The sequence below is a fragment of the Archangium sp. genome, assembly GCF_045802675.1.
GTDB lineage: Bacteria > Myxococcota > Myxococcia > Myxococcales > Myxococcaceae > Archangium.
The window spans coordinates 1-56,475 of sequence record NZ_JBJMQO010000077.1 but is presented as its reverse complement, the minus strand read 5'-3'; the positions used below and the strand labels follow the sequence as shown (position 1 = coordinate 56,475).

48 protein-coding genes (1 of these 48 only partly in view) are annotated in these 56,475 nt (G+C 70.3%); 14 read left to right on the top strand and 34 right to left on the bottom strand.

The features are described 5' to 3' along the window. Both ACJ8AN_RS21480 and ACJ8AN_RS21475 read right to left on the bottom strand, forming a co-directional pair. On the bottom strand, nt 1–367 hold the 5' portion of the coding sequence (locus tag ACJ8AN_RS21480) for an NUDIX domain-containing protein (RefSeq protein WP_407757283.1). It extends 56 nt beyond the left edge of the window; only the first 367 of its 423 coding nucleotides appear in the window; it begins with the start codon at nt 365–367; the stop codon falls past the left edge of the window. Nucleotides 368–508: 141 nt separating this feature from the next. Next, nucleotides 509–895: a VOC family protein gene (locus ACJ8AN_RS21475; protein ID WP_407757282.1), complete on the bottom strand. Its 387-nt coding sequence runs from the start codon at nt 893–895 to the stop codon at nt 509–511. 93 nt (nt 896–988) lie between these two features. On the opposite strand from ACJ8AN_RS21475, the gene ACJ8AN_RS21470 reads away from it, so the two are divergent. Then, nucleotides 989–1,498, top strand: coding sequence for a hypothetical protein (locus ACJ8AN_RS21470; protein ID WP_407757281.1), 510 nt, complete (start codon nt 989–991; stop codon nt 1,496–1,498). Between the two features lie 58 nt (nt 1,499–1,556). Then, on the top strand, nt 1,557–3,524 hold the full coding sequence (gene acs / locus ACJ8AN_RS21465; protein WP_407757280.1) for an acetate--CoA ligase: 1,968 nt from the start codon (nt 1,557–1,559) through the stop codon (nt 3,522–3,524). A 98-nt stretch (nt 3,525–3,622) separates the two neighbouring features. Here the strand turns inward: acs and ACJ8AN_RS21460 are convergent, their stop codons facing one another. The 4 genes from ACJ8AN_RS21460 to ACJ8AN_RS21445 all read right to left on the bottom strand — a co-directional run bounded on the left by ACJ8AN_RS21460 (nt 3,623) and on the right by ACJ8AN_RS21445 (nt 7,078). Further along, nucleotides 3,623–4,252, bottom strand: coding sequence for a hypothetical protein (locus ACJ8AN_RS21460; protein ID WP_407757279.1), 630 nt, complete (start codon nt 4,250–4,252; stop codon nt 3,623–3,625). Further along, nucleotides 4,249–5,109, bottom strand: coding sequence for a ribonuclease HII (locus ACJ8AN_RS21455; RefSeq protein ID WP_407757278.1), 861 nt, complete (start codon nt 5,107–5,109; stop codon nt 4,249–4,251). Before ACJ8AN_RS21455 ends, ACJ8AN_RS21460 begins: the two co-directional genes overlap by 4 nt. 71 nt (nt 5,110–5,180) lie before the next feature. Beyond that, complete coding sequence (locus ACJ8AN_RS21450; RefSeq protein WP_407757277.1) at nt 5,181–5,564, bottom strand: carboxypeptidase-like regulatory domain-containing protein; 384 nt, start codon at nt 5,562–5,564, stop codon at nt 5,181–5,183. 44 nt (nt 5,565–5,608) lie between these two features. Next, complete coding sequence (locus ACJ8AN_RS21445; protein ID WP_407757276.1) at nt 5,609–7,078, bottom strand: DUF4013 domain-containing protein; 1,470 nt, start codon at nt 7,076–7,078, stop codon at nt 5,609–5,611. Between the two features lie 82 nt (nt 7,079–7,160). Between ACJ8AN_RS21445 and ACJ8AN_RS21440 the strand changes: the two genes are divergently transcribed. Beyond that, nucleotides 7,161–7,535 (top strand): hypothetical protein, encoded by a 375-nt coding sequence (locus ACJ8AN_RS21440; protein ID WP_407757275.1) that lies wholly within the window; start codon nt 7,161–7,163, stop codon nt 7,533–7,535. Here ACJ8AN_RS21440 and ACJ8AN_RS21435 read toward each other — a convergent pair. The 8 genes from ACJ8AN_RS21435 to ACJ8AN_RS21400 form a co-directional block, all read right to left on the bottom strand. Further along, nucleotides 7,532–9,298: a M61 family metallopeptidase gene (locus ACJ8AN_RS21435; protein WP_407757274.1), complete on the bottom strand. Its 1,767-nt coding sequence runs from the start codon at nt 9,296–9,298 to the stop codon at nt 7,532–7,534. The genes ACJ8AN_RS21440 and ACJ8AN_RS21435 overlap by 4 nt on opposite strands. 33 nt (nt 9,299–9,331) lie before the next feature. Beyond that, on the bottom strand, nt 9,332–10,735 hold the full coding sequence (locus ACJ8AN_RS21430; RefSeq protein WP_407757273.1) for an RsmB/NOP family class I SAM-dependent RNA methyltransferase: 1,404 nt from the start codon (nt 10,733–10,735) through the stop codon (nt 9,332–9,334). A gap of 136 nt (nt 10,736–10,871) precedes the next feature. Beyond that, a complete protein-coding gene (locus tag ACJ8AN_RS21425) occupies nt 10,872–12,272 on the bottom strand; it encodes a metallophosphoesterase (RefSeq protein WP_407757272.1) in 1,401 nt (466 codons plus the stop codon). Nucleotides 12,273–12,521: 249 nt separating this feature from the next. Then, nucleotides 12,522–13,277, bottom strand: a complete 756-nt coding sequence (locus ACJ8AN_RS21420; RefSeq protein ID WP_407757271.1) for a hypothetical protein — start codon at nt 13,275–13,277, stop codon at nt 12,522–12,524. Further along, nucleotides 13,274–13,984: a DUF4956 domain-containing protein gene (locus ACJ8AN_RS21415; protein WP_407757270.1), complete on the bottom strand. Its 711-nt coding sequence runs from the start codon at nt 13,982–13,984 to the stop codon at nt 13,274–13,276. Before ACJ8AN_RS21415 ends, ACJ8AN_RS21420 begins: the two co-directional genes overlap by 4 nt. A 15-nt stretch (nt 13,985–13,999) precedes the next feature. Beyond that, complete coding sequence (gene tmk / locus ACJ8AN_RS21410) at nt 14,000–15,703, bottom strand: dTMP kinase (protein WP_407757269.1); 1,704 nt, start codon at nt 15,701–15,703, stop codon at nt 14,000–14,002. 6 nt (nt 15,704–15,709) lie between these two features. Beyond that, the gene (locus tag ACJ8AN_RS21405; RefSeq protein ID WP_407757268.1) at nt 15,710–16,423 is read right to left on the bottom strand and encodes a VTC domain-containing protein; all 714 of its coding nucleotides are present in this window, start codon (nt 16,421–16,423) and stop codon (nt 15,710–15,712) included. 15 nt (nt 16,424–16,438) lie between these two features. Continuing rightward, nucleotides 16,439–17,653 carry a porin gene (locus ACJ8AN_RS21400; RefSeq protein ID WP_407757267.1) on the bottom strand — a complete coding sequence of 405 codons (1,215 nt, stop codon included), beginning with the start codon at nt 17,651–17,653 and terminating at the stop codon, nt 16,439–16,441. 198 nt (nt 17,654–17,851) lie between these two features. On the opposite strand from ACJ8AN_RS21400, the gene ACJ8AN_RS21395 reads away from it, so the two are divergent. Then, nucleotides 17,852–18,022, top strand: a complete 171-nt coding sequence (locus tag ACJ8AN_RS21395; RefSeq protein ID WP_407757266.1) for a hypothetical protein — start codon at nt 17,852–17,854, stop codon at nt 18,020–18,022. Between the two features lie 126 nt (nt 18,023–18,148). On the opposite strand, the gene ACJ8AN_RS21390 is transcribed toward ACJ8AN_RS21395, so the two are convergent. The 3 genes from ACJ8AN_RS21390 to ACJ8AN_RS21380 form a co-directional block, all read right to left on the bottom strand. Beyond that, a complete protein-coding gene (locus ACJ8AN_RS21390) occupies nt 18,149–18,628 on the bottom strand; it encodes an NUDIX hydrolase (RefSeq protein ID WP_407757265.1) in 480 nt (159 codons plus the stop codon). Further along, nucleotides 18,625–20,115: a DUF2380 domain-containing protein gene (locus tag ACJ8AN_RS21385; RefSeq protein ID WP_407757264.1), complete on the bottom strand. Its 1,491-nt coding sequence runs from the start codon at nt 20,113–20,115 to the stop codon at nt 18,625–18,627. Before ACJ8AN_RS21385 ends, ACJ8AN_RS21390 begins: the two co-directional genes overlap by 4 nt. Before the next feature lie 151 nt (nt 20,116–20,266). Beyond that, nucleotides 20,267–21,091: a hypothetical protein gene (locus ACJ8AN_RS21380; RefSeq protein ID WP_407757263.1), complete on the bottom strand. Its 825-nt coding sequence runs from the start codon at nt 21,089–21,091 to the stop codon at nt 20,267–20,269. Between the two features lie 129 nt (nt 21,092–21,220). Here ACJ8AN_RS21380 and ACJ8AN_RS21375 point away from each other — a divergent pair, with 129 nt between their 5' ends. Next, on the top strand, nt 21,221–23,572 hold the full coding sequence (locus tag ACJ8AN_RS21375; RefSeq protein WP_407757262.1) for a serine/threonine protein kinase: 2,352 nt from the start codon (nt 21,221–21,223) through the stop codon (nt 23,570–23,572). Nucleotides 23,573–23,578: 6 nt separating this feature from the next. On the opposite strand, the gene ACJ8AN_RS21370 is transcribed toward ACJ8AN_RS21375, so the two are convergent. After that, complete coding sequence (locus ACJ8AN_RS21370; protein ID WP_407757261.1) at nt 23,579–23,911, bottom strand: rhodanese-like domain-containing protein; 333 nt, start codon at nt 23,909–23,911, stop codon at nt 23,579–23,581. A gap of 12 nt (nt 23,912–23,923) precedes the next feature. Beyond that, nucleotides 23,924–25,084, bottom strand: coding sequence for a molybdopterin-synthase adenylyltransferase MoeB (moeB, locus tag ACJ8AN_RS21365; protein ID WP_407757260.1), 1,161 nt, complete (start codon nt 25,082–25,084; stop codon nt 23,924–23,926). A 301-nt stretch (nt 25,085–25,385) separates the two neighbouring features. Between moeB and ACJ8AN_RS21360 the strand changes: the two genes are divergently transcribed. Beyond that, on the top strand, nt 25,386–25,769 hold the full coding sequence (locus ACJ8AN_RS21360) for a HesB/IscA family protein (protein WP_407757259.1): 384 nt from the start codon (nt 25,386–25,388) through the stop codon (nt 25,767–25,769). 83 nt (nt 25,770–25,852) lie between these two features. Here the strand turns inward: ACJ8AN_RS21360 and ACJ8AN_RS21355 are convergent, their stop codons facing one another. The 7 genes from ACJ8AN_RS21355 to ACJ8AN_RS21325 form a co-directional block, all read right to left on the bottom strand. Continuing rightward, a complete protein-coding gene (locus ACJ8AN_RS21355; protein WP_407757258.1) occupies nt 25,853–27,802 on the bottom strand; it encodes an ATP-binding protein in 1,950 nt (649 codons plus the stop codon). A 57-nt stretch (nt 27,803–27,859) separates the two neighbouring features. After that, nucleotides 27,860–28,732 (bottom strand): tetratricopeptide repeat protein, encoded by an 873-nt coding sequence (locus tag ACJ8AN_RS21350; protein ID WP_407757257.1) that lies wholly within the window; start codon nt 28,730–28,732, stop codon nt 27,860–27,862. Further along, the gene (locus ACJ8AN_RS21345; RefSeq protein ID WP_407757256.1) at nt 28,729–30,522 is read right to left on the bottom strand and encodes a serine/threonine-protein kinase; all 1,794 of its coding nucleotides are present in this window, start codon (nt 30,520–30,522) and stop codon (nt 28,729–28,731) included. Before ACJ8AN_RS21345 ends, ACJ8AN_RS21350 begins: the two co-directional genes overlap by 4 nt. Before the next feature lie 164 nt (nt 30,523–30,686). Continuing rightward, nucleotides 30,687–34,547 (bottom strand): kelch repeat-containing protein, encoded by a 3,861-nt coding sequence (locus ACJ8AN_RS21340; protein ID WP_407757255.1) that lies wholly within the window; start codon nt 34,545–34,547, stop codon nt 30,687–30,689. 288 nt (nt 34,548–34,835) lie between these two features. Continuing rightward, nucleotides 34,836–35,309 (bottom strand): acyl-CoA thioesterase, encoded by a 474-nt coding sequence (locus ACJ8AN_RS21335; RefSeq protein WP_407757418.1) that lies wholly within the window; start codon nt 35,307–35,309, stop codon nt 34,836–34,838. 63 nt (nt 35,310–35,372) lie between these two features. Beyond that, entirely contained in the window at nt 35,373–36,161 is a 789-nt protein-coding gene (locus tag ACJ8AN_RS21330; RefSeq protein ID WP_407757254.1) for a deoxynucleoside kinase, read from the bottom strand. A gap of 13 nt (nt 36,162–36,174) precedes the next feature. Next, nucleotides 36,175–36,996 carry a glycerophosphodiester phosphodiesterase gene (locus ACJ8AN_RS21325; RefSeq protein ID WP_407757253.1) on the bottom strand — a complete coding sequence of 274 codons (822 nt, stop codon included), beginning with the start codon at nt 36,994–36,996 and terminating at the stop codon, nt 36,175–36,177. Nucleotides 36,997–37,139: 143 nt separating this feature from the next. On the opposite strand from ACJ8AN_RS21325, the gene ACJ8AN_RS21320 reads away from it, so the two are divergent. The 3 genes from ACJ8AN_RS21320 to ACJ8AN_RS21310 all read left to right on the top strand — a co-directional run bounded on the left by ACJ8AN_RS21320 (nt 37,140) and on the right by ACJ8AN_RS21310 (nt 41,687). Beyond that, a complete protein-coding gene (locus ACJ8AN_RS21320; protein ID WP_407757252.1) occupies nt 37,140–38,261 on the top strand; it encodes a hypothetical protein in 1,122 nt (373 codons plus the stop codon). 170 nt (nt 38,262–38,431) lie between these two features. After that, nucleotides 38,432–40,726 carry a protein kinase domain-containing protein gene (locus ACJ8AN_RS21315; RefSeq protein ID WP_407757251.1) on the top strand — a complete coding sequence of 765 codons (2,295 nt, stop codon included), beginning with the start codon at nt 38,432–38,434 and terminating at the stop codon, nt 40,724–40,726. 157 nt (nt 40,727–40,883) lie between these two features. Continuing rightward, the gene (locus ACJ8AN_RS21310) at nt 40,884–41,687 is read left to right on the top strand and encodes a hypothetical protein (RefSeq protein ID WP_407757250.1); all 804 of its coding nucleotides are present in this window, start codon (nt 40,884–40,886) and stop codon (nt 41,685–41,687) included. A gap of 18 nt (nt 41,688–41,705) precedes the next feature. Here the strand turns inward: ACJ8AN_RS21310 and ACJ8AN_RS21305 are convergent, their stop codons facing one another. Both ACJ8AN_RS21305 and ACJ8AN_RS21300 read right to left on the bottom strand, forming a co-directional pair. After that, the gene (locus ACJ8AN_RS21305; protein WP_407757249.1) at nt 41,706–42,953 is read right to left on the bottom strand and encodes a hypothetical protein; all 1,248 of its coding nucleotides are present in this window, start codon (nt 42,951–42,953) and stop codon (nt 41,706–41,708) included. A 98-nt stretch (nt 42,954–43,051) separates the two neighbouring features. Further along, complete coding sequence (locus tag ACJ8AN_RS21300; RefSeq protein ID WP_407757248.1) at nt 43,052–44,653, bottom strand: hypothetical protein; 1,602 nt, start codon at nt 44,651–44,653, stop codon at nt 43,052–43,054. A gap of 188 nt (nt 44,654–44,841) precedes the next feature. Here ACJ8AN_RS21300 and ACJ8AN_RS21295 point away from each other — a divergent pair, with 188 nt between their 5' ends. After that, nucleotides 44,842–45,219 (top strand): metallothionein, encoded by a 378-nt coding sequence (locus ACJ8AN_RS21295; RefSeq protein WP_407757247.1) that lies wholly within the window; start codon nt 44,842–44,844, stop codon nt 45,217–45,219. On the opposite strand, the gene ACJ8AN_RS21290 is transcribed toward ACJ8AN_RS21295, so the two are convergent. Then, nucleotides 45,212–46,012, bottom strand: a complete 801-nt coding sequence (locus tag ACJ8AN_RS21290; RefSeq protein ID WP_407757246.1) for a methyltransferase domain-containing protein — start codon at nt 46,010–46,012, stop codon at nt 45,212–45,214. The genes ACJ8AN_RS21295 and ACJ8AN_RS21290 overlap by 8 nt on opposite strands. A 1,065-nt stretch (nt 46,013–47,077) precedes the next feature. Here ACJ8AN_RS21290 and ACJ8AN_RS21285 point away from each other — a divergent pair. Further along, on the top strand, nt 47,078–47,770 hold the full coding sequence (locus tag ACJ8AN_RS21285) for a hypothetical protein (protein ID WP_407757245.1): 693 nt from the start codon (nt 47,078–47,080) through the stop codon (nt 47,768–47,770). Between the two features lie 109 nt (nt 47,771–47,879). Further along, nucleotides 47,880–48,251, top strand: a complete 372-nt coding sequence (locus tag ACJ8AN_RS21280) for a helix-turn-helix domain-containing protein (protein ID WP_407757244.1) — start codon at nt 47,880–47,882, stop codon at nt 48,249–48,251. On the opposite strand, the gene ACJ8AN_RS21275 is transcribed toward ACJ8AN_RS21280, so the two are convergent. The 4 genes from ACJ8AN_RS21275 to ACJ8AN_RS21260 form a co-directional block, all read right to left on the bottom strand. Continuing rightward, entirely contained in the window at nt 48,241–48,687 is a 447-nt protein-coding gene (locus tag ACJ8AN_RS21275) for a helix-turn-helix domain-containing protein (RefSeq protein ID WP_407757243.1), read from the bottom strand. The genes ACJ8AN_RS21280 and ACJ8AN_RS21275 overlap by 11 nt on opposite strands. Nucleotides 48,688–48,696: 9 nt before the next feature. Then, complete coding sequence (locus tag ACJ8AN_RS21270; RefSeq protein WP_407757242.1) at nt 48,697–49,842, bottom strand: serine/threonine-protein kinase; 1,146 nt, start codon at nt 49,840–49,842, stop codon at nt 48,697–48,699. 439 nt (nt 49,843–50,281) lie between these two features. Next, entirely contained in the window at nt 50,282–50,908 is a 627-nt protein-coding gene (locus ACJ8AN_RS21265) for a hypothetical protein (RefSeq protein WP_407757241.1), read from the bottom strand. A gap of 11 nt (nt 50,909–50,919) precedes the next feature. Continuing rightward, nucleotides 50,920–52,431, bottom strand: coding sequence for a hypothetical protein (locus ACJ8AN_RS21260; protein ID WP_407757240.1), 1,512 nt, complete (start codon nt 52,429–52,431; stop codon nt 50,920–50,922). A gap of 145 nt (nt 52,432–52,576) precedes the next feature. Here ACJ8AN_RS21260 and istA point away from each other — a divergent pair, with 145 nt between their 5' ends. Further along, nucleotides 52,577–54,064 (top strand): IS21 family transposase, encoded by a 1,488-nt coding sequence (gene istA, locus ACJ8AN_RS21255; RefSeq protein WP_407757239.1) that lies wholly within the window; start codon nt 52,577–52,579, stop codon nt 54,062–54,064. Next, complete coding sequence (istB, locus tag ACJ8AN_RS21250; RefSeq protein ID WP_407757238.1) at nt 54,061–54,888, top strand: IS21-like element helper ATPase IstB; 828 nt, start codon at nt 54,061–54,063, stop codon at nt 54,886–54,888. Before istA ends, istB begins: the two co-directional genes overlap by 4 nt. A gap of 484 nt (nt 54,889–55,372) precedes the next feature. Here the strand turns inward: istB and ACJ8AN_RS21245 are convergent, their stop codons facing one another. Continuing rightward, nucleotides 55,373–56,293 (bottom strand): DUF2381 family protein, encoded by a 921-nt coding sequence (locus ACJ8AN_RS21245; protein WP_407757237.1) that lies wholly within the window; start codon nt 56,291–56,293, stop codon nt 55,373–55,375. Nucleotides 56,294–56,475: the final 182 nt, after the last annotated feature.

Sequence of the window (56,475 nt, the reverse complement as noted above, 5' to 3'; positions counted from 1 at the left end):
TGCCGTGGTCGAAACACAGCTCCTGGGGGAGGGCATCCACCGGGAAGGCGCGGGCCTCGGCGGCGTCGTCGGCGCCCTGGGGCTCGCCCTTGGCCCGGCAGAGGTAGACGGTGGAGAGGGTGTGCTTGCGTGGATCCCTCTTCGGGTCCGAGTAGGTGAAGAACTGCTCCTCCACCTCCACGTCCAGGCCGGTCTCCTCCTTCGCCTCGCGCACCGCCGCCTGGTCGAGGCGCTCGCCCTCGTCCACGAAGCCGCCGGGCAGGGCCCAGCCCAGGGGCGGGTTCTTGCGGCGGATCAGGACGAGGCGCTCCCCGGGCGGCTCGATGATGCAGTCCACCGTGGGCGTCGGGTTCTTGTACGGGGCCATGCGGGAGAGTCTACGTAGGGCCCCCCCGCTTTCCGGAGCGAAAAGCGCGGGGCGCGTCGGGCCCGTACCCCACGCGCTGTCGCTCGAGGGCTCCCTCGGCTGGATGCCCTGCGCCGCCGATGGGCCTCGAGGCCGGGGACTTCAGCCCTCGCCACTCCACTCGTTGGCGCCGGACTCCAGGGGCCCGCGCTGCGGGCGGACGACACAGAAGCGCTGGCCCGTCGGCGCTTCCATCACCCACCAGCGCTTCACGAACTCCACCCGCTTCGCGCCGAGCCCCTCGAGCCGCTTCACCTCCGCCTCGATGTCATCGGTCTCGATGTCCAGGTGGATCCGGCTCGCATGCTCCACCTTCTGGAGGAGGAGCATGGGCTCGCTGGTCCCCGCCGAGAGCTCGCGGTAGTTCTCGTCCTCCGGCGTGTGCGGCACGACGGACCTGCCGAGCGCCTTGCTCCAGAAGGTCGTGGCCGTTTCGATGTCGTCCGTCTTGCAGTCAATGACAAAGGCTGCCAACCGGCTGCGATGCATGGATCCTCCTGGGGTGGAGCGGGGGGGCGCGCATCATGCCCGGGATGCATCCTCCCACTGCAGGGATTCGCGGCCTCCGGTAGCATGAGGGCCGTGGCCGCTATCCGACTGTTCCGTTCGCTCCTGCTGTCCGCCCTGTTCCTGCCGCTCGGTGGGGGCTGCACCCGTGCCTACCTCCAGAACGAGGGCCCCTACGACTTCAAGGCCGTGGAGGTGCTGCGCGACGACTGCGGTCTGCTCGCCTCGCCCGAGGCGCTCTGGGACGGAGAGCTCTTCATCTCCGGCGACGTGGTGCGCATGCGCTACGGGCTGATGGACGCGCTGCTCGTGGGGCGCTTCCTGGATGGGGGCTCGGAGAGCGACGATGCCTTCTCGATCGATGGCACCGTGACGAACGCCTCCGTCACCGCCCACGGGGCCGAGTGCATCGTGGACCAGGTGACGCTGCACGTGGAGGGCACGACACAGTGCGCCACGGAGTTCAAGGGCGTGCTGAGCGTGCGCTACGAGCCGAGGGCCTCGCAGGCCGCGTGCGCCTGCCAGCTGTGGGTTCAATATCAAGCCGTCCAACAGAACGCGCGTCCCTGCGCAACGTCTCCTTGAGGAAGGGGGACGAGACTTCATAGAACGGGACTCCTGAGGCGTCGTCCTGGAGGAGTCCATGGCTGAAGCACCTCGTCCGCCGTCGCAAGAGCTGAGCTCCGTTCTCGTCGAGAACCGAGTCTTCCCACCGCCACAGGAGTTCACGAGCCGCGCGCACCTGCGCGGCATGGAGGATTACCGCCGGCTGTGGGCCGAGGCCGAGAAGGATCCCGAGGCGTACTGGGGTGCTCGCGCGCGCGAGGAGCTGTACTGGAAGGAGCCCTTCAAGACGGTGCTCGACTGGAAGCCGCCCAACGCGCGCTGGTTCATCGAGGGCCGCACCAACCTGGCCTACAACTGCCTGGACCGGCACCTGGACAAGCGCCGGGACAAGACGGCCATCCTCTTCGAGGGCGAGCCCGGAGACAGGCGCCGGGTGACGTACGGCGAGCTGTCGCGGGACGTGAACCGGCTGGCCAACGGCCTGCGCTCGCTGGGCGTGCGCAAGGGGGACCGGGTGGGCATCTACCTGCCCATGGTGCCCGAGGCCGCGGTGGCGATGCTGGCGTGCGCGCGGATTGGCGCGGTGCACTCGGTGGTGTTCGGCGGCTTCTCGGCCGAGGCGCTGCTCGAGCGCATGAACGACGCGGGCGCGAAGGTGCTGCTCACGGCGGACGGCGGCTGGCGCAAGGGCGCGGTGGTGCCGCTGCTGGAGAACGTGCGCAAGGCGATGCCGCAGATGAACACCGTGGAGCGCGTGGTGGTGTTCCAGCGCACCACGCAGGGCGCGATGCAGCTGTCCGGCAAGGAGCTGGCGTGGAACGAGCTGGTGGCGAAGCAGGCCGACACCTGCGAGCCCGAGTGGGTGGAGAGCGAGCACCCGCTGTTCATCCTCTACACCTCGGGTAGCACGGGGAAGCCCAAGGGCGTGCTGCACACCACGGGCGGCTACGCGATGAATGCGTCGCTGACGACGCGCTGGGTGTTCGACCTGAAGGAGGAGGACATCTACTGGTGCACCGCGGACGTGGGCTGGGTGACGGGGCACAGCTACGTCGTCTACGGCCCGCTGATGAACGGCGCCACCACCGTCATCTACGAGGGCGCGCCCACGCACCCGGGGCCGGATCGCTTCTGGGAGCTCATTGCTCGCGAGAAGATCTCCATCCTCTACACCGCGCCCACGGCGATTCGCGCCTTCATGCGCCTGGGCGATGAGCACCCGAAGCGGCACGACATGTCCTCGCTCCGGGTGCTCGGCTCGGTGGGCGAGCCCATCAACCCCGAGGCGTGGATGTGGTACCGCGACGTCATCGGCGGTGGGCGCTGCCCGGTGGTGGACACGTGGTGGCAGACGGAGACGGGCTGCATCATGATTTCGCCGCTGCCGGGGGCCACGCCCACCAAGCCCGGAAGCGCCACGCTGCCGCTGCCCGGCATCCACGCCGAGGTGCTCGACCGGGAAGGCAAGCCGGTGCCGGCGAACCAGGGCGGCCTGCTCTTCGTGACGAGGCCGTGGCCTTCCATGTTGCGCACGGTGTACGGGGACCCGGACCGGTACGTGAAGACGTACTTCAGCGAGCTGCCCGGCAGGTACTTCACGGGAGACGGCGCGCGGCGGGACACCGACGGCTACTTCTGGCTGATGGGCCGCGTGGACGACGTGGTGAACGTGGCCGGCCACCGCCTGGGCACCGCCGAGGTGGAGAGCGCGCTGGTGGCGCACAAGTCCGTCGCGGAGGCCGCCGTGGTGGGCCGCCCGGACGAGCTCAAGGGCACGGCGCTCGTGGCCTTCGTCACCCTGAAGAAGGGGATTGCTCCCACGCCCGAGCTCAAGAAGGAGCTGAACGCGCACGTGACGAAGGAGATCGGCGCCATCGCGCGGCCGGACGAAATCCGCTTCGCGGAAGGGCTGCCGAAGACGCGCTCGGGGAAGATCATGCGCCGGCTGCTGCGCGACGTGGCCGGTGGCAAGCAGACCACCGGTGACGTGACGACGCTCGAGGACCTCAACGTCCTCGCGGCGCTGCGCAGCAACGACGAGTAGGCCCCCTCCGGTCGCACTTCGCGCGGACTGGTCCGACTGTCGGACCAGTTCGCACGGAACTCGACGGCGGGCCGTCCGGATTCAGTTCAGGGGCGCGCTCAGCGCTCGAGGTGGGTGATGCCCGCGTCGAGCAGCGAGGCCACGCCCCGCCGCGCCACGTGCACCACCTTGTGGCGGTAGGGCGTGCCCGGCTGCGTGTAGTGGCTGCTCACCTTGTGGTGCAGCTCCGTGGCGCCCCAGACGAGCACCAGGTCTCCCCACTCCAAATCACCCTGCGCCTTGCCCGCCGTGCGCCGCTCGGTGCCGTCCACCATGCGCAGCTCGATGAGGCCTCCGAGCTTCTCCTCCAGCTCCTCGCGCACCGCGGGCGAGCCGCCCACCACCACCACCCGCCGCACCCCGTGGCGCTGGCACGCCTCCAGGAAGGCCACCTCCGCCCGCCGGTTGTTCGAGCCCCCACAGTGCTCGCAGTGGCTGCGCGGCTCCACCGGCAGCGGCTCTTTCCCGCTCGACCGCGCCACCTGCTGGCACTCGGACGCGGTGCACACCCGGTAGAAGCGCTCGGCCAACAGTTGCTCGGCCTTCGGCAGCTTGGTCTCGCTGATGCGCACCTTGCGCGCGCTCGTGAGCCCCACTTCTTCCAACACGGCACGGGCCCGGACCCGGGAGTCCTGCAGGGTGATTCCCCGCTCGGCGAACCAGCCGTCGATGTCCTTGTCCGCGCTCACTGCTGCTCGTTCCCCGTGAAGAGCTCACCTTGAACGGGCCCGGGCGCCGCGGGCTCGACGATGCCGAGCGCCTCCCGCACCGGCGCGAAGCTGCGGCGGTGGATGGGCAGCACGCCCTTCTCCCGGATGGCCTTCACGTGCTCCTCCGTGGGGTAGCCCTTGTGCTCGGCGAGCCCGTAGCCCGGGTATTGCGCGTCCAGCTCGCGCATCCGGTTGTCCCGCGTCGTCTTCGCCAGCACCGACGCCGCGGCGATGCTCAACGACAGCGCGTCTCCCTTGATGATGCCGCGCTGGGGCAGGGTGCACTCGGGAATCGTGAAGGCATCCAGCAGCACATAGGTGGGCTGCACGCCCAACGCCTGGAGCGCGCGGTGCATCGCCAGCAGGCTCGCGCGGCGGATGTTGATCGCGTCGATCTCCTCCGCCTCCGCCACGCCCACCGCCCACGCCACCGCTCCGCGCTTGATGGCCTCGGCCAGCTCGTCCCGGCGCGCCTCGTCGGCGATCTTCTTCGAGTCGTCCAGCCCCTCGAGCCGCCAGCCCTTCGGAAGGATGGCCGCCGCGGCCACCACTGGCCCGGCGAGCGGTCCCCTGCCTGCCTCGTCTACCCCCGCGATGTGCGTGTGGCCCTGCTCCCACAGCTCGTTCTCGAAGCGCAGCAGGTGCCGCAGGCGCTGGCCCTCGGCGCGATTCTTCCCCTGACGGCTCCGGATGCGCTTGGCGAGCGCCTTGGCTCCCTGGCGAGGATCCGCCTCCAGCGCTTCCAGCAGCCCCGCGGGCACGGAACGGGTTTCGGCGACGAAGCGCTCGGTGAGCTCCGTCAGGGAGCACCGGAGGAGGTCTTCCAAACTCGGCATGGCGACCTCAACCTAGCGAGTCAGGGCGCTCCCGACAAACGCCGAGTGAGGGACCAGCCGCCCGGAGGGGCTCAGGGGTGCAATTGCAGCTGCACCGTGGCGGGCTCGGGGTGGCAGTGGCAGTCGTCGCACGTCCAGTGCACCTCGGCCGGCGCGCTCACCTTGGAGCCCGCGGTGGCCGTCAGCCGCACGGTGCCCTCGCCGATGTCCTCGTTCACCGCCGTGGTGACACCCCGGTCACTCGTGGTGCTGGTGATGGTGTGCCCCGTGTCCACGTTGGTCGCGGTGACGGTGGCGTCCTTCACCGTGGCGCCCTGCGCGTCCAACACCTCCACCCGCAGCGTCACGAGGCTGTCGGTGCAGGGATCGCCCTGGCGTTGCACCCGCACGCCCCCGTCACACGAAGCGAGGAGCGCGAGGCCCAGGAAGAGGAGTGGCTGGCGTGCCCGAAGCATGCGGAGGGTTTGCGCACGACCCGCCCACTCGGCAACGCCAGATGTCAGCTGGTGGGCGGAAGCCGGGCCTGGGCGAAGCGCGAGGCGTCCGTATCCGGGTACCGGTCGACGATGTAACGGTAGACGTCCCGCGCCCGCGCCGCCTCTTGCATGCGCTCGCCGAGCACCCGGGCCAGGAGCACCAGGGCCCTGGGGGCCAGCGGATCATCCGGGGCCGAGTCCGCCGCGGACTCCAGCGCGCGCACCGCCAGGTCGTTGTCTCCCTCGGCCGCCGCCGCCTGGCCGACGAACAGGTGCACCGCCGGGGTGATGGAGGCCTTCGGCAGGAAGCTCAGCTCGGAGTAGAGCGCGAGCGCCTGGGGGACGTTCCGGGCCTGCACCAGCGCGGAGAGCTCCTCCAGCCGGGCCTCGGGAGAGGGGGCACCCGGGGTGGACGTGGCCGGCTCCCGCGAGGGGAGCGGGGCGGGGTCCACGCGCAGCGAGGTGCGCGGCGTCGCGTCCGCGGGCAGCACGGAGGTGATGTAGTCGCCCGGGTCGCCGTAGCCCATGGCGTCTCCCCGCGTGTAGAGCAGCAGCCCGAGCACCCGCGCCATCGCGAAGAACACGAGGCACTCGAGCACCTGGGCGAGCCAGCGCGACACGATGACCTCGAAGGCCACCTCGCGCAGGCTGGAGCTGACGAGGTGCACCGCCGCGTAGACGAGGCCCAGCGTGAAGAGGGCGCCCAGCGCCACCGCGTAGTCCCGCCCGAGGCGCAGCATGGAGTGGAGGGCCTTCAGCGGGTTGAAGATGTCGAGCAGGCTGTTGCTCGTCATCGCCATCATCAGGGCCATGGGCAGGTAGACGAGGCTGGCGAGCCCCAGCACCCATGCGATGGGGTCATGCAGGAGCGTCTCGCCCGGAATCGATTGGAACCTGCCGGTCATGTAGAACATGGGATCGCTCAGCAGGCGATCCACGTACTGGAACACGTCCCAGCCGCCGACGAACACGAGGTAGAGCAGCAGGGAGCCCCACACCACACTGGTGGCGAGCAGGCCCTTGAGGGCTGGGACCAACCCGTCGTCGAAGACGTCGCCGAAGTCCGGCGTGGGCACTTCGCTCTCGCCGCGTGTGCTCGAGCGCATGACGGCGAAGAAGCTGCCCCAGAAGATGCCGGCGCCGATCGCCGCGGGGGCCAGGCGGAACACGATGAGCGTGACGTTCGTCATGAAGCCGACGAAGGCCATCATCGCCCCGAGCCCCGCGGCCACCATCAGGCCCTGACGGGTGAAGGGATAGCGCCACACCTGCCCGAGCCGGTCCGCGTACGAGGCCTGCTCTGAGCGGTGGACGAGGAGCGTCTCGGCCCGGCCTCCGCACAGGCGGCAGACGAGGAGATCCACCGTCTGCATGCGCTTCGCCTCGACGCACTCGGGGCAGAGCGAAGCCCCACAGCCGTCACAGCGCCAGCCAGCGGGGGCGGAGGGGTGGCGTTTGCAGTGGGCCAGGGGCTTGGGCGGCGTGCGGCTCATCTGGCACGGCAGCCTAGCCGGTCGGCTGTCGGGGGTGTACGGGGTGGAGCGGACGGGCCCCTCGTCTACAATCCCCGCCGCGATGCACGAGCACACTCCGAGCGAAGAGGCGCCAGAACCCACCGAGGACTCCGAGGCCGCCGATCCGACAGGCGCCATCCTGCTTCATGTGTTCCTGGTGGGACTGGTCCTCGTGCCGACGGGAATGTACGCGCACACCGTGTCCCAACCCTCGTATGGCGCGGGCTCGATGATCCCCATGGGTCCCCTCATGTTCGTCCTGGCGTGGCTCAGCTTCGCCGTCTACGTGGTGATCTCCACCGTCGGGGCTGTCCAGAACTGGAGGGAGGTGGGAGTCATGCTCGCATACCACCTGGGGGCCTTGGTGCTCGCGGTGCCCGGAGCCATCGCGCTGCTCGTGCTCTGGAACTGGCTCCAGGGCCTGTTCCACGGCTAGCCCGGCTCCTCCCACGGTGAGCCCAGCCACGCCTGGTACGCGGCCTTCTGTGCGTCGGTGGGCTTGTCCACCCGCGCGAGCCACACCGCGTCCGCCGGCTTCTGCCCGAGCGCCACCAGCACCTCCACCAGCCTGTCCCGGCGGAACACCGTGAGCCGTACCGTCTCCCCGGGGGACTTGTCCTCGGTGCGCGCCAGCAGCCCCGCCGCGTCCACCTTCCATCCGTCGAGGGCCACCAACTCGTCGTCCACGTACAGCCCCGCCTCCTGCGCCGGCGAGCCGTCCAGCACCGTGGCGATGGTGGCGCTCCCCTTCGTGGTGACGCCCAGCCAGGCCTTCGGCTTGCTGTCGCCCTTCACCCGCGGTGGGGGCGTGCCGCCCTTGTCGCTCGAGGACTCGCGCGGACGGAAGCGCGCCTCCAGGCCCACGTGCGAGAGGACGGAGTAGTCCAGCTCCTCCGTGCTGCGCACCGCCCGATCGAAGAAGGCGCTCAAGTCCTTCCCCGCCACCTCCGAGGCCGCCGCTTCCACGCCCTCCTCGGGCACGCCGGACTCGTCCCCGTAGCGCTGCCACAACAGGCGCATCAGGTCGTCCAGGCCCCGCGCGTCGCTCGTGGCGCGGCGGATTTCCAAATCCAGCAGCGCGGCCACCACCTCGCCCTTGAGGTAGTAGGAGATGGCGCTGTTCGGCGAGTGCTCGTCCGGCCGGTAGTGCTTCACCCAGCTCACCAGTGACGCCTCGGCCAGCGTCTGCGCCTTGCGGCCCGGCGTGGCGTGCAGCGTGGAGAGCGTCTCGCCCAGGCGCGTGAGGTAGCGGCTCGCGCCCATCAGCCCCGAGCGCAGCACGAAGACGTTGTCGTAGTACGACGTGCCTCCCTCGAAGGCCCACAACAGCGAGGTGTAGTTCTCCTGCGCGTAGTCGAAGGGGACGAGCGCCCTCGGCTTCACCCGCTTGATGTTCCACAGGTGGAAGTACTCGTGCGCCGCCAGGGTGAGGAAGTCCTCCCAGCCTCGCGGGCTCTGCAGCCCCGAGCGCGGGAAGAGCAGCGACGTGGACGCCTTGTGCTCCAGCCCTCCGCGGCCCTTGTCCGTGAGGTACACGAGGAAGACGTAGCGCTTCATCGGCAGGCCGCCGTACATCCTCGCCTGCGCCTCGCAGATGCGCTGCAGGTCCGAGCACAGTCGGCCCGCGTCCGGTACCGCGTCCCCCCACACCACCACCTCGTGCGGCACGCCCGCGGCCGTGAAGGTGTGCGGCGTGTGCGGGCCCACCTCGAAGGGACTGTCCACCAGCTCGTCGTAGTCCTTCGCGACGAAGGCCTCGCCCTGGCGCTCCAGCGCGGTGAAGGACTTCCAGCCCTCGGGCGCCTCCACGGTGACGTGGTGCTCCAGGCCGCGCGTGGCCTCGGTGTAGAGGAAGAGCGTGGCGCCGTTGAAGTAGCCGTGGCTCCCGTCCAGGTGGCTGGTGCGCACGGTGAGCTCGTTGGCGTAGACGCGGTAGCGCAGCGTCACCGCGCGCCCCTGGGCCCGCACGCGCCAGCCGCGCTTGTCCATGCGCTGGACCGGGAGCGGCTCGCCCCCCGGGCCCGAGGCGCTCAGGTCCTGCACCTGGCGCGCGAATTCACGCACCAGGTAGCTGCCCGGCGTCCACACCGGCAGCACGGCTTCGAGCACGTCCGGGCCCGCGGGGAAGGTGGCCTCCACCTCGAAGAGGTGCGAGTGCGGACGGAGCATCGAGACGCGATAGTGGACCGCTTCCGGCATTCCGAGCCCTCCAGTCGGGCGAGGGAGAAGAGACTACTTCTTCGCGCGCACGAGAATGGCGCCGAAGAAGCCATCCGTGTTGTGCAGGTGCGGGGCGAGCCGCAGGTAGGGGCCCACGCTCACCTTCGCGCCCAGCTCCGGCCCGAGCTCCTCCGTCACCGGCCGCACCGAATAGTCCGGGTGCTTCGCCAGGAAGTCCTCCACCACCGCCTCGTTCTCCTCGCGCAGCACGCTGCACGTGCCGTAGATGAGCCGGCCCCCGGGCTTCACCATCCGCGAGAAGCGCTCCAGCAGCCGCTTCTGCCGCGCCACGTGGTCGGCGATCATCTCGGGCGTGAGGCGGTAGCGCGCGTCCGGCTTGCGGCGGAAGGTGCCCGTGCCGCTGCACGGCGCGTCCACCAGCACCCGGTCCGCCTTGCCCACCAGCGGCTCGAGCGCCGCGTCCGCCTCGGGGCCCTCGGCGGGGATGACCTGGGTGCGCACGTTGTGCACGCCGTCGCGGCGCGCGCGCTTGCGCAGCTCGTCGATGCGGCCCTCGTCCACGTCCAGCGCGTGCAGGTCTCCCCGGTTCTTCATCTGCACGGCGAGCTGCAGCGTCTTCCCGCCCGCGCCCGCGCACGCGTCCACCACCCGCGTGGGCGGCGCGTCCACCAGCATGCCGAGCAGCTGGCTGCCCTCGTCCTGCAGCTCGAACCAGCCGTCGCGGAAGGCGTCGAGCGAGAAGGCGTTGGTGCGCGTCTCCAGGAAGAGCCCGAGCGGCGAGAGCGGGGTGGGGGTGACCTGCACGCCCTCCTTCTCCAGCAGGGCCTTGAGCTGCTCGCGGTCACCCTTGAAGCCGTTGAGGCGCCCGGTGAGGGGGGCGCGCTCGTTCATCGCGTTGGCGGCGCGCTCGGCGTCGGCGCCGAACACTTCGCGGAAGCGCGGGGCGAGGAAGTCCGGCAGCGAGGCGGCGATGGGGAAGCGCTTGTCCACCGGGAGGGCTTCGAGCGCCCGGGCGGCGGCGGGCAGCGCGGCGAGCGCGTCCGCGTCCTGGCCCGAGAGCGACGAGGTGCGCGCCACCTCGTCCATGGGCTCGCCGTGGAGGATGCGCGAGGCGGCCAGGCGCAGCACGTCCTGGCGCGTCTTGTCCAGGCGGGTGAAGCCGCGGTGGGCGTGCTCGAGGAGGAAGTCCACCGTGCGCTGGCGGCGCAGCAGGGCGTAGACGCGCTCGGCCACGGCGCGGCGCTCGTTGGAGTAGAGGTTGCGCTTGTGGCGCAGGGTGAAGTCCAGGGCCCGGTCGGCCAGGCGGCCCTCGTGGCGGATGAAGCCGTAGGCTTCGAGGCTGGCTTGGAGGACGAGGTCTTCCCGCACGGGGCGGGACGCGCGCGACGCCTCGGAGGCGGGGGGCTCACGTCGGGACTGGGACGCCCGGGCGGGCGGGCGGGGGTTCTTCTTCATGAAAGGCTCCGGGGGCCCGGGAGGCGGGCCTGCACTGTCGGCAGTCAGGCGAATCGCATCCCGGGCGCTCAATGACAAGGGTGGAGGTGCTTTGGTGCGTTTCCAGGGCGCCCCGGCCCTCTCCCTGGCCTCCCGGCTAGCGGCGGCGACGGCGGCGCAGGACGGTGGCGAGCACCCACGCCCCCATGGGCAGCAGCGCCATGGCCGAGCCCACCGACGAGCAGCCGGGCTGGCCCGGGTTCTCCGGGTCCTCGGCGTCGGGCAGGCCGGGGGCCGTGGCGCCGGGGGTGGAGGGAGTGGGCGAGGGGGTTCCCGGCTGGCTGGCGACCGGAGGGCTGGTGGGCTCGGAGGTGTCCGGCCGCGGCGCCGGCGGGAGGTCCTTGGAGAGGGAGAAGCTGTCCATCACCTTGCCCGAGGGGGTGAGCACCTGGGCGGTGAGGGTGCCCTCCTCCACGTTCACGTCGAGGTAGCCGTGGTCCACGTCATTGCGCAGCACGGCCCAGGAGGGCTTGCCGCCAGCGAGCGGGCGCAGGGAGGCGCCGCCGCTGCCCACCACGAGGTAGGTGGGGCTCGGGGTGCCGGAGGGAGCCACCGCGTTGCCCCGCATGGGGAAGGTGCGCTCGTAGTCGTGGTCGTGCCCGGTGAGCACCAGGTCCACGTCATACTTCTCGAAGAGGGGGGCGAACTCGCGGCGCATGAGGAGCTGCGAGCCGTGCTCTCCGCTGCTCCAGGGCGGGTGGTGGAAGAGGACGACCTTCCAGGGCGCGGTGCTGGCCGCCAGGTCCTGTTCCACCCACTTCTTCTGCGCGGCCAGCGTGCAGCGGTCCGACGAGGCCAGGCCAATGGCGCAGTTGGAGTCGATGGCCACGAAGTGCACGTGGCCCCAGTCGAAGGAGTAGTAGCGCTCGCCGCCACCCTGGCTGGTGGGCAGGTAGAGGTTGTCGAGGTAGGGCTGGCCCTGGTTGGTGACGTACTCGTGGTTGCCGGGGACGGCGAAGAAGGGCACCTGCGAGAGCAGCGGCGCCATGGGGACGAAGAGGTTGTTCTGGAACTCGGCCTCGGTGCCCGCCTCGTAGGCGTTGTCGCCGAGCATGAGGAAGAGCTCCGGCTGGCGGGCGAGCATGGCGTTGGCCACGGCGCGCTGGTCGGAGTTGTTCGAGCCGAAGTCGCCCACGGCGGTGAAGTGCACGTGGCGGGTGCCGGGGACGGGCGCGGTGGAGAAGCTCACCGGGTTGGTGCGAGCGCCACAGGCGTCCACGAGGTAGGTGTACTCGGTGCCGGGCTCCAGGCCGGTGAGGACGATGGCGTGGATGCGGTCGGCGGTGGACGACGGGACGGACTGGCCGGTGGAGCCGTGGGGGCCGTAGCGCACCGAGGGGACGCACGGCGCATCGAGGCGGAAGGCCACGGTGGCGGTGTCCGTGCCCACGCGCTGGAGGTAGGGCTGACGGGTGAGATTCGCGGCGCTGGCGTTGCCCGCGATGAAGGTGAGCGCCGCGGCGGCCGCGCCGAGCGCCAGGGAATACAGACGGTGCATGGTGCCTCCGGTCCGAGGCATTCGGACTCGGAGTGCAACCACTCACCACTGGCCATCCATCCACTCCCAGGTGCCGCGCCCGCCTGCCGGGCGGCGAGCGGGCGAGGGCTCGGTGGGCGTCTCCGGCCGCGCACTGGTAGACGTCTGAGCTTGCCGCCTTACCGCGGAAGTGGGCGGCATGACCCTACTGCCCACGTAATTGGAGCAAGCCCACCTCCGGCTCCCGTCCGCTGAATCTGCTTCACCGGCTCAGGGCTTCTTCACGTCGTAGGCGGTGAGCTCCTCGGTGCGCTCGCCGGTCTCCTTCACCTTGCCGATGCCGGGCACCAGCCAGTAGGTGCGCACCGGCTCCACCTTGTCCTCGCGCTTGCGCTGCAGGCGGATGGCGTTGGGGAAGGTGCCCGCCGGGGTGGTGACGGTCTCGTTCACCGCCTCCACGCTCCAGGTGTACTTCTTCTTGTCGGTGTCATCCTTCTTGGTGCCGGTGGGGTAGCGCGTCAGCTCGGTGAGTGAGGACACGAAGCTCCACCCCTGGGGCCTCTCCAGCGCGAGCGACTTCATCGCCGCGGGACTCCACGTCGTCACCCGCGCCAGCGTGCCCGCCTTGTGGTCCTCCTCGCGCAGGCGGTACACCACCCCGTCCTTCTCCTTCTGCCAGGACACCTCCTCCAGGTGCGGCTGCGTGCTGCGTACCTCGATGGCCGTCTCGGATGTCTCCGGCACCGGCTGCTCTCCCACCACCACCACCTGCTTCTCGAAGGGCCCGGTCGCCACGCTCGGGTCCTCGATGCGGTACGTCCACGTGGAGCCCGTCGTGAGTGGGTAGAGGCTCGTGAAGGGATCCGGCGCCGGGGTGCCCGTTCCCCCCGGGACCTCCGGCAGGATCACCGGCCCATCCGGCATCGTCACGGGGGGCACTTGCTTGTCCGAGGGCAGGCTCCCGCCCCCGCCGCAACCCACCCAACACCCCACCGCCACCAGTGCGGCCCACTTCCAACGCCTCATCCCCGCTCCTCCCACGTTCCCCCCTTGTTGGTGGGCAGCTCCGTCCACCGCAATCCCCGGAGCGGGCCGCCCGCCGTGTGGCTCAACGCCGACGCGAGCATCCCCGGCTCCTTCTCCTCCACCTCGAGCTCCAGCCTCCGCCCCTCGAAGTCCAGCGCGCAGCTGCGCACCAGCACGTTGCGCTCGCCGAGCGTCTTGCGCAGCAGGGCCTCCGCGCCCACCAGGTCATCGGCCTGGGCCGACACCAGCATCCGCTGCTTCGGCGCGCTGGCTGGCTTCTTGTCGAAGAAGTCCAGCACGAACAGCAGCGCGCCCACGAAGACGGTGCCCACCCCGGCCAGTCCCAGGCTGCCGTGTCCGCATGCCATGCCCAGGCCAATCACCAGGAAGAGGATGGCGGCGTCGCGGGGATCCTTCAGCCCCGAGCGGAAGCGCACGAAGCCGCCGAGCCCCACCAGCCCGAAGGCCTTGGCCACGCTGTGGCCGATGACGGTGGTGATGACGGCCGCCGCGGTGCACAGCAGCACCTGGGCCTGCACCATCTCCGAGCGGGGCAGGGGCTTGCCGGTGAGCAACCGCCAGGGCCTCAGCGCGAGCACCGTGCCGAGCAGCACCGCCGCCAGCAGGCGCGGCAGTATCTGGCTCGCGTCGTCGACGGAGACTCCGGACGACACCTCTTGGGTGAGCTCCGAGAAGAATGACTCCATGGTGGCCTCCCTCGCTCAGAGTGCCGGATGCGGGGCGTCTTCGGACGGGCGCTGGGCCATGCGCTCCGCGGGGTGCTCGGCCGTGTGCGCGGCGGCGACGAGGCGGTAGGCGTTGCGCAGCACCGGCAGGCGGCTGGAGGTGAGCTGCAGCGCGCGCAGCACGAGTGCCTCGCCGCGCTCCGTCAGTGGCAGTCCCTCCAGCGAGGACACCACCGTGGCGGGCCAGCGCGTGAGGAAGGCCTCGCGCAGCCGCCACGCGCGCGGATCATCCAGGCCGTCCATCGAGTCGAGCGCTTCCTTCGTCAGCGGAGCGCCGCGCTCGCGCAGGGCGAAGGCCTCGTCGGTGGCGAGCCCGGCCAGCGAGCGCAGCACCAGCTTGAGGGCCTTGTCCTCCAGCGCCACGCGCAGCTCCCGGGCGAAGGGCGTGTCCAGGCCGTGGGTGCTGCGCAGCACCGCCAGCCGGTCATGGGCGAGCAGGCTCTCGCGCAGGGAGTCCGCCCGCGCCGAGCCCAGCCCGGTGAGGCTGCGCGCCACGTCCGCGTACAGCCCGCGCCGCACGCCCCGCTCGCGCGCCGCCCAGGCCGGCTCGTCGTCCACTCCGGCCAGCCCGCAGAGCACCTCGCCCAGGCGCCCCTCGCGCAGGGCGTGCTCGCGCAGGGCCCACGCCTCGGGCGAGCCGTTGCGCTTGAGGCCGGAGAGCACCTCCGTGGGCGCGTGCGTGTAGAGGCGCTCGCGCAGGGCCATGGCCTGCGGCTCGGAGTTGGCGCCGAGGCTCGAGGCCACGTCCTGCGGCACCACCTCCGTCAGCAGCTCGCGCAGGGCCCAGGCCGGCTCGTCGTCCAGGCCCGCGAGGCTGCGCACCGTGAGGCCCGGGAAGCGCTCGACGAAGCCCAGCCGCCGCTGGTGCGCGGCGAAACCGGGGATGCCGCCCAGCAGCCACACCGCCAGCTGGGGCTCGCGCACCTCCAGGTCGTCCAGCATGCGGAAGAAGTGCTCCTCCACGTCATCCACCGTCGAGGGCACCTGCACGGGCACGTGCCGGGGCGGCGTGATGCGCTGCGCCGGCAGCTCCCGCCCCTCCAGCCGCGCCACCACCGCCTCGACAATCCGCTGCTCGAGCACGTGCAGCGGCTGATCATTGTTCTCGATGACGAGCCAGCGCGCCGGGTCCTTGCGCGCCAGCTGCAGGAAGGACTCGCGCATGCGCACCGCGAGGCCCGCGCCGGCCAGCCCCTTGCGGCTGTCCGAGTCCGTGGCCCGCTCGCCCTTGCTCTTCCCCAACCGCTTGCGCAGCCGGGCCAGGTCCGGCTCCACGTCCACGAGGATGACGAGGTCCGGCCACAGCCCCTGCGAGGCCAGCTCACACGCCGGCTCGAGCACCATGCCCGGCAGCCCGCGCCCGCCGCCGCTCAGGGCCAGCTGCGAGTAGAGGTAACGGTCGCTGATGCACACCTCGCCGCGCGCCAGGGCGGGGGCGATGACCTCCTCGAGCTGCTGCGCGTCGCGCGCGAGGTTGAGGAAGAACTCGGTGCGCGGCGACATCTCCAGCAGGGTGGAGTCGCGGGTGAGCTCGCGGATGCGCCGGGCGATGGGCGAGCGCAGCTCTCCGCCCTCGCGCGCGTGGGCCACCCGGTAGCCGAGCCGCCTCAGGCGCTGGGCCAGGAGGTTGGACAGGGTCGTCTTGCCGCTGCCGTCAATGCCTTCGAAGTCGATGAACACGGTTGCTCAGCCCCCCAGAATCCCGTCCGCGACGAAGTCGTGGACCCTCGCCATCCCCTCGGCGAACTTGCTGTACGCCGGCTTGCGCCCGGGGTTGAGCGCCGAAAGCCACTCGGGCAGCTCCTTCCCCAGGTGCTTCACTTCCACCACCACCCGTTCATCCACGGCGAGCGGCGCCCCCAGCCGCTCCGCGCTCAGCGTCGTCTCGCCGAGGGCCAGCTCCGCGGAGACAGGGTGGAAGCCGATGTCCCGGTCCACCGTCACCCGCCACGCCTGCGAGCACTGGTACACGTGCCGCCGGTACGTCACCGCCAGCACCGGCAGCAGGCTCCCACCGGCGATGAGCGGCAGCAGGCGCGCGCCGCCCCGCATGACGTGGCCGAGCTCCGAGCGCGGCACCCACACGCGGCGCTTCTGCGTGACGCCGTTGCGCTCGCGCTTCACCTCCAGCACCACGCGCTCCACGCCCCCGGCGCCCACGTCCGGCGAGTACTCCTTGGTGCGTACCTTGAGGCAGTCATTCGGCGTGTGCAGGGCGCGCATGGCCAGCGGGCAGCCCGGCTTGTCGAAGTAGACGGAGGTGATGCGCGTGGGCGGGGACAGGTACCCGCCGAGCGACGCGGAGAGCCGCGTGCACAGGGCCACCGCCTCGCTCATCCCCAGCACCAGCTTGAACTCCCGGCGCAGCTTGGTGACTTCTCCTTCCGCGAAATGGAGCATGGTCGGTCTCCGTCCCTAGAAGCGCATGGCGAGCTGCATCGAGTACTCGATACCCGCGGCTTCATCGCCGGGACGCAGCGCGTGCTCGGCCTGGAGCTGGGCCTTGAAGTGCTCGGAGTAGAGGACGTTGAGGCCGCCCACCAGGCCGTAGCCGCGCGCCTTCAGGGGCCCGAGCAGCCGCAGCGTCTCGGCGCCCACCACCGGCTGCACCGCCCAACCGTCCAGGCCCAGGGGCAGCGTGTAGCTGGCCAGCCCGAGCTGCGCGTCGAAGGGGCCCACCGGAATGCGCCCGGTGACGTACTCGCCCGACAGCTCCAGCGCGCCCAGCCGCAGTGCCGCGTCCGCCGTCATCGCGTAGTTGCGCGCGCCCGTGAAGACCTCCGTCACGTAGCTGCTCGCCCCGAGCGTGAGGTGCTTGAAGGGCCGCACGCTCACGCGCAGCGCGGCGTCCTCGCTGGCGCGGATGTCCGTGTCCTTGTCCTTGGCGCCCTGGAAGACTCCACCGGACACCTTCAGCTTCCACGCCTGCTTGATGCTCGCCTCGCCCATCACCCCGAGCCGCCGCCCGCCCAGGTTGTGGGTGTCCACGAGGTAGTCCGCCACCAGCCCGCGCTCCATCACCGGCAGCATCCACGAGGACGCGAGCTCGCGCTCCAGGAAGGGCGCCTTGAACTGGCCCGCGTAGAGGCGCAGCCGCTTGTGCCCGTCGGACACGCGCACGAAGGCGTCCTTGAGGATCGACTTGGAGGAGAGGTCCGCCGTCACCTCCGCGTCCACGTGCGACAGCGACGCGGCCAGGCCCACGCGCGCCGAGGGAATGGACAGCGAGCGCGTGTACTGCTCCCGCTCGTCCGCGCTCACCCGCGCGTAGACGCGCCCGAAGGGACGCACCCGCAGGCCCTGCTTGTCCTCCTCTTCCGCCGCCGTGCCCTCGCCACCCTCGGACAGCGGCTCCTCCACCGCCTCGCCGGGCTTCGCCTCGTGCTTGCCCGGCTTCTGCTTCTCCGGCTTGGGCGCGGCCACCGCTGGCGCCACCTCGTTGGGCACCAGCTCGTTGGACGCCAGCTCGGCCGGAGTCTGCTCCGTCGGGGTCGGCTCGGGGGCCGGCTCCAGCTCGGGTGTCAGTCCCGGCTCGGGCTCCGGCTCTCCCGCGAGCACCGGCGTGCCCAGCAGGAGGACCGTGGCGAGGAGCCCCCGTCTTCCTTTTCCGCCCCATCGCCCCGCGCCCATGCACTCCTCCTCGCCCCGGTCCCCAGGAGGCGTGTGCAACCGGGGTGCCCGAAAGGAGGGCGTCCGCGGGTCGACAGTCCCCTCGGTCTGGCGTCCAAAAGCCACCGCGACAAGGGCGTGACGCAGCCGTCACAGGGAAGGAAAATTCCACCCGAGGGTGGTGCGGGGCCTTTCGAAGTTACGGGGTAGGCTCGCGCCATGGAGGATCGGCGGATTGGCGCGAAGCTGGTGCCGCTGCACGAGCAGCTCTTCGGCAAGGTGCGGCTCATCCTGCTCTCGCTGCTCGGGGTCGCGGCGCTGCTCGTGCTGGCGGGCCTCTACCGCGTCACCGCAGTTCTTCCAGGCCCGTCCGGTGGCGCCCTGGGGTGAGAACGAGTTGGACCTGCTGCGCCAGATGCGCCACCCCCACGTGGTGCGCGTGCTGGGTATGGCCGGTGGCCGGACCCGGAGGAAGGCTTTCTCTACCTCGTCATGGAGTGGGTGGAGGGCCTGACGCTATGGCCTGTCGGCGTCCTCATCAGGCAGGAGCGTGAGCAGCAATTCGTCGTCGGGCCCGAGCGGACGCCAACCGGGGGGCGGTGGCGTGGCGCGGAGCGCTGCCCTGGCCCGCTCGACGCGCTTTTCATGCGTCTCTGGGGTGTAGGCAGACCACGAGCCGAGTGCCTTGGCGACCTTGAAACGGTTGGCGTCATCCATCACGGTGGGCCAGCCGTTTGGGAGAGACTCGTACAGTTCGCGTACGAACTGCCCGCGCACCAGACGTGTGACCCGATGATTCCGCTCCGCTTCAGCCACCAGCCCTTTGAACACCTGAACTCCGGCGATGTCGTCCGGACCCAACTCCTTGGCCAGTGCCACCAGTGAAGCGGTGGGGCGCGCCTCGGCGAAGGCGGTGAGCGAATCGTAACCCCGCTCGCGGACCCTCTCATACAGGCGCACAACCCAGTTGCCCTGCCAGGGATGCCCGTTGTTCATGGCCCTCTCCAGGGGACGAAATCCATCGGAATGGAGTACCGCTCCATACGCGTCGCGACGATGTTCAGGATTTCATTCCGCTTCAACATCCGCCCAGCTTCAACCTCTGTGTCGCGCAGTGTCTTCATGATCATCCGGTTCCATTCACCCGGCCATGTGCGCCCCAGCTTCCAGTCGCCACCGCCGTGAATGGCTTCGTGGTGCGCCTGCTCCATCTCGACGCAGAATTCGTCAATATCCATCTCGCCGGTGAAGCCGCGCTGCTCGAACCACTCGCGGAACTCCTTGGGCAGGACGTGGTGCCGCGGTGGCTCGTTCATGCCAGCCCCCGCTTTGTCCCTCACGTGCATGGACCGCACCTCGGGTCCCTCGCCCAGCGCCTCGCGCACGCGTTGCGGCAGCTCGCCGTGCGCCTGCGCCAGCATCACCCCGCCAGCCTGAATCCACACGGCCGCGCTGACGGCGGGCAGGGAGAGGACGCCCGCGCGCACCAGCTGGCGCATCATCTCCACCCACTCGGCGGACACCACCATCCGCGTGCCCATCATCACGCCATCGCCCCCCACCGTCAGGCCCACTCCGAGCAGGGCGGGAGCCGACCGTGCCTCGGACGCCAGCAGGGGTGCCTCCAGCAGCAGGGGGAGCGACATGAGGACATCCCTGAGCACCAGCACCTTCGCGGTGTTCTCCGCCCCCTTGCGTGCGGCCTCGACGGTCGCCGCGAGCTCGCCCGTGAGGTGGCCCACCAGCGCGGGGACGTCTTGTGCCGCGGCCTCCACCTGCCCGGGCTCCGCGGAGGAGAGCGCCGTCATGGCGGGCTGGAGCATCTCCCGCCAGCGCAACATGTCCACGAGCAGCTTCTCCACGCGGTAGAGGTGCTGGGAGAGCAGGGCATCGGCGAGCTGGAGTCCGTCGAGCCAGACGGTCAGCAGGAGCGAGCCGAGCATGGCGGCTTCCAGCCGGGGGCCGGCCAGGCGCAGCAAGGCGAGCTGCATGTCCGGGTCCTCCACCTGCGCGGCGGCGTTGGCCAGGCGGACGGCGGCGGCGAGCTGGGCCTCAATCCACCGCAGTTGCTCGGCACCATGGTCGACGAAGGAAACGAAGGCACCGTTCGCGCCGGCGATGCCTCGCCCACTGGCCTCGAGCCGGGAGAGCTCGGCGGAAATGCGGCGGGTGGAGCCCGACACGTCGAGAAGGGCATCGCGAAACGCCAGTTGTGCCGCCAGGGCGCCCCGCCGCGCGTCCCCCTCCTCGCCGCCCGGGCCCACCCTCGTCAAGGCGGGGGCGCGCGGAGACTCGACGCCGAGTCCCCGTGCTGGCGCGTCCGCGTCCGCTTCGCGCGGCGTGTCGCGCAGGTTCAGCCCCTGGCGGGGCGGTGGCGTGAGCGACACGCAGCCGGTGGACAGCAGGGCCAGGGCGAGGAGCGCGCCCGCCCACGGGGCTCGCGGCGAGCCGGCGCGTGGCCCCTGGTCTTCGCGGGAAAACACCCTCCCCAGTACCTCGGGACCACTCCACGTTCCGCGCATCGGCTCCTCCTGGCACCCCATGGGATAGGGCACAGAGGACAGGAGTCTGTGGGTCGGGTCCAACATGGGCGTGCGCGGGCGCCCACCCTGTCGGACCGTTCGACTGGACCGTCTACTGACGCGGCTCGGAAGGCGCCTGGGTAACCGGGACCTCGGCCTCGGCTCCAACCTCCTCGGCGGCGGGGGCGGGGGACGTGGCCTCCACGGACGCTTCGGCGGTCGGAGCCGGCGCGCGAGGAGTCTCAGCCGGCGCGGGAGCGGGAGCCTCAGCCGGAGCCGGCGCGAGAGCCTCAGCCGGCGCGGGAGCGGGAGCCTCAGCCGGCGCGGGAGCGGGAGCCTCAGCCGGAGCGGGAGCCTCAGCCGGCGCGGGAGGCGTCTCACCCGGGGCCGCCGGTGCATCGGCGGAGGCGGGGAGGGCTCGCTCCTCTGGCCGGTCTCCCTTGAGGAGATTGCGCACGGTGTACCCGAGCAGCATCAGGCACCCGAGCCCGAGCACGCCCCACCCGAGCATCCGGGGCACCTGGGAGGGGGCTACCTCGAAGAGCGCGTGGAGCGACTTGTGCCGGGTGCTGATGAAGCTCACATCGAGCAGGTAGGCGCCGTCGTGCTCGGGGGTGAAGGTGGCCTCCCAGTTGCGTGCGCCTCGCGCGACGGTGACGCTCTGCCCGTGGTTGGCGCCCGCCTCGCGCAGGGTGAGGATGAGCGGGCCGTTGAAGTCCTCGCCCTCGAAGCTGCCCACCTGGAGGCTTACCCGGAGCGACTGCCCCGCGCGGGGCGTGGTGGGGCGGATGCTCCCCTTGAGGCGGTCCTCGGCGTCCGACCAGGAGAGCGCCAGCCCGTCTTCATGCTGCTCCACGTCAATTTTATCGGTGGGCTCCTGGGGCAGGCCCGGAGGGTCCTGGGCCACGGCGGGGGTGGCGAGCAACAGGCTCGTCACCAGGGAGAGCCAGAGAGGGAGCGAGGAGTTTCTCGCGCGGCGTCTTTGCCTCGCCCCAGCGCGTCGCCTAGGATGCACACCTCTGACATCTTCCACTTCGCGCTTGCTCCCCCCGGCGAGCGAACCGGGATGAACCCTCAACTCTTCGGGAAATATCAGCTCCTCAAGAAGCTCGCTACCGGCGGCATGGCCGAGGTGTGGCTTGCGCGCCAGAAGGGCATCGAGGGTTTCGCCAAGAGCGTGGTGGTGAAGCGAATCCTCCCGCACCTCGCCGAGGACCGGGAGTTCGTGGACATGTTCGGCAACGAGGCGCGTATCGCGGCGCGCTTCAACCACCCGAACATCGCCCAGGTGTACGAGTTCGGCGAGGCCAACGGCACCTACTTCATCGCCATGGAGTTCATCCACGGCGAGGACCTGGGCCGGGTGATGCGCAAGGCGTACAACGCCGGCGGGTGGATCGCCCGGCCGTTGGCCATCCGCATCGTGGCCTCGGCGTGCGAGGGCCTCTACTACGCGCACGCGCGCACGGACGACAACGGCAGGCCCCTCAAGGTCGTCCACCGCGACATCTCGCCGCAGAACATCCTCATCAGCTTCGACGGCTCGGTGAAGCTGGTGGACTTCGGCATCGCCAAGGCGGCGGACCAGGCCACGGCGACAAAGTCGGGCGCCATCAAGGGCAAGTTCGCGTACATGGCCCCGGAGCAGGCCGCCGGCAAGCCGTTGGATCACCGCGCGGACATCTTCGCCATCGGACTGGTGCTCTACGAGCTGCTCACCGGCACGCGCCCCCTCAAGCGCGAGTCGGAGCTGGGCACGCTGCAGGCCGCGCTCGAGTGCAACATCCTGCCGCCCTCGCAGGTGGCGGACGTGCCGCCGGAGCTGGACTCGGTGGTGATGAAGGCGCTGGCCAAGACCGCGGATGACCGCTACCAGAACGCGCGCCAGCTGCAGCTCGCGCTGGAGGAGTTCCTCGTCGGGCAGCGGTGGGTCGCCGGCTCGGTGCAGATCTCCGAGCTGATGGAGACGCTCTTCGCGGACCGGCTGGAGGAGGAGCGCAACACCGGCAATCCGGAGCCCCGCGGCGAGGACTCGATGACGGGGACGCCGGTGCCGCCGGAGCCTCCGCCCGAGGAGCCGCTCCCGCCGCCGCGCAGCAGCTCGCGCATGGAGGCGCGCGCCGCGGAGATGAACTGGGAGGCGCCGCCGGGCGAGATGCAGGGGCAGCAGCGGCGCACCGGCACGCGCTCGGGCGTCGTCAACAAGCGCACCGAGTCCGCCACCCTTCCGCTGGGCGACGAGGACGAGGGCGAGCAGTGGGAGGCGCCCGAGTCCACGGAGGTTCCCCGCCGCCGCACCAGCAACGAGGCCCCGGCCCCGCGCCGTGGCACCCAGGTGGGCTCCACCTCCGTGGCGCGCGCGCCCAGCCGCGTGGACAACAGCCGCGGCACCGGCTCCGAGCTGCCCGCTCCCCGCCGCACGGGCGCGGACTCGGCGGCCATGCGCCGCTCGGGGACCCGGGTGGGCGAGCCCGCGGCGGACGCGGAAGCGCCGCAGCCCCGGCGCGCCTCGGTGGCGCTCAGCCCGCGGGCCCGGCCCATCGAGGACGACGAGGATCCCGAGGTCACCCGGCTGCCTCCGCCCCCGGAGCCCGCCCCGGAGCCTCCGCGCCGGCGCACGGGCATGGCCCCGTCCTCCCAGGTGCAGACGGATTCCGGCGTGCGGCGGCGCACCGCCAGCCGCACCGAGCTGCCTCCCGAGGCGGTCGCGCCCCGCCGGCGGACCTCCTTCGTGGAGGCCCCGGAGGAGCGCGAGGACGACGACGAGGCCAGCAAGCCCGGCGCCAAGGCGAAGCCCGCGCCCGCGCCAGCCCCGGTGAAGTCCCAGATGGGGACCGTCATCAAGGTGGTCGCGGCGCTGGCCGTGGTGGTGCTGGCCATCGCCTTCCGCCGCCCGCTGCTGGAGATGCTCGGCAGCTCGGCCATCGACGGCCAGGACATCTGGATCAGCCTGGAGTCCACCGAGCCGGTGCAGGTGTCCGTCAAGCACCGGCCGGAGTGCCGCTCCGTCGCGCCCATCACGTTGATGGCCAGCGAGCCCAGGCGCGCCCACAAGGACCTCGCGGGCGCGCACCTCCAGGACACGCTCATCCTGGAGAACAAGGAGCAGGGCATCCTCCGGGAGATCCCCATCCCCTTCGGCGAGCCCAACGAGCACAAGACGCTCCCGCCGCAGGAGTTCAAGATGGGCTCCTTCCGGCTCAAGCTGCTGCCCAAGACGGTGTCCAGCGTCGAAATCTACCGGGATGGGCAGAAGCTCGGCCTCTACCAGGCGGGCTTCAAGCTGGACCTCGTCGAGGGCACGCACCACCTGGAGCTGCGCGGCCCGGGCCTCAAGGAGCCGGTGCCGGTGGACGTCGAGGTGAAGGCGCGCGACATCACCGACAAGACGGTGAACCTGGCGGACTCCCTCCAGTAGGGCGCGTCAGTAGCGGGGCAGGCTCGGGTCCACCGCGCGGGAGTAGAGGTCGATGCCTCCGCGCAGGGACATGGCCTCCAGCCCCCGCGCGCGCAGGTACGCGGCCCCGTCGAGGCTGCGCACGCCGTGGTGGCAGTAGACGACGACGGGCCTGCCTCGGAAGGCCTCCAGCTCCTCGGCGCGCTCGTCCAGCTCCGGCAGGGGGATGAGCACCGAGCCGGGCAGCGCCACGTAGGCGTTCTCCTCGGGGAAGCGCACGTCGAGCAGCACGGGCCGCGACCCGGGCGGGCCGGAGAGCTGGGTGGCGAGGGTGGCGGGATCTATCTCCGGGATGGGCATGCGGGTTTCCGTTCAGGCGGGCGAGGCGCAGAAGCGCTCGTAGTCGATGAGCTCCACCTTCGCCCCGGGCGTGCACACCGGGCACTTCGGGTCCTTGCGCAGCTTGAGCTCCTGGAAGCGGGTGCCGAGCGCGTCGAAGGTGACGAGGCGCCCGACGAGGGGCTCGCCCACGCCGAGGATGAGCTTGAGGGCCTCGTTGGCCTGGAAGAGGCCGATGATGCCGGGGAGCACGCCGAGCACGCCGGCCTCGGCGCACGAGGGCGCGAGCTCGGGAGGGGGCGGGGCGGGGTAGAGGCAGCGGTAGCAGGGGCCCTGGCCGGGGACGAAGGTGGTGACCTGGCCCTCGAAGCGGAAGATGGAGCCGTGGAGGTTGGGCTTGCCGAGCATGACGCACGCGTCGTTGAGCAGGTAGCGCGTGGGGAAGTTGTCCCCGCCGTCGAGCACCAGGTCGAAGCCCTCGAGAATCCGCAGCACGTTGTGCGAGGTGAGGCGCTCGGCGAAGGGGAGCACCTTCACGTCGGGGTTGAGGGCCTCGAGGGTGGCGCGGGCGCTCTCCACCTTGGGCTGGCCGGCGCGCTCGTGGGTGTGGAGCACCTGGCGCTGGAGGTTGCTCAGCTCCACCACGTCCGCGTCGACGATGCCCAGCGTGCCCACGCCCGCGGCGGCGAGGTAGAGCGCGGCGGGCGAGCCCAGTCCGCCCGCGCCCAGCAGCAGCACCTTGGACTGGAGGAGCTTCGCCTGCCCCTCCTCGCCGACCTCGGGGAGGATGAGGTGGCGGCGGTAGCGCTCCTTCTGGGCGGGGGTGAGCACCACCGGCTTCTCCACCGGGTAGTGCGCGTCGCTCCAGCGGTTGAAGCCGCCCGCGAGCGAGGCCACGCGCGAATAGCCCATGAGCTGGAGCGTGCGGGCCGCGAGCGCCGAGCGGGTGCCACCGGCGCAGTAGAGGACGAGCTCCTCGTCGCGCGAGGCCTTGTCCTCGATGCGCAGCTCGAGGAAGCCGCGGGGGAGGTGCACCGCGCCCGGCAGGCGGCCTCCGGCGTACTCGTCGCCCTCGCGCACGTCGATGAGCTTCACGGGGGTGCGCGCGTCCAGCAGGCGCTTGACGTCCTCGACGGAGACCTCGCGGATCTCCTTCTTCGTGGCGGACAGCAGCTCGCGGAAGGTGGCGCTCATGGGGCACACGTATAACCCGTGCCCGGCGGCTTTTTCCTTCGATGAACGGGCCCGGGCGGGGACGGCTCCGCGGAGGGGAGGGCCCGGATGGCGCTCGCCGCCTCGACCGGGGGCCTGGCGCCCGAGCGGGCAGGGGCCTCGGTAGGACGGGGTTTGGTTCGCCCGAGGACACCCCCGGGCGGATGTACGGTGGAGAAGGTGCGCATCTTCCCCAGGGGCTCCACCTTGCGGTGTGCCCGCTGGCTGGGATGGCAATTCCGGCGCGCGGCGTTATAAGGCGCCTCTAAGGAGACCGACCTACATGGATACGACCACCACCCCCGTTCAGACGACCCCCGCGCCGCAGGGCACGGCGACCAGCCCGGTGAAGCTCACCGAGGCGGCCGTGGCCCAGGTGAAGAAGGTCATCCAGGACCAGGGCTTCCAGGACTACTTCTTCGCGATTCGCGTGGTGCCCGCGGGCTGCAGCGGCCTCGGCTACGACCTGAACCTGGTGCGCGAGATGAAGGCGGGCGACCTCACGTGGGAGCAGGACGGCGTGAAGATCGCGACCGACGCGCTGAGCAACAAGTACCTGGCCGGGACGGAGATCGACTTCGTGTCGAGCGTGACGGGCGCGGGCTTCAAGTTCAACAACCCGAACGCCAAGTCGTCCTGCGGCTGCGGGACCTCGTTCACGACCTGATGAGAACGTCACGGGATTCGAACCCGTGAAGCTGGACCCGGGGTGAGGGAAGCGGCTCGAACAGAGCGCCCCTCGCCCCTTTTTCATGCGCTGCCGGACGGAGCCCCTCGTTCAGGAGGCCCCTCCTGCTTCCGCGGCTGATAGGGCAGCTCCACGGTGAAGGTGGCGCCCTGCTCCGGGAGGCTCTCGGCCGTCACCGTGCCGTCCATGGCGACGATGATCTGCCGCGTTACGTACAGCCCCAGGCCGAGCCCCCCGTAGTGCCGCTCCGACACGGCGCGCTCGAAGCGGTTGAAGATGCGCCCCAGCGCCTCGGGAGTGATGCCGATGCCCGCGTCCCGGACGAGGAGCCGCGCCCGCTCCGGTCCTCGCTCGACGCGCAGGAGGATGGGCTTGCCGGCCCCGTACTTGATGGCGTTGGACAGCAGGTTCGTGAGGACCTGCTCCAGCCGGAGCCGATCCCACTGGCCGACGACGGGCCCCGCCACGTCGAGCACGAGCGCGCACCCGAAGCGCTGCGCCTCGGGGACGAAGCGGGCGGAGACTTCGCGGGTCACCTCCGAGAGGTCCACCTCCTCGAGCAGCAGCTTCAGGCGTCCGGAGCTGATCCGCGACACGTCCAGCAGCTCGCTCACCAGGTCCGACAGGCGCTTCACCTGCCGGCGCATCACCTCCACCTCCTTGCCGAGGCGCCGGGCCAGGGGGGACTCCGGCTCGGCCGCGAGGGTGCGCTCGAGTCCCTGGAGCCGGAGACTCAGCGGGGTGAGGGGCGTCTTCAGCTCGTGGCTGGCGACGGAGAGGAACTCGTCGCGCAGGCGCACCGCTTCCTGGAGCTCGGCGAGGAGCCGCTCGCGCTCGGCCTGGATGCGCTTGTCCTCCGTGGTGTCGCGCAGCTCGATGACGGTGCCCTCCGGCTTGCCCTCCTCGAGCAGGGGGCTCGCGGTGAAGGCGACGGGGTAGAAGCTGCCGTCCTTGCGGACGAACATCTCTTCTCCCTGTTCCTGGGCGCGGGTGGGCAGCGCCCGAGCGATGGGGCACTCGGTCATGGGGTAGGGCGTCCCATCGGGCCGCGTGTGGTGGGTGAACTCGTGGAAGGGCTTGCCGCGCAGCTCGTTCAGGGTGAAGCCGGTGATCTTCTCGGCCGCGGGGTTCATGAAGACGCAGTGCTGACGGGCGTCCATCAGGAAGAGCCCCAGCGTGGCATTCTGGGTGATGGCGGCGAGCCGGCGCTCGGTCTGCTCGAGGCCGCGCCGGGCCAGCACCTGCTCGGTGACCTCGAAGCCGAAGACGAGCACCCCCTCGGGCCGGCCGTCGGGCCCGGGCAGGGGCTGGTAGACGAAGTTGAAGTAGCCCGTGCGGGGAGTCGTGGGGCCGCCCACGTTGGCGGGGGCTTCCTTGCCGAAGTAGGGCTCCCCCGTGCGGTACACCCCGTCCAGCAGCTCGTAGAAGCCCAGGCCCTCCAGCTCGGGCTGCGCCTGCCGCACGGGTCTGCCCAGCAACTCCCGGTTCCCGAGCAGCTGCGCATGGATGGCGTTGCTGAACTCGAAGACGTGCTCGGGCCCCCGGTGGATGGCGATGATGGCCGGGGCCTTCATGAAGAGGGTGTGGAGCCGCTCCCGCTGCCTCTGGGCCTCGAGCCGCGCGGAGCGCTCGCGCACGTTGAGCCAGGTGATGAGGGTGGCGATGATGATGAAGAGGGTGATGGCCGCGAGGTCCGGGGCACTCAGGGACAGGGCGCCGTTGGGAGCCAGGAAGAAGTAGTCGGCCAGCACGGCGGAGAGGCCGGTACACAAGAGGCCGGGACCCCATCCGCCCTTCCATCCCGAGAGCATCACCGCGCCGAAGAAGAGGATGAACGGCGTGGCCCTCACGTAGGGATAGACGGCGCGCTGGAGCAGCAGGGCCGCGGAGGTGACGAGGAGGGCGAAGCCATGGTCCCACAGGGAGGACCTGCTCCACCTGCTGCTGCCTCGGGCTTCCAGTGACGACCTCCCTCGGGTGACGTCACGCTGCGTAGCAGACCCGTCCGGCAATCGCCCCCGGGTCTTGGGTGCGCGGCCGGTTCTGAACACAGGCGCGCCCGGAGGAGCTCACTCCCCCGAGGGCAGGCGCACGTCGAAGCCGAGGCCGGCCTGGGCCGTCACGGCGTAGTTCCGGTAGCTGTCGTCGTCGGGGGTGAGGAAGAAGTAGTCGGCGCCCACGTCCAGCAGCGCCACGAGGCCGTTGGCCAGCTTGTAGCGCACGCCCGTCACCACCCCCCCGCCATAGCTCCGCGCGCCGGGCACGAGGATGGCCCGCAGGCCCACGTGGGGCTGCAAGGCCCCGCTGCCCAGCGCGAGCCCCTTGCCCGGCAGCAGCCCGCCTTGGAGTTGGAAGGTCGGGAAGAGCCTCGGCGGGGTGGACGCCGGATCCCTGTTGAGCATCACCCGTGCGCCGCCTTCCAGCAGGCCCCGGTGATAGGCGAGGCCGGCGCCCACGGTCCATTGAGGGCCCGCGGCATCGACGAGGCCGAACGCCTCGGGCCGCAGCCAGGCGGGAGGCGGGGCACGCCGCAGGGCTTCTTCCCGGGCCTGCTGCTCGCGCTCCGCGTCCCTTCGCGCGAACTCCCGCTCGGCGTCCACCCGCTGGCGGATCTCCCGGGCGAGCGCCACCAGCTCGGGCAGGAAGCGCACCGCATCCACCTGCTGCTCGGGACTCTCCCGCGCCAGCGTCTCGAGCTGTTGCCGGGCCTCGTCCACGCGCCCCTGCGCATGCAGCGAGGCGGCGAGGTACACGCGCGCCTCTCCCCGCTCCTGGGGCGAGCGCCGCGGATCGTCCAGCACCTGCTGGAAGAACTGGGTCGCCACCTCGTACTCCCCGTTCTCGTAGAGCTGGATGCCCGGTTGGATGAAGGGAGGGGCCGCCCGCGCGAGCCCGGGAGCGAGCAGCAGGAGCAACAGCGGCAACAGGAGTCGAGGATTCATGGAGACGGAGAGGCGGAGACCGGGGCCGTGGCGGCGAAGTCCACGGTGTGCGGCAGGGTACCGTTGGCGGGAACGACGACCGTCTGCCGGTAGGCGGGGAAGTTGGGGTTGCGCAGCTCGAGCGCGTGCTCACCCGCGGCCAGGGGGTAGCGGTTCTGCGGAGGAATGCGCCCGAGCTTCTGCCCGTCGATCCACACCTCGGCCCAGGCGCCCTTCACCATGAGGTGGAGGGTTCCGGTCGCGGCGCGCTCGGGAGCGGAGGGCGCGGGCGTGGGCTCCGGCGTTGTGGGTGGGGGCTCTCGCGCGGCGGTGGTGACGGGCTGCACGGGCTGCTGCACCGGCTTGGGGGTCTTCTTCTTCGCCGGGGGGAGGGCGGTGGCCGCTGGCTTCTGGGACTCCACGGGCGCCGGGGCCGGCGTGGGCCGGGGCATGGGCGCGGAGGCCGGCATGCTGTCCGTGGACGGGGCCGGGGTGGGCGCGGCCGTGACTGGAGGGGGCGGAGCATCCTTCGTTGGGAGGGGCTCCGTGGACCCGCGCATGACCACGCCCACTCCGAGCGCGAGCACCAGCGTGCCTCCCGCCACGGCACCCCACTTCCAACGCGAGCCGCGCGCCGGGGGAGGCGCCGATAGGGACGCCGGGGCCGGCGCGGGCGAGGACGGCGTGGGCGAGGAGGGAGCGGGCGAGAGCGTCGCCGTGGGGGCGTTGAGGGGCGCGGCCTCGGCGGGCTTCACCGCGGGGAGGGGGCGGGAGAGCGTCCGGGGCGTCCTCGGCCCGGAGCTTTCCGGGGACTGGAGCAGCGCCCTCAGCTCTCGCGCCACCTCGCTGGCCGAGGCCGGGCGTTGCTGGGGCTCCTTGGCGAGCAGCCGGAGCACGAGGTCATCGAGCTCGGGGGACTGCGGCACGAGCGAGGAGGGCGCGGGAGCGGGCGTCCTCAGGTGGTGGGCCACCACCTCCATGTGCGAGCGGCCCGGGAAGGGGCGCTGCCCGGTGAGCAGCTCGAAGGCGATGACGCCCACCGCGTACAGGTCCGTCTGGGGCCCCACCGCCTCGCACAGGGCCTGCTCCGGGGACATGTACTGCGGGGTGCCGACGATGAGGTTCGAGTGCGTCTGGGGCGTGGTGCCGTCGGGCGCGGTGGCGCGCTTGGCGAGCCCGAAGTCGAGCACCTTGATGTAGTCGGAGCCGTTGGACTGCCGGACGACGAAGATGTTGCTCGGCTTGAGGTCGCGGTGGATGACGCCCATGGCGTGCGCGGCCGAGAGCGCGTCGAGCACCTCGCACAGGATGGGCAGGGCCTCGGAGGGCGGCAGCGGAGCGCGCTCGCGGACGAGCTCGTTGAGGGGCCGGCCCTCGAGGTACTCCATGACGAGGTACTGGCCGACGCCCGGCTGGTGGCCGAAGCCGTGGATGTCGATGACGCCGTGGTGGCGGATGGCGCCGGCGGCGCGCGCCTCGGTCAGCAGGTCGCGCGCGTTGGGATCCCTCGCGTGGTCCTCGCGGATGAACTTGATGGCCACCTTGCGGCCGATGGCGGTGTGCTCGCCCGCGTAGACGACGCCCATGCCCCCGCTGCCGATGCGCTCGCGCACCACGTACTCGCCGAGCCGTTGGCCCATCAGCTCGTCCCGCTCCGCCGCGGGCCCGGGAGTCTGGGGGGAGGGCAGTGGGGACGTGGCCGTGGGCGGAGCGAAGTCAGGCGAGGGCGCGGGGTTCGCGAGCGGCAGGACGGTCTGGGTGTCCTGCACGGGCTCGGTGCCGGGCGCGGGGGTTCCGTCGTGGGGGCACACCCTCACTCCCTGCGGCAGGGGTTTGCCGCAGGTCTGACAGGAACGGAGGGCGTGGAGACTCATTCGGGGGGGAACGCTCGCGCCCTCCTGTCCTACCATACCCCTCGGCTCCGGAGCCTCACCCCCCTCGGGCCTGTTTCCTCGCATGCTTCCGGCAGTAGGCGTCAGGGCGAGCGCCTGCGCCGCAACAGCCCCAGGGCGAGCAGGGCATAGGGCCAGGAGGACGCGAGCGAGGGAGCCGCCGCGCAGCTCATGCCGTAGTAGCCGCGCTGGACGGTGGCGAAGGACACCTCCAGGGACACGTCGCTGGTGTTGCCCGCGAGGTCGGTGGCGGTGGCCGTGGCCTGGTGGGAGCCCCAATCGAGTTGAGGGGAAGCGAGCTCCCAGTAACCGCCCGCGTTCGCCGTGGCCTCCGCGTCGAGCGGGACGCCATCGATGGAGACCCGCACGGTGCTGCCGGGCTCGGCCTTGCCGGAGAGGATGGGCTGCGACGTGAAGAACTGCTGGTGGGGCGTGGGCACCAGGATTTCAGGCCGGCGGGGAGCCACGGTGTCCACCGTCCAGCGGTACTCGTCGGCGGTGGTGTCCACGTTGCCGGCCCTGTCGGTGGCCTTCACCTGCAACGTGTGCTCGCCCTCGGCCAGGGAGGCGTAGTCCATGGGGTTGGGGCAGGCGCTAAAGGCGGCTCCGTCCAGGCTGCACTCGAACGAGGCCCCCTCCTCCGAGGAGAACGCGAAGCGGGCGGACGTGAGGCGGGTGAAGGCTGGAGGCTTCGAAGCGGCATCAATCCCGGTGTCCGGTTCCTTCGTGTCCACTTCCCATTGGAGCCCGGCGGGAGTGGAGTCCACGTTGTCAGCGGTATCGCGAGCGCGCACCTGGAAGACGTGGGCTCCATCACTCAAGGGGGGGGATTCATACTGGCTGGTGCAGGGGGCGAATCCGCCTCCATCCAGACTGCACTCGAAGGAAACACCGGGCTTCTCCGACGAGAACTGGAACCGGGCCTTGATGATGTGGGTGCGCCCTTGAATCTCCGAGGTGAGGGCGGTGTCGGGAATGACCGTGTCCACCGTCCAGCGGAACTCGACGGGAGTGCTTTCCACGTTGCCTGCCCTGTCGGTGGCCATCACCTGGAAGGTGTGGAGGCCATCCTCCAGGCCGGCGTGGTCCTGGGGGCTGGTGCACGAGGCGAAGGCCTGCCCATCCAGGCTGCATGCGAAGGAGACGCCCGGCTCCGAGGCGGAGAATGCGAGGCGGGCGGATGTGTCATGGGTCTGGGCCCGGGGCGCCGAAGCCGTGTTCACCATGGACGTGGGCGGCGTCGTGTCCACCGTCCACTGGTACTCGGCGGGCGTGGGGTCCTCGCTGCCCGCGGGGTCGCGAGCGCGCACCAGGAAGCGGTGCTCGCCATCTCGCAGGGTGGAGTAGCGCAGGGGGCTGGCGCAGACGCTGTAGCCGGTTCCATCCAGGTTGCACTCGAAGGAGACGCTCGACGCCGAGGAGAACGAGAAGAGGGCGGTCGTGCTCTGGGTCACCGGAGCGGGCGTGGCGGAGTGCAGCGTGGTGTCCGGAGCGGTGCGGTTGATGATGGAGACGATCCGGCTGGAGGTCAGTCCCCGGGTGGTGACGTTCAGCAGGTAATAGCCGTTGGGGACGTACGGCAGGGTCGCCGAGACGGTGGTGTCCGAGAAGCCGCGCCCGAGCAAGGGCACCCACCTGCCGGTTTCGACGGAGCTCAAGGACAGCAGGGGATGGTTGGTGGAAGAAGACCGGGTGTTGCCACCGCTGGCTTCGGAGCCGCCGCGGAAGTGCTCGCCCGTCGCGGTGAGGGAGGTGCCGTGCTCCAACAGGGAGGGACTCACGCCGCTGAGGAGGGGGCGCCACGTCTCGTCCCCTGTGGAGTCCTGGTACAGCTCGGCGGAGGAGCGCTCGGTGCCGTCGGAGATTCCAATCCCGCCCACCACGAGGACCTTGCCGCCCGGCAGCAGGGTGGCGGTGTGTGATTTGCGCGCCTGGGCCAGCGAGCCCGCGGAGGACCACAGCCCAGTGGCCGGGTCATACACTTCGGGGGCAGGCGAAGAGAAGAAATCGCCCGACCCGCCCACCACGAGGACCTTGCCGCCGGGCAGCAGGGTGGCCGTGTGGTTCTCGCGGCCTTGGGCCAGCGAGCCCGTGGAAGACCAGGCTCCGGCGTCCGGGTCGTACACCTCGGTGAAGCTCAGCGGTGTGCGGCTTCCATCCTCTCCACCCACCACGAGGAGCCTGCCATCCGCCAGCAGGGTGGCGGTGTGGCGGACGTGGGCACGCGGCATCGAACGCGCGGAGGACCAGGTTCCGGTGACCGGGTCGTACACCTCGGCGGAGTTGAGCGGGGTGATGAAGTCGTATTGACCGCCCACCACGAGGACCTTGCCGTTGGGCAGCAGGGTGGCGGTGTGGCTACTGCGGGCCTGCTGGAGCGAACCTGCGGAGGACCAGGTGTCCGTGGCCGGGTCATACACCTCGGCGGAGGCGAGCGAGCCGTCCGCGCCGTATCCGCCCACCACGAGCACCTTGCCGTCGGGCAGCAGGGTGGCGGTGTGGTCATGGCGGGCCTGCTTGAGAGACTCCGTGGTGGACCAGGACCCGGTAGCCGGGTTGTACACGTCGGCGGAGTTGTGGATCGCGTCGTTCGCGTATCCATCGTATCCGCCCACCACGAGCACCTTGCCGCTCGTCAGCAGGGTGGCGGTGTGGTCACGGCGGGCCTGCTTGAGAGACTCCGTGGTGGACCAGGACCCGGTAGCCGGGTTGTACACGTCAACGGTGGCGAACGCGTTGGAGGACCTGTCTCCGCCACCCACCACGAGGAGCTTGCCGTCAGGTAGCAGGGTCGCGGTGTGGTCTCTGCGGCCCTGGGACAGGGAGCCCGCGGGAGAGAATGTCCCGGGAGCCGGGGTGTACACCTCGGTCATGACCTCGGGCATGAGCCCCTCCTCCTCGTCCCAGAGCTTCCCGCCCGCCACGAGCACCTGGCCGCCAGGCAGCAGGGTGGCGGTGACGTCGAGGCGGGACCACTTCAGCGAACCCGCGGAGGACCAGGTCCTCGCGCGCGGGTCATAGAGCTCGGTGGCGCCGACAGGCCCGGAAGACCCAGAGGTTTTCCTGAAGCCACCCACCACGAGGAGCTTGCCGTCCGGCAACAAGACGGCGCTGTGGTGATCGCGGGACTGCGCCAGCGAACCGGCGGTGGTCCAGGTGCCGGTGGCGACGTCGTACTCCTCGGTGGAGGCGAGATAACTGTCGGCGTTGACGCGTCCGCCCACCACGAGGAGCTTGCTGCCGGACAGAAGGGTGGCCGTGTGATGTTCGCGCGCCTGCGTCAGCGGGCTCGTGGAGGACCAGGTATTGGTGCTCGGGTTGTACACCTCGGCGGAGGCGAGCACGGCGCCGGCGCTGTATCCGCCCACCACGAGGACCTTGCCCCCGGGCAGCAGGGTGGCCGTGTGGTGTTCACGGGCCTGCTTCAGCGAAGCGGCGGGGGTCCAGATCCCCGTGGCCGGGTCGTACACCTCGGAGGAGGCGAGCACGGAGAGCCCGTCGTTTCCGGCCACCACGAGGACCCTGCCATCCGCGAGCGGGGTGGCGGTGTGGCCGAAGCGGGCGTGCTCCAGTGCAGGGGCGGGGGACCAGGCTCCCGTGGCCGGGTCGTACACTTCGGCGGAAGCGAGCGGAACGCTTCCTTGTTTGCCGCCCACCACGAGAACCTTGCCCCCGGGCAGCAGGGTGGCGGTGTGCTCCTGGCGGGCCTGGGTCAGCGAGCCCGTGAATGACCAGGTGCCCGTGGTCGGGTCATACACCTCGGCGGAGGCGAGCGGAGCGATTCCGCCGTATCCGCCCACCACGAGGACCTTGCCATTGGGCAGCAGGGTGGCGGTGTGCCCGGAGCGGGGAGTCGCCAGGTTCCCCGTCAGATTCCAATTCGAGGAGGCGAGGGCCGCCGTCATCGAGGCGGTGGAGCCGCGCGGCTCGCGCTGGCCGTTCACCTGCCCATCGTCGTTACTCGAGGAGTCGGGGGTCGGGCCACAGGCCAGTAGCAGACACAGGAATAAAGAGAGGCGTCGTGATTCAAAGAGCAGCATGGCGGCGGGGATTCACCTGGCGGGAGTGAGCGCAGTATGTCCGAACACAGATGTCATCCTGTTCGGCTGCCAGGACCCCGGGCATCCGGAGCCCTGACACATCCCAGCCTGCCGCCTGCCCCGCGCTGGCACTGTGCGCGGGCTCACCCGAGGGGTGTGAAGCCGATCACCGCGCCCCCAACGCCCCTCGTCTCAGCCCGCCGTGCCGGGTTTGATCACCTTCTGCCAGGCGAAGCTGGTGGGCTTGCGCGCGAGCCGCTCCTTGCGGCGCTGCTCGGCCTCGCGGAAGGCCTCGCGCTCCTCCTCCGTCTCGATCTTCAGGGGCGGCACGGGGATGCGCTTGCCCTCCGAGGTAAGTGCCACGAAGGTGAGCAGGGCGCTCGTGGTGAGGCTCTTGTCTCCGGTGAGCGGGTTCTCCGCCGTCACCGTGACGCCCACCTCCATGGAGGTGCGGAACGTGGCGATGACGCGCGAGTGCAGCGTCACGTTCCAGCCCACCTTGATGGGGGCGTGGAAGTGCAGGTCGTCCATGGACGCGGTGACCACCACCTGCCGACAGTGGCGCTGGGCGGCGATGGCCGCGCACACGTCGATCCACTCCATCACCTTGCCGCCGAACGCGGTGTTCACCGAGTTGGCGTCCGAGGGGAGGATCATCTGCGTCATCACCACTTCGGAATCACGGGCGCTCTTGGCGGGGAGCTCGGACGGCTCGGACACGGGCAAACCTCAGGCGAGGAAGGTGGAGACCCGGTCGAGGAACTCCTCGCGTCCCCGGCCGGTGCGGATGTCCTGGTTCGTCACGTCCAGCACCAGGCAGTCCACGCCGTACTTGTTCTTCAGCACCATGGGGAAGGTGGCGTAGTAGCCGTTGAGGCCGCGGAGGAAGCCCTTGTCGATGCCCTTCTCCTCCTCGCGGCCGCGCTCGCGGATGCGTCCGAGCAGCACGTCCACCGTGGGCACGTCGAAGTAGATGACCTTGTCCGGCCGCACGATGCTGTGGGTCAGGCGCTGGAAGTACTCGAAGTACAAATCCAGCTCCTTGTTCGTCATGTGCCCCAGGCCGTGCAGGTACTTGGCGAAGATTTCCGGGTCCTCGTAGAGCGTGCGGTCCTGCACGCAGCTCTTCTTCACCGAGTGGATGAGCTCGTGGTGCTCGACGCGCCGGATGAGGAACTCGAGCTGCAGGGTGAAGGACCACCGCCCCATGTTGGCGTAGTAGTCCTTGAGGAAGCGGTTATCGATGACGGGCTCGTCGAAGAGCTCGAAGCCGAAGGTCTGGCTGATGATCTTGGCGGCCGTCGTCTTGCCCGCGCCGATGTTGCCCGCCAGGGCGACGAAGCGCCGGGGGCGGGGAGCCCGGACGCGGCGCAGCGTGTTGCGCTCGGGGGCCTCGGGCTCGGGGAGCGGAGGAGGCCTGGAGGCCACGGCCGGCTCGGGCGCGGCGGGAGTCAGTGCGGCGTCGGGAGCTGTCGTGGCCTTGTTGGCGGCGCGCTTGCGCTGGGGGGAGCGGGGCATACGGAGCAAGGGCCTAACGCGGCTTCGGGTGCTCGTCCAAGATTCGGCGGAGCAGATCCGGCCTGTCCGTCATGATGCCACCCACGCCATCGGAGATCAGCTGGCGCATCTCCCACGGGTCATCCACCGTCCACACATTGAGCCACTTGCCGTGGGTGTCCACGGCGCTCAGGAGGGCCTCGTCCACCAGGCGCACGCCGCCGAAGGTCAGCGGCATGTCCAGGACGGTGTAGCGCGCGTCTTCCGGCGGCTGCTCGCCCGCCCGCACCGTGAGTACGAAGGAGGCCAGCGCGTCGCGCGGGTAGAAGTGGCAGGCGTCCGGCATGGCCCGCGCCAGCCGCTCGCCCACCGAGTCCAGCTCGCTGCCCACGCACGAGCGCTCCAGGGCATTCTCCTCGCGCAGCACCTGGAAGAAGGCCTCCTCGATGCCCGGCACGTCCGGCTTCACCTCGATGTTGAAGCGCAGGGCCGGGAAGGCGCGCAGCAGCTCGCGCAGGGAGGGCATGTGCACGCCCTGGCCCCGGAAGGGGAAGGTGGCGCCCCCGTCCGGCGTGAAGGTGTGGCCGGCGTCCAGGCGCTGGAGCTCGGCCAGGCTGTAGTCCGCGACGTGGCCCACGCCATTGGTGCACCGCTCCAGGGTGTCGTCGTGGGCCACCACCAGCTCGCCGTCGCGGGTGAGGTGGACGTCCGTCTCCAGCACCTGGGTGTGGTAGCGCTCGACGGCCATGCGGAAGGCGGCCAGGGTGTTCTCCGGCGCGAGCAGCGAGCCTCCCCGGTGGGAGATGTGCAGGGTGGGGGAGAGGCCTCGGAAGTAGGGGTGCCTGGGGGGCGGCATGGGGCGCGTTCTCCGGTTCACCGGGGGCGGGGACCCTTCCTTGCCGGGGTTCTCGGCCCGCCGGTATAAGACCCGACATACGAGGTCGGAGGCGCGGCCCTTCTAGGAGTCCGGCGCCGGAAAATCCACAGGAGAACGTCACCGTGATTCCTCTGCGCAAGACGCTCCGTGCGGCGGCCCTGATCTCGGCCGCGGGAGGGCTGTTTCAGGGGTGTGGCTTCCAGCACCCGCGAGGCCGGACCGAGGCGGGGGGGACGCCGGGGTGCACGGGCGTGTGCAGCGCGGATGGTGGCTCCGTGGGGGACGCGGGCTCGCACGCCGATGCCGGGACGCAGGCGGATGCGGGCACGCTCCCGGCCCCCGTGGTGATGACGATCGCCGAGGCCCGGGCGAGTCCCTTCGACGGCAAGATGCGGGTGCTGCTCGAGGGCGTGGTCATCCACACCGTCGCGGACGTGGCGCAGCGCGTGGAGAACGGCGGGACGCAGGTGCGCGCGTCCTTCTGGGTGGCGGACCCGGCGCGTCCCGGCCAGGGCCTCTGGGTGCGCAAGGACTGGACGGACGTGCCCGAGAATTTCGTGCCCGAGGTGGGCCAGCGCGTGGACCTCACGGGGTGGATGCAGGCCGGGTCCGGGCTCGAGCCCTTCTCCGGCTACCGGGCGCACCTCGGCAACCCGAGCGCCTTCGGGGGCTCACCCGGGACGTTGGACATCCGCCGCATCGGCACGCTGGCGGTGCCCGCGGACAACCCCGTCGTCGCTGGCGGTTTCGGCAACGCGGACGGGGGCCTGGGCCGCCCCAACCCGGAGCTCCTGGGCACGCGGGTGTACGTTCCCGGGCCGCTCGTGCTGACCGACCCCACGCCCCAGGCCTTCCACCGCGTGTCGGCCGATCCGAAAGACAGCGTGTATTACGGCTTCGAGGTCTCCGGCGGCATCCTGGTGAGCAGCCAGAACACCTCGGGCGGCTCGCCCACGGACGGCGGCCCGGCGCGCTGCGACTGGCAGGCGCTCGTGCGCTCCGATGGGGGCACCGTCGTCTTCCCCCAGGGCATCCGCGGCGTGTGGGACACCTACACCTTCGTGCCCTGCCAGGACGGGGGCCTGGGCGCGTGCGCTCCGGACCCTCGGGGGGGCCAGGTGCCCGGGACGGAGCCGGCCGACGGCGGCCCCGGCAACCGGTACACCCACATCCTCTACCCCCGGGATTGCGACCGGGACCTCGCGGGCGAGTGGGATGCCGGAAACGGGGGCTCGGGCGGGTAGCCGGAAGGGGGTCTGGTCTGGTATCCCACCCCCGGGTTTCGACCCCACCACGCAGGTGGTGATTCCGGGTAGGCTCGGGAAGCACCTCGAGCTTTTTCACGTCGACCGACGTTCAGGGGGCCGCCATTCCCGAGAACTCTCCTCAGATTGCCACCCCCTTCGGCAAGTACGTGCTCATCAAGCGGCTCGCGATGGGCGGTATGGCGGAGATCTTCCTCGCACAGGAGCCTCCCCGGCCGGACCTGCTGGTCATCAAGCGGATCCTCCCGTACCTGTCCGAGGAGCCCGAGTTCGTCCAGATGTTCCTGGACGAGGCCCGCATCGCCGCGCAGCTGCACCACCCCAACATCGTGCAGCTCTTCGAGCTGGGGAAGATCAACGAGAGCATCTTCATCGCGATGGAGTACCTGGAGGGCGTGGACCTCCGGCGCATCATGGCGGAGGAGGCGAAGTTCTCGTCCGGGGTGCCCTACGCGGTGGCCGCGCGCGTCTGCGCCCAGGTGGCCGCGGGCCTCGAGCACGCGCACAACTCGAAGGGCGTGGATGGCCGTCCGCTGGGGCTCATCCACCGGGACGTCAGCCCGCAGAACGTGATGGTGACGTACAGCGGCGCGGTGAAGCTGGTGGACTTCGGCATCGCCAAGGCCGAGGCCCTCGCCGAGCGCAGCAAGCCGGGCGTCATCAAGGGCAAGTTCCTCTACCTGTCGCCCGAGCAAGTGATGCAGGAGCGGTTGGATCACCGCTCGGACATCTTCGCGCTGGGGGTGATGCTGTACGAAATCACCACCGGGCGCTCGCCCTACGCGCGGCCGACGACGGAGGCCATCCTCTACGCCATCCGCTTCGAGAACCCCTCGCCGCCCCACCTCATCCGCGACGACTATCCGCAGGAGCTGTCGCGCATCGTGATGAAGTGCCTGGTGAAGGACCGCAACCAGCGCTACCAGCGGGCGGCGCAGGTGCAGGCGGACCTGGAGGCCCTGCTGGCCTCGGGCACCATGCGCGGCAGCGATGACGTGCAGGCCTACGTCGCGCGGCTGCTGGGCGAGGAGGAGGAGCGCACGCAGCTCCACGTCCCCATCTCCAAGAACGCCGCCGCGTCGCAGCCCGCGCGCCTGGCGGCCCTCCCGCAGCGCCGCTCCAGCGCGCAGAACCTGCCCTCGGCGGTGGATCCCGACGAGGCGGACCCCGCCACGGAGATGGCCCGGCCGGCCGACCTGCTCGCCGCCGCCCTGGGCGAGGACGACGAGGACGAGCCCACCGCCATCCGCACCGCGCCCATGGGGCGTCCTCCCGAGCCCTCGGGCCCTCCGGGACGGGCCGCGCCTCGCACCGTTTCGGGCGAGTCCACCGTGCAGGACCGGGCGGCACGCGCTCCCGCCGCTTCGGCCCGGCGCCCCACGCCCATGGGCCGCAAGCCCGCCACCTCCGGCCCCGTGGCCGCGGTGGATCGCCGCCGGCCGCCTCCGGTGGAGGAGGACGACGAGTCGCAGCAGTCCATCTCCGTCACGGCCTCCACGGTGAATGATCGCACGCCCGTGCGTTCCCCCTCGGGCTTCCGGGACGAGGACTCCGTGGGCGACACCCACTCCGAGGTCTCGGATACGGAGGATCTGCTGCGCGGCGGAGGGCGTGCCTCCGCGGAAGACGCGGACGACGACGAGTCCACCGTCGGCTACGAGGCCCCCGCGCCCCGGACGAAACGTTCCGAGCCCAAGCCGCCGGCCCGGTCCGGTGGCTCGCGCGGCCTGCGCATGGTGATGGTCGCCCTCGTGACGCTGGTGGTGATGATCGGCGCGGGGGCCGCGTGGCTGTTCCTGCTCGCGCCCCCACCCGAGCGCGCTCCACGCCCCGTTCCCGCGGCCACCGGCACCCGCGAGACACCGCCTCCGGCCGGGCAGGACTCCGCCACCGAACCTCCCGCGTCCGCCACTGGAACTGGAACCGGCACGGGGACGGGTGCCACCGCGCCCACGACGGGGACGGGCACGGCTTCGGGCACCGGGTCCGCCACGGCCGAGCCGGGAACGGCGAGCGCGGCGGCCGATCCCGGGGCGACCGGAACGGCTCCGAGCACCGGGACGGCGACGGCCCCCACCGGCTCGGACTCGACGGTCACCCCACCGGACACCCAGGCGGCGGGGACTTCCGGGGCTCCGTCGGCTGGAACGGTCGCCGGGCAGGCGGGCTCCGGGGACACGCCCGTGGACCCTCCCCCCGCGGCGTCCACCCCCAAGGTCCGAGTCCAATTCAACACCCCGAGCGGCATGTCGTTGAAGGTGGACGGGAGTAAGGTGAAGTCTTCCGGACTCCAGGTCTCAGCTCCCACCACGCTGCGTGTCAGCGTCCGGTGTTCCAACAAGGGTCCTTGGAACCTCAAGGAAGTGTCCATCCCCGAAAACGCCCGGAACAGCTTCGTGGTGAAGATGAGTCGCCGGGATTGCCCGCAGAAGACCCGCCGGTGAGGGCTCCGGAGGGGGACATATGCGGTCAGCTCCCCCTCCGGCGGACAAGTGGGCAGGGGTAAGCGGGAGTGGATATAAGTCATTGGAATTCCAGGGGATTTGTCCCGCTCATCTCGTTTACACGTGTCAGACGGGTCCATAGAATCGGCCCCCGTCTATGGCGCGCGCGAACAAGAAGAAACTGACGAAGAAGCGGAGCTCGCCGGCGGGCCGGATTGCCCGCGAGCTGCCCGTGGCACCCGAGCCCAATCGGTTGCTGAAGGTCTGGCGTCGTGTGCTCGAGCGCCGGCTGCGCACCCGGCTGCGGGCACCCGTCGCGGTGGAGATTCACGACAACACTCACACGATGCTCACGTTCCAACGGGACCGGGCGCTGTGGCGGCTGCGGCTGCACCACATGTTCCTCACCTCGTCGGACGAGATCATCCAGGCGCTGGCCGACTACGTGCGCAACGGGGAGGCGGAGGCCAGCGCGAAGCTCGACAAGTTCATCGAGCGCAACAAGGTCTACATCCGCCGCATCTCCCCGGCGCAGATGCGCAAGCGCATGCGCCTGGAGCCGATGGGGCAGCACCACGACCTGGGCCGCATCTTCGAGCGGCTCAACGAGCGCTACTTCCGGGGCCGCATCGACGCGGCCATCACCTACGGGCCGGCGCCGCGCGTCACCCGGCCGCGCAAGAGCATCAAGATGGGCTCCTACTCGGCGGACTCGCGCGTCATCCGCATCCACCCGGCGTTGGATCAGCCGGTGGTGCCGCGCTACTTCGTGGAGTGGATCGTCTTCCACGAGATGCTCCACCACGTGTACCGCACGCGGCGGGGCGAGGACGGGCGGCGCTGCATCCACCCGCCCGAGTTCCTCGAGCACGAGCGGCGCTTCCACGACTTCTCGCGCGCGCAGGCCTGGGAGTTCGAGAACCTGGATCTGCTGCTGCGCGCGCGGGTGTCGGCGGCGTGAGGAGGGCCTCCCCTGGCCTCAGGGGAGGATGATGCCGCCGGGGCTGCGTCGCTCCGTCTCCGGCGGTTCGGTCCGGGCCTCCTGGGCGGCGCGCGCCCCCGCCCGGGCCTCCACCTGGTCCCGGGTGGACGGGGCGACGCGCTCGGCCAGGGTGAGGAGCAGGGCCTTCTCGTAGAGGCGCTCGGCGAAGCGCGAGGGAGGCTCGCCGGGGCCATGCATGAGCCTGCGGGCCTCGGCGCGGGCCACCTGGGCGGGGTGCTCCTTGCCCAGCCGCTCGAGGTGCAGCGCCATCTCCCACAGGCGGCCCGCGTAGAGCCGGCGCGGCTCCGCGGAGGCGAAGAAGGCGTGGGCCTGGGCGTGGGTGGCCTCGATGAGCTCCTCGTTGCGCTGGGCCGGGGTGAGGACCAGCGGGCTCGTCTCCAGCTCGTGCACCTTGAAGGCGAGCTTCTCCAGCTCGGCCACGGGGGGCAGCCAACCGCGCATCTCCGGCTCGTCGTGGAGCTTGTGGGCCTCGTTGGCGAGCCGCTCGTCGTCCGGCTCGGGCGGGGGCAGCTCCAGGGGCACGTCCCGGGGCTGCACGCCGAGGTGGCGCAGCACGGTGTCCAGGCCCTGCGGGAAGGCGGTGCGGGCGCGCTGGTTGAGCCCCACGGCGGCCGAGAGCCGCTCGAGCGCCTCGGCATGGGGCAGCTCCACGGCGGCGTCGGGGCCGGGGCTGGTGGCGTGCTTCACCACGCGGCGGTAGTCCCCGCGGCTGAGCTCCGTCACCTGGATGCGCGTCACGCCGTGCTCGTCCGAGTAGAGGAACTGGACGGCCTCCACCCCGCCGCCGCGCAGGGGACGGGCGATTTCGAGGACGCGCTCACCGGTGCCGTCGATGCTGGTGAGGAGCGCGGGGAGCGGCTCGGGGCCGGTGGTGACGGGGCGCGCGGGCTCGGCGGTGGCGGGCCGGGAGGGCTCGGCGACCTGTACGCCGCGCGAGCGCAGCCGGTAGAGCGCCTTCCTGGCCGCCTTGGCGAGCCCCTTGTGGCCCGAGCCCGCGAGCGACTCGGCGAGGGCGGCCTGGCCGGAGAGCACGGAGCCCTCGAGCAGGGCGAGCGCGAGCGGCTCGGGGAGGGCTTCGACCTCGGCGGGAGGCGCGGAGGCGGGCTCGGCCGCGAGCGAGCGGGCGCGCTGCACCGCGTCGGAGGGGAAGTCGGACAGCGCGGAGCCGGCGCGCAGAGCGTCCAGCAGCGAGCGCGAATCGGCCTCGGGGCTCTTGGTGGGCATGGCCGGGATGTAATGCACCTCACGCGGCGTGGTGAGGGCGGGGGAGGCCGCACGCGCGAGGGGACGACGACTGGCCGACACCTGGCGGGCGCGAGCGTTCAGCGGCGGCGCACGAGCCAGCTGTCGCCGGCCTGGGCGGCCACGGCCAGCTCCTGTTGGAGCCGGGCGCCGAAGATGCGCGAGGGGTGGACGCCGCGGACGAGGAAGTGGTCGTAGGCGGGGCCCTGGGTGGCGTAGTCGAAGTCGGCGGGCTGCCACTCGGAGGGGAAGGTGGGCGGGGGCGTGCCGCAGTAGCGCAGGGGGGAGTGGGGGGTGAGGGCGAAGCTGAAGTTGGTGCTGCCGCCGCGCGCGCGGGCGAGCTCCGCGGCGCCGTGGAGGAAGACGGGGTGGCGCACCACGCGCGAGCCGGCGTCGAAGATGAGTCCCATGACGCGGGGCTTCTGCGCGGTGGCCTCGACGAGGGTGTCCCACTCGGAGGCCTCGCGGGAGAAGGCGCGGAAGCCCTGGCCCAGCACGAGCGCGAGCAGGAGGGCGCAGCCGGCGCTGGCCCACAGCAGGGGGCGGCGCAGCGCGGGTCGTGTCACGGGCACGCTGGCCACGGCGAGCACGGCGGCGAGCTGCGCGTAACGGGTGTTCAGGTAGTAGATGTAGCCGCGGATGTCGAAGGGGAGCAGGAAGTAGAAGCCGAGCGCGAGGACGACGAGCCCCGGCAGGCGCAGGCGCGCGACGACGCCCTCGCCGCGCGAGTCCCCACGCACCACGCCGAGCACGACGGCGCACGCGGCCACCGCGCCCACGGCTTGGAGGGGCCAGCGGTCCGAGCCATCGCGCAGGAGGTTGGCGAGCACCTCGAGGAGCTCGGCGCGGTTCTGCTCGAAGCTCTTCCAGGCGAGGTTCTGCGGCGACAGCATGGGTCCCCAGGCCTTCCAGGGGGCACCGGTCTCCACCTCGGCGGGTTGGCCCAGGCGCAGCACCACCCACGCGAGGAAGAGGGTCACGCCGGGCAGCACGCCCAGGAGCGCGGGGAGGCGGGGCCGCAGGCGCGCCGCGAATCCTCTGACACCTCGCGCGGCGGGGTCGCCCGTGACGAGTCCTTTGACACCTGGTTCCTCGGGCACGGGCGTGGTGAGGAGCAGCCAGGGCAGGGCGAGTCCGAGGAAGGCGAAGGCCTGCACGTGGAAGAGCAGGACGGCGACGAGGGTGCCACCGAGCCAGGCGGCCCAGGTGCGGCGCCGGCCGGAGTCGGTGAGGGCGCGGACGAAGAAGCCGCAGCACAGCAGGGCCAGCGGCAGCGCGGCGAGGTAGTTGATGAAGCCCCACCCGAAGCTATCGCCGTAGGCCAGGGGCAGGGCGAGCAGCGAGGGCCACGTGGGGCGCCCGAGGCCGCGCAGCAGGAAGGCGAGCGACAGGGGCAGTCCCACCACGTAGGCGGAGAGGAAGAGGCGGTTGGCGGGCTCCAACGGCAGCAGCCAGTTGAGGAGGCTGACGGCGTAGTAGTAGCCGAGGTAGGGCGTCAGCTCGTGGCGTGCGGCGAAGAGCTGGGGGTAGAGGGTGGTCGGGTCATCCAGCCGGTGCAGCACGGAGATGAGGTGCAGGTGCTGGGGCAGGTCCACCATGGGCAGGTGCGAGGACACCCACAGCGGCAGGGCGCCCAGCACGAGGGCGGCGGCGTAGACGAGGCGATCGATTCGCGCGGACACAGGTGGCGCGGGACTGTACGTGGCGCCCCCTGCCGTCGCGAGCCTCGTGAGCAGCCCGCTCGGCCGCTGTGCGTGCCCGGCGCGGGGTGCACGGGGCCGCTCGCGCGGTTTGGACAGGTGGGAGTCGCTGGGATATAGCTGGAGGGCTGATTCGGGGCTTGTCCCTGTCACCCGGGAGGTACGTGGAGATGAAGCGCATCGGGATGACGCTGGCGGCGGCGGTGGTGGGCGGAGTGCTGCTCACGGCGGGCCAGGCGGGAGCGTGCGAGGGCCACCACGCCCAGAAGGCGGACGCCGTGCCCGCGCCGGTGGAGCCGGGCAAGCAGGAGGCGGCAACGCGCACCGAGCCGGCCCCGGCCGAGGCGAAGAAGGACGGCCCGGGTGAAATGCACGCGGCGAAGTGCCGGTGCGGCAGCGCGGCGGACTGCACCTGCAAGAAGGGCTCGTGCGAGTGCCCCAAGTGCAAGAAGCGTCACCAGGACGTGGTGCCGCCGCTCGAGGCCGAGGGCCGTGCCCAGGAGCCTCGCGAGGTACGCCTGGACGCCTCGGCGGGCGTCTTCATCTGACGGGCTTCTCCGCCTTCACCACGAGCAGTGGAGGCAGCTTCAACCGGGCGAAGCCCACCAGTCCCACGGCGGACAGGGCATCGCGCAGCTCCTCCTCCTCGCGCGGGTGGAGGCCGGCGCGGCGCTGAATGAAGGCGGTGGCCCGGCCCGGTGGCGTCCACGTGCTGGCCACGAAGCGGCCCCCGGGGCGCAACACGCGGCCCACCTCCAGCAGCAGCCGGCCCATGTCCTCGATGAAGTGCAGCGAGTGCGCCAGCAGCACCGCCCCCAGCGAGCCATCCTGGAAGGGCAGGTAGGGCGCCTCGGCGCGCAGGAAGTCCACCCGCACGCCGTCCTCGCGCGCCTGGGCCACGGACTCCTCGAGCATCGCCTGTGACACGTCCAGTCCCACCACGAGCGGCAGCTCCGGCTCGCGCGCCAGTCTCCGGGCGAAGAGTCCGGTGCCCGTGCCCAGGTCCAACACGGGCGCCTCGGGCTGGCCCAGCAGGGAGCGGTACAGGAGGTACTCGCTGTCGCGGTCCAGGGGCGGGGCGGCCAGGGCGCGCTGGAGGGCGGGGCGCACGTAGCGCTCGTAGGAGCGGGCGACGAGCCGCTGCTCCATTCCGCGCTGCGCCAGGGGCGAGGGGGCCGTCTCCAGCACCAGGTCCGCCACGCCCTCCGTCACCGGGAAGCTCGCGTGGCACTCGGGGCAGTGCAGGGGTCCGAAGACGAGCACCTCGGTGTCGTGCTCCGGCATCAGCCGGCCGCGCCGGCACCGGGGGCAGCGCAGCAGCTGAAGGATGGCGCGTCGCATACCCGGCAGAACCTAGCGCCGTTGAAGATTTGTTGGCCTCACTTCTCGACGTCGAGAAGTGGCGTATACCTTGTCCTACATTCCGCATCCAGGCAGCTGGAATGAGGCTGCGTCAGCTGGTGACAGAAGGCCGAATAAAGCGGGGCGGTCTCCTGCGGTGCCACGCGTCCGGCAGTTTGATGAAGAGCGCAGCGCTTGCAATGCAGAGCGCAGCCCCAATCATGAGCGCCAGCGGGTGGAACCCGAAGAACGGGCGGATGTGCCAACCGAAGCGACTGTTCAACCATTCGGGGAGTGACCCGTAGGCCACGATGCTCAGCATGCCTCCGACCATGAACCCGCCCCTTGCATACTCATGAAGCTCGCGTTGCGTTACCCCGTACACCACCTCTGACTGGCAGCCCAGGCAGACGCGGAGCCCATGCTCCACGGTGTTCCCGCAGAGAGGACATTCCCAGTAGCGGCCAATCGTCTCCGTTGGGCGTCGCATCTGCTCATGCGGCTGCGGGGCTGCGAGTTCTTCAAGCGCGAAATCCTCGGCGCGCATCCTCCATTCGCGCAGCAGGGCGACGGGGTACCTGCCTGGGTCCACGTCCACGAGGCGGCTACAGTTCTGGCATAGCCAGATGCCATTGCTGATGGAACTGCGTTGCTCGGGGGTTAGCGTAGGCTCGTACCGTGGGCCTCCGCGAGCTGCGGCGGTGATGTGTGCCGCAACTCCGATGCTGGTCACCCGCTCCGGATCGAGATTGGGTCCTGAGGTCGAACAACGGCAGCCAGGGTTGGAGCAGCGATTCCCCGCTCGCTCTTGAAGCGCTCGTCTCACCTTGGGTGGGAACTCATCGCGAGCTTCCGACATATGCCGCGTCATTATCAGGGTCTGCAGCCATCGGAGCAAACACCGTCCTCTGTTCTGGACGGTTCGTCGCGTTCGTAGACCGGTGGGACCGTCGGTTCTCTGCATAACCGGCGGACTTGAAAGGCTTCTTCCGTTGGCCCACGACGTGCTCATGGGCATGTCCAGCTTGGCCGCAATCAGGCAGCCAGCGCAGAGGGGGAACCCACATGACGACCCATCCCGCAGTCGGTACCGATATGTCGCTCGACCAGATCAAGGACACCATCAATGGCCTGGTCCAGCAGGGCAATACCGGCGCTCACCAGATCGGCGTCCTCTACAACTACGTCGTGGACAACCGGTTGGCGATCAACGCCGGCTACAAGGACGCGCGGACGTACTTCAACCAGAACATCAAGGCGATCTCGCAGGCGACCTTGAGTCTGTACGGCCGCGTGGCCAAGGCCTTCCCGGAGGCGACCTGCACCCAGTACGGCCCCCACAAGCTGCGGGCCCTGCTCGTCTACGCGCAGGAGACCGGCATCGTACTGGCGGCGGGTGAGGATCCGGGCCCCGTGGTCATCGACGTGCCGCAGGACGATGAGACGGTGGCGAAGCAGCCCTTCGCGGAGTGCAGCGTGGATGACGTGGAGCGGGCCACCAGGTCCAAGAAGGCTCCGCCCAAGGTGCAGGTCCCGGTGACGGACCAAGCGCGTCTCCTCTTCATCACGCACAGCATCACACGGGCTTTCTCTGGGGTCGCGCCCGTTCGCCTGACCTCGCGCAACAGCGAGGGCCAGACGCTCATCAGCGTCCAGGATGTGCCGATGGGCAAGCTGAAGCTGTTCATGCAGGCGATGCAGGAGGGGCTGGAGGCCGAGCCCTCCTCGGGGGCTTCGGCGAAGCACGCCGCCGCGTGATGTGAGTCGGCCAGACGGGGAGGGGGCCTGGCAATGACCGTGGCATGTCTCCCTCCCCGTTCTCGGCGGTGTGGTCGCGACTCCCCCCGCTTTGCGGTAGACGCCCCCCATGAACGAGAAGCTGCAACGTCACTTGGGGGATGCGGCCCGGGCTGCCCGGCTCCGGTTGGGACTCACGCAGGCGGAGGTGGCGGCCAAGGTCGACCTGGAGCCGGGTGTTTACGGCCGAGTCGAGCGAGGGGGGATGATGCCCAGCGTGCCTTCATTGCGGCGCATCTGTCTGACCCTGGGCCTCTCCGCGGATGTTCTCCTGTCCCTGCAGGGGCTGTCATCGGCGACTCCCGTGGAGCCGCCTCCACCCACGCCGGGCGAGCACCCTGAACTGAGCCGCATCATCCACATCTTGCGTGACTGGCCCCCGGAGCAGTTGGGGCTGGTGCGCAAGTTGCTCGAGGTTGCTGACTCCACGCTCAAGCCTTGAGTTGCTCGACGGCAGGTTCCTCCTCTGGAGTGGGTGGCTTCTGCTGTCCAGGGAGCTTGGCAAGTGCGAGCACCATGGCGTGGACGGCCGCGAGATGCGGTTCGTCCAACGCACGCAAGGTGCGAATCAGGCGGCTCAGCTTCGGTGAGTCCTTCTGGACCGGCGTCGAGGGCTGCGACCACTGCGCGGATTCGTGGCCGTCAATCGCCAGGGCGGCATTGGCATCCACCTGGAGCACCATGCAGAGGCGGCGCAGGCTGCGGACACTGGGGCGCGTGTTTCCCCGCTCTATCCGTCCGTAGACTTCGGTGGCCAGCCCCACCCGCTCCGCCACTTCTGCCTGGGTCAGCCCCGCCTGTTGCCGGGCGGCGCGGAAGGTCTCTCCCAGGTGAACGGATAGCTTCTTCTTCTGGCTCGTCGTTTTGGGGGTGTCCATGGGGACTGGCTAGTGCTGGGGTTTGTTCTTCCAGGCCATCGCGTCCTCCTCCGGGGTGGGAACGACTCCCTTCTCGGCCGGGAAGACGTGCGTCTCGTCGGGGGATTTCTTCTTGAAAACGAGCGCGGCCAGTTCCGCCGCTGCCTCCGGTGCCCCGAAGGGCTTGGCCTGTTGCAGGTACGACAGCAGGTCCGCGCGCAGCTCGGCGCCCGTCTGGTAGCGGTCCGCTGGATCGGAGCGCAGCATCTTGTGGACGATGCGCTTGAGCTGACCGGGGACGTGAGGGGCCGCCCGCTCCACGTCTTCCGGGCCGAAGCGTTGGATGCGGTTCGCCAACTCACCAGCGCTCGTCCAGGCCAGGCGCTCCGGACGGACACGGGCGTTGTACCGGGCCACCGCTGGGTCCTCTGGGGGAAGCTGGGCCACGTCCGGGGGATCCAAGGGGTAGTGGCCGGCCAACATCTCCAGCAGCACCATTCCCAGTGAGTAGAGATCCGCTCGGCCATCTGGCGGTTGGAGGCGCATCAACTCCGGGGCGCCGTAGGCCACGTCCGCCCGCAGCACATGCGGGGCGGTAGGGGTCCGTCCCGTCAGTTCCGACCACGCCACACCGAAGTCGGTCAGCTTCACCTGGCCTTCGAGGCCCAACCGGATGGTCATGGGGCTCACCGCCCGGTGCACGACATGCAGCGGCTGGCCCTTCTTGTCCGTGCAATGCCAGGCGTAGTGGAGCGCGTCGGCCAGGGCCACGGCGATGTAACAGGCCAGAGAGGGAGACAGCTTGTGGCGGCGCTCGAGCGCGGTGCCGATGGCGGTGTCCAGGAAGCATCCCGGCAGGAACTCCGTCACCACGTAGGGCCGCCCGTCGTACTGCTCCAGTCCATACACCTGGGCGATATGGGGGTGGTGGAGGTGCGCGGCGAGTTGCACTTCCTCCAGGGCCCGCTGGCGGCGCTCCAGCTTGGGCGGCAGGACCACGCGCCGGAGGAGGACGTCGCTCGGGGGCTCGCCTCCCCGGAGCGCAGTGCGCCTGGCGAGCACCATGTTGTCGATGAGCGGGCGCACGTACTCGTAGCGATAGTCGGCTCCTTGGAAGAGGAGGTTGCGCGGGCCTTGGGGTCGGATGGGGGCCTCGGAAGTGCGCGGTGTATCCATGGAAGATTCCTCGGAGGTTTGAGCGGGAGCTGGGAGCGGCATCACCGGACGCGTGGGCGCATCCTCGGGAGCGCCGTCCGGCCGGAGCAGAGGATGAGACGCCAGGTAGGAAGATGTTCACCCCGAGTCCGGCTCATGAGTGTCTTTCTGTTCATACAGGTTGTCTTTTCATGGTCGGGTGTTCAATCAAGTAGCATGGCGGCCCGCACAAGAAAAGGCCCGCCAAACTGGAGAGGTAGGAGGGGAGGCGCTACCGTCGAGGGTAGGACACGCCTATTGTGCTGGATGGCCCTTCACCGACGCAGGGGCGTGCACGGGGCCATGTGGAACACCGATTCCGGGCAAATGGAACGCACCCTGGAGGTGGGTGGAGGAGTGGGCAACCCAGTGGAGCGTTGGCGGTGCTGGACGAGCCGCCGCCTCTCTTCGCACCGTCCCGTTAGTAGACGATGCGGTTGAACTTCTCGACAACGGCTCGGAACTCTTCAGGCGTGGCATCGTATCGCTTCGCCTCGGCGGGGGCGAAGAACGTCAGGGCCTTGGTAGGAGGCGGTTGGTCGTACAGGTCCTCGATCACAACAGAGCCAAAGCGCCCGGGCCACTGGACACTGTTGAGCTCACGTGCTCGCCCGATGGGGTCCAGGATGGTGAAGCAGGGCCACTTGGGAAAGCGGATGGTGGAGGGGTCGCACCCCATGATGCGGCATCCGTCCATGCAGGCCTCGGTGAAGTCGCAATCCTTGATGGACCCATGCTTCGCCCGCTCTGAGTAGTCGGGCCAGTGTCCGAAATCGCAGCCCGTCAGGCGCCCCTTGAACCGGCACCCCTTGAGGGAGGCGAACACCCATTGCTGGTGGTTCTTCAATTCCTGTTTCACCTCGAAGGCACAGTCGATGAACCGTGCTCCCAGAATGATCAGGTTCCTGGCGGAGACCTTCAAGGTGATGGTGCAGTTGCGCAGCGACAGGTCAGGACCCAGAAAGTAGAGCGAGTTCTTGTCCGTCAGCTCCAGACGCTCGTTTTCAATCTCCTTGTTCTCGATGAGGACGTTCTCCAGCCACGCCATGGCTGCCCCTTTTAGAAGGTGAGCATCCGGAAGAACTCGCCCGCTAGGCGTCGGCCATGACGTGCTAGGTTCGACTCCGTGCCGGAGAGAATCTCGTACTTGAGCCCTCCAGGCGAGAGATCAACCACGTCGACGCCATGATGGTTGAACCGAAGGCGTCCTGGTAACACGGCTTTGACCTCCTCCTGGACGAAGCGCCCCCGGGCCTCGCGCTCCAACAGGCGTGCTAGCCAGTATTTGCCCTGCTTTTCTGCATCTCTGATGGCGGCTTTCTCCTGTTGGCTGAGGCGGTGAGGCCCCCATTTCTTGGCGGCGTTGTTGACCGCCTCCTGGCGCATGTCGCCCACCTTGTCCTCGGCGGGAATGTCGGCCACGGACTTGCCGGGGGGAAGATGCCATCGTTGCCCATCACTGAGCTGAACCTGCCGGTTGCCGCCCCGGTGGCGGATGACGGTTTCCGCGGAGCGGCCTCCTCGGGCCGTCTCCCGCCCAGGCCCATGCCCCTTCTTGAGCATGACGATGGCCAAGGGGCCCTGCGGGGAGGTGGCCACCTCCTCCGTCGCCGCCACGGCCCTGGCCAGGGCGCCTTCCGTCTCGAGCGTCGCCTCCACAGCCTCCGCGTGCGCCATGACGGCGGCGCCGCCCTGCGCGTCGAATTGCTCCGCCGCGAGGGTGAAGCCCGGCAGGGACTTGAGCCGGGGCAGCACCTGCCCCAGCGTGTGCCCGGCCAATGTGGAGACAGCGAGAATCATCGCGCGCGCCGCGTCCTCGCCCAGCACCTTGCCGAAGTCCTCCCCGGCCGCGCGCAGCTCGTCGAAGGTGGAGGCCTCACCGGCCGCCATCACCAGACGGGCCCAGCCGTCCATGAGGCCGTACACCGTGCTCAGGCCCAGGTAGCCCATGAGAATGACGGTCAGGCTGGCGGCCAGGAGCTTGGTCGTCGGCTCGGGGACTACCCACATCATGCAGTAGAGGGCGACCGTCCAGACGACCATGGACACGAGGGCCTGCACGCTGAACAGCTCGGCCTTGAGTGCCTGCTGCGTCTCGTCGAGCACCCGGCCGAAGGCCAGGGCGAGGGCGAAGGTGTAGCGGTCATCGGCCTTCAGGTAGGGCCCATCGTCCAGCAGACGCAAGCAGTCGCCGCCGCCCTGGGGGGCGCACCATTGGAGGTACTGCTGCTTCAGGGCCTCATGGGCTGCGGGGGTGAGGGACACCGGCCCCTCTTGCTTCTCCGGCACCAGCGAGTAGCCCTGGCCCCGGTACGTCTCCAGGTTCCACTCTCCCATGCTCGCCACCGTCTCCACCTCCTGCTCCTGCTGTTTGGACATGCGCAGTAACTCCAGGGCGGCCTCGCGTGGCGTGCGCTGCCCCAGCCGCACGTCCTGGCTGAGCCGTTGGAAGGTCCGCTGGAAGTCCGCCTTGGGAATGGGCACGGGCCGGGTGGCGACAGTGCCGGGCTCCAGGAAGGCTGCGACGTATACGGCGGCCTTCTCGAGGCCGGGCTCCGCGGATGGGGGCACACGCGCCTTGGGGGCAGGCGGAGGCGTGAGGGACGAGTGCTCAGCGACAACTACACCTCCCCAGCAACGACAACTACACCTCCCCATCCTGAGTGACGGCAGCCGTCGGTAGAAACCCGGTGACTTCCGAGGTTCGGATGGGCGGGTGAGGACGACGGATGCCCAGGTGAGGAAGCTGATGGAAGAGATGGCGAAGCACGGTCGCATCGGGCTGGCGTCGGCCCGGGCGGGGATGGACCGCAAGACGGCACGCAAGTACGTGAAGGAGGGGAAGTTCCCCTCGGAGCTCGAGCAGGAGCGCACCTGGAGGACGAGGGACGACCCCTTCGAGGAGCAGTGGGCCAGCCTGGCCGAGCGGCTGAAGGAGGCGCCGGAGCTGGAGGCCAAGACGCTCTTCGAGGAGCTGTGCGCTCGGGAGCCGGGACGATACAAGCCGGGGCAGCTGCGCACGTTGCAGAGGCGAGTACGCCAGTGGAGAGCGCAGCAGGGGCCGGAGAAGCGGGTGTTCTTCGCCCAGGAGCATCGGCCCGGGGAAGCGATGCAGACGGACTTCACCTGGGCCAGTGAGTTGGGGGTGACGGTGGGAGGGCAGGCCTTCGCGCACCTGCTGTGCCACCCGGTGCTGCCCTACTCCAACTGGGAATGGGCGACGGTGTGCCACTCGGAGTCCATGGCGGCCATCAAGCGCGGGGTGCAGGCGGCCGTCTTCCGGCTGGGGAAGGTGCCGCGCTACCACCAGACGGACAACTCCACCAGCGCCACGCATGACCTGCGCAACGGCAAGCGAGGCTTCAACGCGGAGTACCTCGCGCTCATGAAGCACCTGGGCATGGAGCCGCGCACCATTGAAGTGGGGAAGAAGGAGCAGAACGGGGACGTGGAGGCGCTCAACGGCGCGCTCAAACGTCGGCTGTTGCAGCACCTGCTGATGCGCGGCAGCCGGGATTTCGAGAGCGCCGCGGCGTACGAGAGCTGGGTGCAGGGCGTGCTGGAGAAGGCCAACCGGTTGCGTGCAGCGAAGGTGGAGGAGGAGCTGGCGGTGATGAGGCCGCTGTCGGTGCAGCGGCTGGTGGAGTACAGCGAGCAGGAGGTAGTCGTCACGGCGTGGAGCACCATCCGGGTGCAGCACAACACGTACTCGGTGCCCTCGCGGCTGGTGGGCCAGCGCGTGCGAGTGCGCGTGTACGACGACAGGCTGGAGGTGCTGCACGCGGGAAAGCCGCAGCTGGAGGTGGACAGGCTCGTGGGTCGCAACGGGCACCGAATCAACTACCGGCACATCATCTGGTCGCTGGTGCAGAAGCCTGGGGCCTTCGCGCAGTACCGCTACCGCGAGGACCTCTTCCCCTCGCTGGTATTGCGCCAGGCGTACGACGAGCTGCAGCGGGTGCACGAGGGGAGAGCCGCGGACGTGGAGTACCTGCGGATTCTTCACCTTTCGGCCTCCACGCTGGAGGCGCAGGTGGAACAGGTGCTGGCGCGGCTGCTGGCCGAAGGTGGGCTGCGCGGTGCCGAGCAGGTGAAGACGCTGGTGGCGCCGGCCCGGCCCGAGGTGCCCGAGCTGGCACAGCCCGAGGTGGACCTGAGCAGCTACGACGCACTGCTGGTGGAGCAGCGGGAGGTGGCCTCATGAGCACCACCTCCACTTCCCTGCGAGCAGCGGCAACGGCCGAGGGCGAGCAGCAGCAGACGCTGGCCATGCTGCTGCGAGCGCTGAAGCTGCCGGCATTCGCAGCCCACCACGAGGAGCTGGCCAGGCGCGCCGGGCAGGAGGGCTGGACGTGCCCGCACTACCTGCGTCAGCTGGTGGAGCTGGAGCTGAGCGAGCGCCGGGGCCGGCGGATAGAGCGGCTGCTCAAGGCCTCGGGGCTGTCCACGGACAAGACGCTCGCCACACTCGAGCAGGAGAAGCTGCCAGCCAAGGTGCGCCGCCAGCTACCGGCCCTGTGCGAGGGCGGCTTCGTGGAGCGCGCGGAGAACGTGCTGGCCTTCGGACTGCCGGGGCGCGGCAAGACGCACGTGGTGAGCGCCATAGGCCACGAGCTGGTGCAGCGCGGTTACGAGGTGCTCTTCGTCCCGGCGGTGCTGCTGGTGCAGCGACTGCTCCTGGCCAAGAAGAACCTCCTGCTGGAGAAGGAGCTGCGACGGCTGGACGGGTACGACGCGGTCATCATCGACGACATCGGCTACATCCAGCAGGACAGGGAGGAGATGGAGGTGCTGTTTACCTTCCTGGCCCAGCGCTATGAGCGCAGGAGCGTCCTGATTACGAGCAACCTGGTGTTTTCGCAGTGGGACAGGATTTTCAAGGACGCGATGACGACAGCGGCGGCAATTGACCGGGTGGTGCACCACGCGCTGATTCTGGAGCTCACCGGCGACAGCTACCGCAGCGAGAAGGCGAAGAGCCGGGAGAGCACCGACAAGGCCCCACGCAAGGCGGCTGGGGACGAGTAACAGCCTGTCCACAGGTTTTGAGTCTCCCCCAGGCCCCCCTCATCTACAGCCCTGTCCACAGCACAGGAGGTGACTGAGCCAGAGACCCCGGTGAACGTGACGACGACTACGGCGACGACGAAGTGAACGCAGTCAGGACATCAACCCGATGGGGAAGTGTAATTGTCGCCAAGGGGAAAAAGTAATTGACGCTGGGCAGACGAGTAGCGGTAGCCCGGCGTGAGGCCGCCCCAGGGAGCCCTCGTGGCACAGGCGGACTGAATGAAGAAGAAGAGGAGCAACCAGGCGCCCAGCGCGGGGCGCCACTGCGCGCCGGGGAGGCGTGGGCGGGGAAGACGAGGGACCACGGCACACCTCCAGCGGACCGCACAGGCCACACTCCGGTTTTGCTGGATTCAACGGGAGTATAGAGGTGCGGGTCAAGCTGGAGGGTTGGGAGGTTCGTGCAGGACGTAGCAGGTCTCATGGGGCCTGCGCGAGCGGGCTATGGGAACGTCACGTCACCGAGGGTGACGGCGCGCGTCGCGTCCTCGCCCCAGAGAGTGAGGGTGTACGGGCCCTGGGCCTCCGTGGGTTCGGCCTGCGCCTCCACCACCACGCGGCCCGGCACCGGGCCTGGGAGGATGGGCTCCGGCTGCCAGAGCGGCAGCAGCTTCAGTACCTCGCCCCGGGCGTCCCGCAGCACCGCGCCCACCGCCGTCCAGGGGCGCGTGCCGGGATTCGTCAGCTTCACCTCCACCGCCACCCGTCCCTCGGCGCGGGAACTGCGGATGCCGTGAAGGGCGAGCGCGTTTCCCTTCTGCCGGGTGACGCTCGTCGAGAGTGCTTTGACGGCAATACCCTCCTCGCCCACCAGCCCCGAGGCGATCATGCCGCGCAACCCGTCCGGCACGGTACGCTCGGCGCGCAGCTGCCCTACCTCCGCCTGGCAGCGCTGGGTTTCGGCCGTGGCCGCCGCGGCCTCCTGCTGGAAGGAGGCCACCGGGCGCGCACGGCGGAACACCTCCACCCGCCGGGGCGAGAGGGCCGGGTGGGCCACCAGCAGGAACACCGCGCTCTCGGGGGTCGCGCCGTCGGCGAAGCGCACCACCACCCGGAACACCTCGCCGGGCACCACGTCGTCGGGCGGCACCACCGTGAAGCTCCGTGCGCCCACGGAAACGTCCTCGAAGCGCTCGCGCCCCTGGAGGTCCACCGACTCTGGCACGAGCGGGAAATTGAACTGGAACGTGGTGGGCAGGTGCAGGCTGACGCACACCACCCGCGCTCGCTCATCGGGTACGGCTTCCAGCTCGAAGTGGGGGCTTGCCGCCTCACACCCGGCGAGGAGGGGGGCTTCAACGGCGCCGGGCGGTGCGGCGAGGAGCGCCAGCGCGAGGAGGCTGGCCGGTGACGCGAGGAGCACGGAAGTCAACCTCCAAGGGGTGACGGTCGGTGGAGACCCGAGACGTTGGCCTCTACCACACCACCCCGTGCCCGTGCCCGTGCTGCCCGGTAGCGGGCTACCGGATACTCGGGACGGCCCTACTCGAAGCGGCGTACCGCTCTCACGCGCTCGGTGGACCAGACGACAGCGGAGTCCGAGGG

Coding starts and splice junctions, on each gene's coding strand:
- ACJ8AN_RS21285 (WP_407757245.1), top strand. CDS start 47,078: ATGACGACCCATCCCGCAGTCGGTACCGATATGTCGCTCGACCAGATC.
- acs (WP_407757280.1), top strand. CDS start 1,557: ATGGCTGAAGCACCTCGTCCGCCGTCGCAAGAGCTGAGCTCCGTTCTC.
- moeB (WP_407757260.1), bottom strand. CDS start 25,084: ATGAGCGCCACCTTCCGCGAGCTGCTGTCCGCCACGAAGAAGGAGATC.
- ACJ8AN_RS21435 (WP_407757274.1), bottom strand. CDS start 9,298: ATGCCGGAAGCGGTCCACTATCGCGTCTCGATGCTCCGTCCGCACTCG.
- ACJ8AN_RS21425 (WP_407757272.1), bottom strand. CDS start 12,272: ATGCACCGTCTGTATTCCCTGGCGCTCGGCGCGGCCGCCGCGGCGCTC.
- ACJ8AN_RS21305 (WP_407757249.1), bottom strand. CDS start 42,953: ATGCCCACCAAGAGCCCCGAGGCCGATTCGCGCTCGCTGCTGGACGCT.
- ACJ8AN_RS21330 (WP_407757254.1), bottom strand. CDS start 36,161: ATGCCCCGCTCCCCCCAGCGCAAGCGCGCCGCCAACAAGGCCACGACA.
- ACJ8AN_RS21405 (WP_407757268.1), bottom strand. CDS start 16,423: ATGCTCCATTTCGCGGAAGGAGAAGTCACCAAGCTGCGCCGGGAGTTC.
- ACJ8AN_RS21350 (WP_407757257.1), bottom strand. CDS start 28,732: ATGAATCCTCGACTCCTGTTGCCGCTGTTGCTCCTGCTGCTCGCTCCC.
- ACJ8AN_RS21275 (WP_407757243.1), bottom strand. CDS start 48,687: ATGGACACCCCCAAAACGACGAGCCAGAAGAAGAAGCTATCCGTTCAC.
- ACJ8AN_RS21400 (WP_407757267.1), bottom strand. CDS start 17,653: ATGGGCGCGGGGCGATGGGGCGGAAAAGGAAGACGGGGGCTCCTCGCC.
- ACJ8AN_RS21265 (WP_407757241.1), bottom strand. CDS start 50,908: ATGGCGTGGCTGGAGAACGTCCTCATCGAGAACAAGGAGATTGAAAAC.
- ACJ8AN_RS21395 (WP_407757266.1), top strand. CDS start 17,852: ATGGAGGATCGGCGGATTGGCGCGAAGCTGGTGCCGCTGCACGAGCAG.
- ACJ8AN_RS21375 (WP_407757262.1), top strand. CDS start 21,221: ATGAACCCTCAACTCTTCGGGAAATATCAGCTCCTCAAGAAGCTCGCT.
- ACJ8AN_RS21440 (WP_407757275.1), top strand. CDS start 7,161: ATGCACGAGCACACTCCGAGCGAAGAGGCGCCAGAACCCACCGAGGAC.
- ACJ8AN_RS21450 (WP_407757277.1), bottom strand. CDS start 5,564: ATGCTTCGGGCACGCCAGCCACTCCTCTTCCTGGGCCTCGCGCTCCTC.
- ACJ8AN_RS21295 (WP_407757247.1), top strand. CDS start 44,842: ATGAAGCGCATCGGGATGACGCTGGCGGCGGCGGTGGTGGGCGGAGTG.
- ACJ8AN_RS21360 (WP_407757259.1), top strand. CDS start 25,386: ATGGATACGACCACCACCCCCGTTCAGACGACCCCCGCGCCGCAGGGC.
- ACJ8AN_RS21325 (WP_407757253.1), bottom strand. CDS start 36,996: ATGCCGCCCCCCAGGCACCCCTACTTCCGAGGCCTCTCCCCCACCCTG.
- ACJ8AN_RS21415 (WP_407757270.1), bottom strand. CDS start 13,984: ATGGAGTCATTCTTCTCGGAGCTCACCCAAGAGGTGTCGTCCGGAGTC.
- ACJ8AN_RS21475 (WP_407757282.1), bottom strand. CDS start 895: ATGCATCGCAGCCGGTTGGCAGCCTTTGTCATTGACTGCAAGACGGAC.
- istB (WP_407757238.1), top strand. CDS start 54,061: ATGAGCACCACCTCCACTTCCCTGCGAGCAGCGGCAACGGCCGAGGGC.
- ACJ8AN_RS21270 (WP_407757242.1), bottom strand. CDS start 49,842: ATGGATACACCGCGCACTTCCGAGGCCCCCATCCGACCCCAAGGCCCG.
- ACJ8AN_RS21420 (WP_407757271.1), bottom strand. CDS start 13,277: ATGAGGCGTTGGAAGTGGGCCGCACTGGTGGCGGTGGGGTGTTGGGTG.
- ACJ8AN_RS21445 (WP_407757276.1), bottom strand. CDS start 7,078: ATGAGCCGCACGCCGCCCAAGCCCCTGGCCCACTGCAAACGCCACCCC.
- ACJ8AN_RS21280 (WP_407757244.1), top strand. CDS start 47,880: ATGAACGAGAAGCTGCAACGTCACTTGGGGGATGCGGCCCGGGCTGCC.
- ACJ8AN_RS21430 (WP_407757273.1), bottom strand. CDS start 10,735: ATGAAGAAGAACCCCCGCCCGCCCGCCCGGGCGTCCCAGTCCCGACGT.
- ACJ8AN_RS21390 (WP_407757265.1), bottom strand. CDS start 18,628: ATGAACAACGGGCATCCCTGGCAGGGCAACTGGGTTGTGCGCCTGTAT.
- ACJ8AN_RS21370 (WP_407757261.1), bottom strand. CDS start 23,911: ATGCCCATCCCGGAGATAGATCCCGCCACCCTCGCCACCCAGCTCTCC.
- ACJ8AN_RS21310 (WP_407757250.1), top strand. CDS start 40,884: ATGGCGCGCGCGAACAAGAAGAAACTGACGAAGAAGCGGAGCTCGCCG.
- ACJ8AN_RS21335 (WP_407757418.1), bottom strand. CDS start 35,309: ATGACGCAGATGATCCTCCCCTCGGACGCCAACTCGGTGAACACCGCG.
- ACJ8AN_RS21455 (WP_407757278.1), bottom strand. CDS start 5,109: ATGCCGAGTTTGGAAGACCTCCTCCGGTGCTCCCTGACGGAGCTCACC.
- ACJ8AN_RS21290 (WP_407757246.1), bottom strand. CDS start 46,012: ATGCGACGCGCCATCCTTCAGCTGCTGCGCTGCCCCCGGTGCCGGCGC.